Annotated in this window: 53 protein-coding genes and 2 pseudogenes; 31 read left to right on the top strand and 24 right to left on the bottom strand. The window is 64.4% G+C overall.

Annotated elements, in window-relative coordinates:
- The first annotated feature begins 99 nt into the window (after positions 1 to 99).
- The 4 genes from P9228_RS29925 to P9228_RS29910 all read left to right on the top strand — a co-directional run bounded on the left by P9228_RS29925 (position 100) and on the right by P9228_RS29910 (position 4,747).
- The gene (locus tag P9228_RS29925; protein ID WP_164747617.1) at positions 100 to 579 is read left to right on the top strand and encodes a DUF2231 domain-containing protein; all 480 of its coding nucleotides are present in this window, start codon (positions 100 to 102) and stop codon (positions 577 to 579) included.
- A gap of 291 nt (positions 580 to 870) precedes the next feature.
- Positions 871 to 1,119, top strand: a complete 249-nt coding sequence (locus tag P9228_RS29920; RefSeq protein ID WP_179293627.1) for a hypothetical protein — start codon at positions 871 to 873, stop codon at positions 1,117 to 1,119.
- A gap of 507 nt (positions 1,120 to 1,626) precedes the next feature.
- Positions 1,627 to 3,213: a tlde1 domain-containing protein gene (locus tag P9228_RS29915; protein ID WP_278056994.1), complete on the top strand. Its 1,587-nt coding sequence runs from the start codon at positions 1,627 to 1,629 to the stop codon at positions 3,211 to 3,213.
- 292 nt (positions 3,214 to 3,505) lie between these two features.
- Positions 3,506 to 4,747, top strand: a complete 1,242-nt coding sequence (locus P9228_RS29910; protein WP_278056992.1) for a glycosyltransferase — start codon at positions 3,506 to 3,508, stop codon at positions 4,745 to 4,747.
- 3 nt (positions 4,748 to 4,750) lie between these two features.
- Here the strand turns inward: P9228_RS29910 and P9228_RS29905 are convergent, their stop codons facing one another.
- Positions 4,751 to 5,506, bottom strand: a complete 756-nt coding sequence (locus P9228_RS29905; protein WP_095824652.1) for a DUF4239 domain-containing protein — start codon at positions 5,504 to 5,506, stop codon at positions 4,751 to 4,753.
- A gap of 217 nt (positions 5,507 to 5,723) precedes the next feature.
- Between P9228_RS29905 and P9228_RS29900 the strand changes: the two genes are divergently transcribed.
- The 4 genes from P9228_RS29900 (at position 5,724) to P9228_RS29885 (ending at position 9,272) form a co-directional block, all read left to right on the top strand.
- Entirely contained in the window at positions 5,724 to 6,509 is a 786-nt protein-coding gene (locus tag P9228_RS29900; RefSeq protein ID WP_278056989.1) for a ThuA domain-containing protein, read from the top strand.
- Positions 6,510 to 6,598: 89 nt separating this feature from the next.
- Complete coding sequence (locus P9228_RS29895) at positions 6,599 to 7,657, top strand: Gfo/Idh/MocA family oxidoreductase (protein ID WP_278056987.1); 1,059 nt, start codon at positions 6,599 to 6,601, stop codon at positions 7,655 to 7,657.
- A gap of 142 nt (positions 7,658 to 7,799) precedes the next feature.
- The gene (gene add, locus P9228_RS29890) at positions 7,800 to 8,792 is read left to right on the top strand and encodes an adenosine deaminase (RefSeq protein WP_278056985.1); all 993 of its coding nucleotides are present in this window, start codon (positions 7,800 to 7,802) and stop codon (positions 8,790 to 8,792) included.
- A gap of 78 nt (positions 8,793 to 8,870) precedes the next feature.
- Positions 8,871 to 9,272, top strand: coding sequence for a GFA family protein (locus P9228_RS29885; protein WP_095801529.1), 402 nt, complete (start codon positions 8,871 to 8,873; stop codon positions 9,270 to 9,272).
- Positions 9,273 to 9,312: 40 nt separating this feature from the next.
- Here the strand turns inward: P9228_RS29885 and P9228_RS29880 are convergent, their stop codons facing one another.
- Both P9228_RS29880 and P9228_RS29875 read right to left on the bottom strand, forming a co-directional pair.
- Entirely contained in the window at positions 9,313 to 10,035 is a 723-nt protein-coding gene (locus tag P9228_RS29880) for a 3-keto-5-aminohexanoate cleavage protein (protein WP_278056983.1), read from the bottom strand.
- A gap of 136 nt (positions 10,036 to 10,171) precedes the next feature.
- Positions 10,172 to 10,588 carry a helix-turn-helix domain-containing protein gene (locus tag P9228_RS29875; protein WP_067325410.1) on the bottom strand — a complete coding sequence of 139 codons (417 nt, stop codon included), beginning with the start codon at positions 10,586 to 10,588 and terminating at the stop codon, positions 10,172 to 10,174.
- Between the two features lie 105 nt (positions 10,589 to 10,693).
- Between P9228_RS29875 and P9228_RS29870 the strand changes: the two genes are divergently transcribed.
- A complete protein-coding gene (locus tag P9228_RS29870; RefSeq protein ID WP_278056982.1) occupies positions 10,694 to 11,281 on the top strand; it encodes a dihydrofolate reductase family protein in 588 nt (195 codons plus the stop codon).
- An 88-nt stretch (positions 11,282 to 11,369) separates the two neighbouring features.
- Here P9228_RS29870 and P9228_RS29865 read toward each other — a convergent pair whose 3' ends face one another.
- From P9228_RS29865 to P9228_RS29855, 3 genes are all read right to left on the bottom strand, one after another.
- The gene (locus tag P9228_RS29865; protein ID WP_156751089.1) at positions 11,370 to 11,513 is read right to left on the bottom strand and encodes a hypothetical protein; all 144 of its coding nucleotides are present in this window, start codon (positions 11,511 to 11,513) and stop codon (positions 11,370 to 11,372) included.
- Between the two features lie 185 nt (positions 11,514 to 11,698).
- The gene (locus P9228_RS29860) at positions 11,699 to 13,528 is read right to left on the bottom strand and encodes a tetratricopeptide repeat protein (RefSeq protein ID WP_278056980.1); all 1,830 of its coding nucleotides are present in this window, start codon (positions 13,526 to 13,528) and stop codon (positions 11,699 to 11,701) included.
- 186 nt (positions 13,529 to 13,714) lie between these two features.
- Positions 13,715 to 14,959: a cytochrome-c peroxidase gene (locus tag P9228_RS29855; protein WP_278056978.1), complete on the bottom strand. Its 1,245-nt coding sequence runs from the start codon at positions 14,957 to 14,959 to the stop codon at positions 13,715 to 13,717.
- Positions 14,960 to 15,165: 206 nt separating this feature from the next.
- On the opposite strand from P9228_RS29855, the gene P9228_RS29850 reads away from it, so the two are divergent.
- From P9228_RS29850 to P9228_RS29835, 4 genes are all read left to right on the top strand, one after another.
- Positions 15,166 to 15,588, top strand: a complete 423-nt coding sequence (locus P9228_RS29850; protein ID WP_127215420.1) for an OsmC family protein — start codon at positions 15,166 to 15,168, stop codon at positions 15,586 to 15,588.
- A 6-nt stretch (positions 15,589 to 15,594) separates the two neighbouring features.
- Entirely contained in the window at positions 15,595 to 16,122 is a 528-nt protein-coding gene (locus tag P9228_RS29845) for a hypothetical protein (protein WP_278056976.1), read from the top strand.
- 86 nt (positions 16,123 to 16,208) lie between these two features.
- A complete protein-coding gene (locus P9228_RS29840; protein WP_278056974.1) occupies positions 16,209 to 17,639 on the top strand; it encodes a patatin-like phospholipase family protein in 1,431 nt (476 codons plus the stop codon).
- Positions 17,640 to 17,718: 79 nt separating this feature from the next.
- Positions 17,719 to 18,462: a 2OG-Fe(II) oxygenase gene (locus P9228_RS29835; RefSeq protein ID WP_278056972.1), complete on the top strand. Its 744-nt coding sequence runs from the start codon at positions 17,719 to 17,721 to the stop codon at positions 18,460 to 18,462.
- Positions 18,463 to 18,490: 28 nt separating this feature from the next.
- Here P9228_RS29835 and P9228_RS29830 read toward each other — a convergent pair whose 3' ends face one another.
- Positions 18,491 to 18,817: a GYD domain-containing protein gene (locus P9228_RS29830; protein WP_164747035.1), complete on the bottom strand. Its 327-nt coding sequence runs from the start codon at positions 18,815 to 18,817 to the stop codon at positions 18,491 to 18,493.
- 216 nt (positions 18,818 to 19,033) lie between these two features.
- Between P9228_RS29830 and P9228_RS29825 the strand changes: the two genes are divergently transcribed.
- Complete coding sequence (locus P9228_RS29825) at positions 19,034 to 20,656, top strand: ABC-F family ATP-binding cassette domain-containing protein (RefSeq protein ID WP_095824639.1); 1,623 nt, start codon at positions 19,034 to 19,036, stop codon at positions 20,654 to 20,656.
- 160 nt (positions 20,657 to 20,816) lie between these two features.
- On the opposite strand, the gene htpG is transcribed toward P9228_RS29825, so the two are convergent.
- The 3 genes from htpG to groES all read right to left on the bottom strand — a co-directional run bounded on the left by htpG (position 20,817) and on the right by groES (position 24,976).
- On the bottom strand, positions 20,817 to 22,709 hold the full coding sequence (htpG, locus tag P9228_RS29820) for a molecular chaperone HtpG (RefSeq protein WP_278056970.1): 1,893 nt from the start codon (positions 22,707 to 22,709) through the stop codon (positions 20,817 to 20,819).
- Between the two features lie 271 nt (positions 22,710 to 22,980).
- Entirely contained in the window at positions 22,981 to 24,609 is a 1,629-nt protein-coding gene (gene groL / locus P9228_RS29815) for a chaperonin GroEL (protein ID WP_066992865.1), read from the bottom strand.
- A 52-nt stretch (positions 24,610 to 24,661) separates the two neighbouring features.
- Positions 24,662 to 24,976 (bottom strand): co-chaperone GroES, encoded by a 315-nt coding sequence (gene groES, locus P9228_RS29810; protein WP_066992870.1) that lies wholly within the window; start codon positions 24,974 to 24,976, stop codon positions 24,662 to 24,664.
- Positions 24,977 to 25,323: 347 nt separating this feature from the next.
- On the opposite strand from groES, the gene P9228_RS29805 reads away from it, so the two are divergent.
- The 3 genes from P9228_RS29805 to P9228_RS29795 all read left to right on the top strand — a co-directional run bounded on the left by P9228_RS29805 (position 25,324) and on the right by P9228_RS29795 (position 28,198).
- Positions 25,324 to 25,800, top strand: a complete 477-nt coding sequence (locus P9228_RS29805) for an Hsp20 family protein (RefSeq protein WP_278056967.1) — start codon at positions 25,324 to 25,326, stop codon at positions 25,798 to 25,800.
- A gap of 89 nt (positions 25,801 to 25,889) precedes the next feature.
- On the top strand, positions 25,890 to 26,399 hold the full coding sequence (locus P9228_RS29800; RefSeq protein WP_278056965.1) for an Hsp20/alpha crystallin family protein: 510 nt from the start codon (positions 25,890 to 25,892) through the stop codon (positions 26,397 to 26,399).
- Between the two features lie 371 nt (positions 26,400 to 26,770).
- Positions 26,771 to 28,198 (top strand): hypothetical protein, encoded by a 1,428-nt coding sequence (locus P9228_RS29795; RefSeq protein ID WP_278056963.1) that lies wholly within the window; start codon positions 26,771 to 26,773, stop codon positions 28,196 to 28,198.
- 41 nt (positions 28,199 to 28,239) lie between these two features.
- On the opposite strand, the gene P9228_RS29790 is transcribed toward P9228_RS29795, so the two are convergent.
- Positions 28,240 to 29,133 (bottom strand): hypothetical protein, encoded by an 894-nt coding sequence (locus tag P9228_RS29790; RefSeq protein ID WP_278056629.1) that lies wholly within the window; start codon positions 29,131 to 29,133, stop codon positions 28,240 to 28,242.
- Positions 29,134 to 29,522: 389 nt separating this feature from the next.
- On the opposite strand from P9228_RS29790, the gene P9228_RS29785 reads away from it, so the two are divergent.
- Entirely contained in the window at positions 29,523 to 31,079 is a 1,557-nt protein-coding gene (locus P9228_RS29785; protein WP_278056962.1) for a serine hydrolase, read from the top strand.
- A gap of 66 nt (positions 31,080 to 31,145) precedes the next feature.
- Here P9228_RS29785 and P9228_RS29780 read toward each other — a convergent pair whose 3' ends face one another.
- A complete protein-coding gene (locus P9228_RS29780) occupies positions 31,146 to 32,081 on the bottom strand; it encodes a hypothetical protein (RefSeq protein ID WP_278056960.1) in 936 nt (311 codons plus the stop codon).
- Positions 32,082 to 32,265: 184 nt separating this feature from the next.
- Here P9228_RS29780 and P9228_RS29775 point away from each other — a divergent pair, with 184 nt between their 5' ends.
- Together P9228_RS29775 and P9228_RS29770 are read left to right on the top strand one after the other, a co-directional pair.
- Positions 32,266 to 33,372: a KamA family radical SAM protein gene (locus P9228_RS29775; protein ID WP_278056958.1), complete on the top strand. Its 1,107-nt coding sequence runs from the start codon at positions 32,266 to 32,268 to the stop codon at positions 33,370 to 33,372.
- A 78-nt stretch (positions 33,373 to 33,450) separates the two neighbouring features.
- Positions 33,451 to 34,287: a BA14K family protein gene (locus P9228_RS29770; protein ID WP_278056956.1), complete on the top strand. Its 837-nt coding sequence runs from the start codon at positions 33,451 to 33,453 to the stop codon at positions 34,285 to 34,287.
- Between the two features lie 151 nt (positions 34,288 to 34,438).
- Here P9228_RS29770 and P9228_RS29765 read toward each other — a convergent pair whose 3' ends face one another.
- Positions 34,439 to 35,563, bottom strand: a complete 1,125-nt coding sequence (locus P9228_RS29765; protein ID WP_278056996.1) for an alpha-hydroxy acid oxidase — start codon at positions 35,561 to 35,563, stop codon at positions 34,439 to 34,441.
- Between the two features lie 207 nt (positions 35,564 to 35,770).
- On the opposite strand from P9228_RS29765, the gene P9228_RS29760 reads away from it, so the two are divergent.
- The 3 genes and pseudogenes from P9228_RS29760 to P9228_RS29750 all read left to right on the top strand — a co-directional run bounded on the left by P9228_RS29760 (position 35,771) and on the right by P9228_RS29750 (position 38,074).
- Positions 35,771 to 36,379: a TetR/AcrR family transcriptional regulator gene (locus P9228_RS29760; protein WP_164746757.1), complete on the top strand. Its 609-nt coding sequence runs from the start codon at positions 35,771 to 35,773 to the stop codon at positions 36,377 to 36,379.
- Between the two features lie 83 nt (positions 36,380 to 36,462).
- Positions 36,463 to 36,888, top strand: coding sequence for a globin family protein (locus P9228_RS29755; RefSeq protein ID WP_278056953.1), 426 nt, complete (start codon positions 36,463 to 36,465; stop codon positions 36,886 to 36,888).
- A gap of 312 nt (positions 36,889 to 37,200) precedes the next feature.
- Positions 37,201 to 38,074 (top strand): annotated as a pseudogene (locus P9228_RS29750) (ferritin-like domain-containing protein).
- On the opposite strand, the gene P9228_RS29745 reads toward P9228_RS29750, so the two are convergent.
- Positions 38,071 to 38,223: a hypothetical protein gene (locus tag P9228_RS29745; protein WP_164748317.1), complete on the bottom strand. Its 153-nt coding sequence runs from the start codon at positions 38,221 to 38,223 to the stop codon at positions 38,071 to 38,073. The pseudogene P9228_RS29750 and the gene P9228_RS29745 overlap by 4 nt on opposite strands.
- On the opposite strand from P9228_RS29745, the gene P9228_RS29740 reads away from it, so the two are divergent.
- The gene (locus tag P9228_RS29740; protein WP_278056951.1) at positions 38,165 to 39,685 is read left to right on the top strand and encodes an FAD-dependent oxidoreductase; all 1,521 of its coding nucleotides are present in this window, start codon (positions 38,165 to 38,167) and stop codon (positions 39,683 to 39,685) included. The two genes, P9228_RS29745 and P9228_RS29740, sit on opposite strands and share 59 nt — an antisense overlap.
- Positions 39,686 to 39,780: 95 nt before the next feature.
- Here the strand turns inward: P9228_RS29740 and P9228_RS29735 are convergent, their stop codons facing one another.
- A complete protein-coding gene (locus P9228_RS29735; RefSeq protein WP_066992893.1) occupies positions 39,781 to 39,969 on the bottom strand; it encodes a hypothetical protein in 189 nt (62 codons plus the stop codon).
- Positions 39,970 to 40,189: 220 nt separating this feature from the next.
- On the bottom strand, positions 40,190 to 40,399 hold the full coding sequence (locus P9228_RS29730) for a cold-shock protein (RefSeq protein ID WP_066992896.1): 210 nt from the start codon (positions 40,397 to 40,399) through the stop codon (positions 40,190 to 40,192).
- Positions 40,400 to 40,952: 553 nt separating this feature from the next.
- Between P9228_RS29730 and minC the strand changes: the two genes are divergently transcribed.
- The 3 genes from minC to minE all read left to right on the top strand — a co-directional run bounded on the left by minC (position 40,953) and on the right by minE (position 43,007).
- Positions 40,953 to 41,816: a septum site-determining protein MinC gene (gene minC, locus P9228_RS29725; protein ID WP_066992899.1), complete on the top strand. Its 864-nt coding sequence runs from the start codon at positions 40,953 to 40,955 to the stop codon at positions 41,814 to 41,816.
- Between the two features lie 106 nt (positions 41,817 to 41,922).
- Positions 41,923 to 42,738: a septum site-determining protein MinD gene (gene minD / locus P9228_RS29720; protein WP_067321964.1), complete on the top strand. Its 816-nt coding sequence runs from the start codon at positions 41,923 to 41,925 to the stop codon at positions 42,736 to 42,738.
- A complete protein-coding gene (gene minE / locus P9228_RS29715) occupies positions 42,735 to 43,007 on the top strand; it encodes a cell division topological specificity factor MinE (protein WP_042638296.1) in 273 nt (90 codons plus the stop codon). The genes minD and minE overlap by 4 nt, the downstream gene beginning before the upstream one ends.
- Positions 43,008 to 43,238: 231 nt before the next feature.
- Here the strand turns inward: minE and P9228_RS29710 are convergent, their stop codons facing one another.
- The 4 genes from P9228_RS29710 to P9228_RS29695 form a co-directional block, all read right to left on the bottom strand.
- On the bottom strand, positions 43,239 to 45,011 hold the full coding sequence (locus P9228_RS29710; protein ID WP_278056948.1) for an ABC transporter ATP-binding protein: 1,773 nt from the start codon (positions 45,009 to 45,011) through the stop codon (positions 43,239 to 43,241).
- On the bottom strand, positions 45,008 to 46,033 hold the full coding sequence (locus P9228_RS29705; protein WP_278056946.1) for a glycosyltransferase: 1,026 nt from the start codon (positions 46,031 to 46,033) through the stop codon (positions 45,008 to 45,010). The genes P9228_RS29710 and P9228_RS29705 overlap by 4 nt, the downstream gene beginning before the upstream one ends.
- A 112-nt stretch (positions 46,034 to 46,145) precedes the next feature.
- Positions 46,146 to 47,258 carry a glycosyltransferase family A protein gene (locus P9228_RS29700; RefSeq protein WP_278056944.1) on the bottom strand — a complete coding sequence of 371 codons (1,113 nt, stop codon included), beginning with the start codon at positions 47,256 to 47,258 and terminating at the stop codon, positions 46,146 to 46,148.
- Complete coding sequence (locus P9228_RS29695; protein WP_278056942.1) at positions 47,258 to 48,409, bottom strand: acyltransferase; 1,152 nt, start codon at positions 48,407 to 48,409, stop codon at positions 47,258 to 47,260. The genes P9228_RS29700 and P9228_RS29695 overlap by 1 nt, the downstream gene beginning before the upstream one ends.
- Positions 48,410 to 48,990: 581 nt before the next feature.
- On the opposite strand from P9228_RS29695, the gene P9228_RS29690 reads away from it, so the two are divergent.
- From P9228_RS29690 to P9228_RS29680, 3 genes are all read left to right on the top strand, one after another.
- Positions 48,991 to 49,878 (top strand): DMT family transporter, encoded by an 888-nt coding sequence (locus P9228_RS29690; protein WP_278056940.1) that lies wholly within the window; start codon positions 48,991 to 48,993, stop codon positions 49,876 to 49,878.
- Positions 49,879 to 50,189: 311 nt separating this feature from the next.
- Entirely contained in the window at positions 50,190 to 50,696 is a 507-nt protein-coding gene (locus tag P9228_RS29685) for a hypothetical protein (RefSeq protein ID WP_067321952.1), read from the top strand.
- A 591-nt stretch (positions 50,697 to 51,287) separates the two neighbouring features.
- Positions 51,288 to 51,764 (top strand): hypothetical protein, encoded by a 477-nt coding sequence (locus tag P9228_RS29680; protein ID WP_278056937.1) that lies wholly within the window; start codon positions 51,288 to 51,290, stop codon positions 51,762 to 51,764.
- Positions 51,765 to 51,946: 182 nt separating this feature from the next.
- Here P9228_RS29680 and P9228_RS29675 read toward each other — a convergent pair whose 3' ends face one another.
- Both P9228_RS29675 and P9228_RS29670 read right to left on the bottom strand, forming a co-directional pair.
- Positions 51,947 to 52,591 (bottom strand): response regulator transcription factor, encoded by a 645-nt coding sequence (locus P9228_RS29675; protein WP_066992920.1) that lies wholly within the window; start codon positions 52,589 to 52,591, stop codon positions 51,947 to 51,949.
- Entirely contained in the window at positions 52,588 to 53,988 is a 1,401-nt protein-coding gene (locus P9228_RS29670) for a sensor histidine kinase (protein ID WP_095801506.1), read from the bottom strand. The genes P9228_RS29675 and P9228_RS29670 overlap by 4 nt, the downstream gene beginning before the upstream one ends.
- 558 nt (positions 53,989 to 54,546) lie before the next feature.
- Between P9228_RS29670 and P9228_RS29665 the strand changes: the two genes are divergently transcribed.
- Positions 54,547 to 54,729, top strand: a complete 183-nt coding sequence (locus P9228_RS29665; protein WP_095778960.1) for a hypothetical protein — start codon at positions 54,547 to 54,549, stop codon at positions 54,727 to 54,729.
- A 15-nt stretch (positions 54,730 to 54,744) separates the two neighbouring features.
- Here P9228_RS29665 and P9228_RS29660 read toward each other — a convergent pair whose 3' ends face one another.
- A complete protein-coding gene (locus P9228_RS29660) occupies positions 54,745 to 54,903 on the bottom strand; it encodes a hypothetical protein (RefSeq protein ID WP_176477678.1) in 159 nt (52 codons plus the stop codon).
- Between the two features lie 164 nt (positions 54,904 to 55,067).
- Positions 55,068 to 55,221, bottom strand: a pseudogene (locus P9228_RS29655) (ADP-ribosylation/crystallin J1); the annotation flags it as partial.

The following is a 55,221-nucleotide window of genomic DNA, read 5'->3' as shown; positions in this document are numbered from 1 at the left end:
ACCGGAGTTTGCATATATCCGGCTTTCTGCCGCCGAGCCCCTGATGCGTTGTGATGTGGCCTGAGGGCGGCGCTCGCCACGCCTCGAGGAGGCCCTACGATGGTCCAGCACACGATCCCTCGCAATCCGCACAGCACGGCAAGCATTGCCGGCCATCCTGTTCATGCAATGCTGATACCGTTCCCGATCGCCTTCTTCGTCGCGACCTTCGTTTGCGACCTTATCTTCTGGCGAACCGGTAATCCGGGCTGGGTCACCGCTACGCTCTGGCTGCTGGGGGCAGGTCTGATCATGGCCGTGCTGGCGGCTCTTGCCGGCTTGACCGATGTCCTCGGCGACACCCAGATCCGCAATCTCCAGGACGCATGGCTTCACGCCGGCGGCAACGTGGTCGTCGTTCTCATCGAACTCTACAACTGGTACTCGCGATATGCCGACGCGGAGGCAGCGGTTGTGCCGGTCGGCCTTGTCCTGTCGCTGATCGTTGTCCTCATCCTTCTGTTCACCGGCTGGAAGGGTTGGGGAATGGTCTATCGGCATCACGTCGGCGTTGCCGACGATCCGGACCAAATGCGCTGAATGCGCCCGTTTTTCCGGTGATTGAAGCAGCTCCAGGATTTCGCTGGAAGCTGTGTAAGAACAATCAGTTGGATTGGGCAAGCGATTCAAAAGTTGAACAACTCCAAGGCGCCCCGCGACGTTGGCCGACGGAAGCGGGTTCAGCTTGAACAGTCCGATCTACGACTACGACGGAATCGATAGGCCGGCCGGAAAGGTGTAGGATGCCTTGTCGTCCGCACCCAGACGAGGCACACGGACGCTTGAAAGAGTAGATCGCGCTTTCGCCCATGTAAGGGGCAGGGAGGCGTCATGGCTTTCACCAAACACAGCGGAATATTCACGCCAGTCGAGCTGGAGCTCCTCCAGAAAGTATTCGATCAGTTGTGCAACGATCGCCGTCTGGCGTTAAAAGACGGGGACCAAAGAGAACAGCTTGCCTCCGACGTGCTCGAAGCCTTCCAAAACGGCTTCAGCGCCGAAGCGGAGTTGTTGCAATCGCTTGCGGAGCGCCGCACCGCACCGTCGCGACGCAATCCGGCTCGACAGCTCCGTCCTTGATTGTCTGGCGCGGCGAAGGCTGTCTTCCCGCATCGGGGTTAACGTTGCGATCTGCCGCCCTGGAAGAGATGCCGCAGCTGGTCGCGCCAGGCTGTTCCTGCCGTTTTTTAACCTCAATCCGTTCTTAGCTGGCGATCGCCCGAAAGGGTAGAACCTTCGCGCTTGCTTGACTCGGCCCGCAAAAACGGGCAGCAAAGCAGCTGAGGGAGAGCATTTTTACCGTGGCGGAGACCATGGAGGGCTCTTTTTTCGTATGGACCGTCGCCACAATGGCGATTGGTGGAGGGATTGGTTAACCATCTTTGTCCATCTTTTGAATCAATCGGCAACAGACGCGTGAAGGTGCAGGGGGCACCAGGCGAGCTGTGATCGTGACGGGTGCCAGGTCCGCAAACCGGCATGCCGATTGAGAGTGGTCGTATGGCGTTTTTGCGTTTGAAGAACCGGGGTGACGCTCCTGAAGAGGGGGTAACTTCGAAGAAATCTGGTGGTCATCGTTGGGTTGTAGTGCCTGCTGTCGGCGCTGCCCTGGCCCTGTGGTCGGTCGCGACCATGGCCGGCCTCTATTCCGTGAGTACCTCGCTCACCGCCGCCTCCAACGGATTGCCGCAGAGCATGCTTGCGCCGCGCAGCATCGTGCTTGGCGACCAGCGCCGCAAGGTCGCGAACGCCTGGGCGCCGCGCCTTGCCGCGAACGGCGCGCACAAGACGGGCTCGCTCACCCGCGGCTGCGATGCCGGCTGCCTCAGTCTCGCAGCCAGCTTTGCGAGCTCCACGCCAAACCCCTCCAGCTTGGTGCATGACGGCAAGGCCGCGCGGCTGAAACCGGCACCGGATAGCGTATCGCATGAGAAGGTTGTCGCGGCTTCCGCCGCGGACGTCGCCGACCGTTTCGACAGCGTCATCAAGCGCGCCGGGCTTTCGCCGCAAAAACTGGCCGATGCCTTCCGGCGCGCCGAGAACGCTCCTGTCCTGCTGGCGAGCTTGCCGTCGGCAAGCCGCTTCGGCGGCGCGGCCGACAGCGGTTCGGCCCGGAGTGGGCTGACCTTGAGCGGCCCGGCCGAGTCACGCTTTGGCGGAAATCAGGTCGACGTTCAGCGCGCGTCCGAACTGGCGCTGGCGCTTGCCAATGTCATGCCCGAAGAGACGGTCGACGTGCCGACCGCCGTCGCGCTCGCCAGCGGCGACGCGCCTGAGATGACGGCCGGCGCTTCCGGCGACGACGGACAAGCTGAAGTGCAGGTCGCTTCGCTGCCGCCGCAGGATGATTTGCCCGACAGCATCGCCGTGCCTGGTTTGAGGCCGCGCACCGCCCTCGGGCGCGCGACGGAAGCGCCTGAACAGAATGCCGCGAGGAAGCCGGAACCGGCCAACCCGCAGGCAAGCCAGGCGGCAAGGCCCCAAATTGCCAAACCGGAGTCGGCCAAACCGCAGCCGGCCAAGCCGCAGCCGACCGTTGTCGACTCCGCCGAAGGTGCGCAGACGCCGCGCTCGCTGAGGAGCTCCGACCAAGCGCTTCCGGGTGTGCAGGGTGCGAAGCCGATTGAGGCCGCGCCGGCCAAGCGCAGCAAGGCGCAAGCCTCCGAGATGCTCGCCTACGCCAAGCCGGACACGCCCGAGCGCGGCGGTCTCGGCAACGCCTTCAGGGGTCTGTTCAACAGTCCTTCGACGGGCAATGGCGTCGCCGTCTATGACATCTCGACGGCGACGGTCTACATGCCCGATGGCTCCAAGCTGGAGGCGCATTCGGGGAAGGGCGCCATGGCCGACCAGCCGCGCTTCGCCAACCGCAAGAATTCCGGCCCGACGCCGCCCGACACCTACAATCTGTCGCTGCGTGAATCGCGCTTCCACGGCGTCGAGGCCATCCGGCTGACGCCGACCAGCGGCAGGAACAAATATAATCGCAACGGTCTGCTCGCCCATACCTATCTGCTGCGCGGCGCCCCAGCCCAATCCAGCGGCTGCGTGGCCTTCAAGGATTATGGCCGCTTCCTCTCTGCCTTCAAGAAGGGGAAGATCAAGCGCCTGGTCGTTGTGCCGCGCCTGAACGGGTCGCCCACCCAGGTCGCCCAGGAAGGCCGCCAGGGCTGACCCCGCCCGCCACTATGCCGGCAGCAGCTCGTTGCCGGTAGGCTGCCTTTGATTTCTTGACGGTTTGCGGTCCTTACCGCCGTTGACGCGCGGCGCGGTCGACGCACGCGCTTGATGTCTTCGCCACGTCTCTTGCAACAGCGGCAGTGACCGGTTCCATCGAATTGCGGATGAGGAAAGGGAGAACTCCCTCTCCCAGAAAGCATATATGGCGCAGCCCGGGCTTGCGGCAAGCCCCCGGCAATGCCGTATGTACGCTGCCCTTGACCTCAGTTTAGGAAAGGGAGTTTGCATGCGGATTTTACTGTCGACTTACGGTTCGCGCGGCGATGTCGAGCCGGTGGTGGCGCTGGGCGAGCGACTGCAGGCGCTCGGCGCCGAGGTGCGGGTGAGTGTCCCCGGCGATGAAGAATTTGCAGCGCTGTGCGCCCGTGCCGGTGTGGAGCTGGTGCCGGCCTTCGCACCGGTGCGCGAATGGGTAAAGGAGATGACGCGGCGCAGGGCATCGGAATCGCCGAAGGACGTGGCCGCACTCATCTCCGGCCAGGCGGCCGAGATCCTTGCCAGGCAATATGATACGCTCATGGCGGCTGCCGAAGGCTGCGATGCCGTGGTGGCCTGCGGCCTGTTTCCGTCCTGTGCCGCCGCGCGGCTGGTCGCCGGGCAGCGGCACATGCGCTACATCCTTGCCACCTTCTGTCCGATATGGCTGCCGTCGGCGCACAACCGGCCGCATGAATATCCGGGACATCCGCTTCCAGCCGGGGTGACCGACAACCGGCTGCTGTGGGAGACGGATATCGCGACCAAGAACGCGCTGTTCGGCCAAGCGATCAACAGCTGGCGCGCGTCGCTCGGATTGCCTGCGGTGGAAAATGTCCGCGATTATGTCTACGGCGATCCGGTCCTGCTCGCCTGCGACCCAGCGCTCGGGCCGTGGCTGCCTTCGGACCTGACCGATGCCAGGCAGACCGGCGCCTGGATCCTGGACGACGAGCGGCCGCTGCCCGACGGGCTGGAGGCATTCCTCGCAGCCGGCCCGCCTCCGGTCTATGTCGGCTTCGGCTCCATTGCCGTGGCCAAGGAGGCCGGCCGTGCGGCCATCGAGGCGGTCCGCGCCAAGGGCCGGCGCACGGTGATCGCGCGTGGCTGGGCCGAGCTTGGCCTTACCGACGACCGGGACGATTGCTTCGCCGTCGGCGATGTCAACCAGCAGACGCTGTTCCGCCGCGTCGCCGCGGTCATGCATCACGGCGGTGCCGGAACGACCGTCGCCGCCGCGCGGGCAGGAGCGCCGCAACTGGTGGTGCCGCAGATCGGCGATCAGCCGTACTGGGCGCGGCGGGTGGCCGAGCTCGGCATCGGCGCAACTCATGACGGCCCGGTTCCGACAGCGGGGTCATTGTCGGCGGCGATGGAGACGGCGCTGGCGCCCGAAACCCGCATCCGTGCGAGCGAGGTTGCCCGTTCGGTCCGCGCCGACGGTGCGGCGGTAGCGGCGAAGCTGTTGATCGAGATGTTCGGTCGTGCCTGACCTTCACTGCGTCAGTTCCGCCAGCGCCCTCTGCAGGGGCGCCGGCGAGACTTGGATCGGGCCGGAGAAGGGGCTGTCCATGTCGATGATCAGATAGATTGCCGCGGCCACCAGCGCCCCGGACATGAGGCACGTGAAGATGATGGTTCCATTGCACGGTGCTCGGAAGCCGAAGCTGGCGAAGATCAGCGTCAGCCAGGCAACGAGCAGCGCGATCAGCGGCGCGGGGATGGCACCCTCGGACTGCTCGGCCAGGATCCAGCGCTGCGCGATCACCTTCTGCAACTGCTGCGTCGCCGCCTGTTGCGCGGCGGTCTGCCTGGCGTTCGCAGGGGTCAATCCGCCCACGATATCGCCGACCTGATTGAGCAGCAGTTCCGACAGCCTGTTCGGGACGACCGTCGTGTCGCTGTCGGCCGTCGAGGTATCGACGACGCGCTGCACATAGGCGGTGAGCGATTGCCGGGCGCCGTCCGCCTCCGGTCCATAGTGTCGGAGCGTTCTGTCGAGCAGAATGAGATCGGTGGCGAAGGTGTGGACGTTGACGTTGATGGATTCGAACGTGTTCTTGGCCGAGTTGATCATCAGGCCGAGGACCAGCGAGGACATCACCATGAAGAGGTTCGCGGCGAGCCGCACCACCGCGCTGGTATCGTCGCCAAGGTGGTGAGCAGGGAAGCGCTCATGCACCATCAGGCTGACCAGCGACGCCCCGGCCAGACAAGCAAAAATCGCCGCCCCTATAAGCACTTCGCCCATAGCTGATATTGCGCACGGGAAAGGACGGTTGCCAATTGGGTGGAGGTGGTTGAATCAAAGCGGAAGCATACAGGCGTATGTGGTTGTTCGCCAACGATGCTTTCTGGCTCGTCGTCATGTGCAGCGGAGCGAAGGGCAAAAACCGCTTCCAATGCCGGCCGAAGACGCTATCTATTGCGCCGGGCGGCTCCACCCTCTCACCATCACGAGGCAATCCATGACAATTCGCGCTGTCGTCTGGGGCGAGAACATCCATGAGCGGACCAATGAGGTGGTCGCCGGCATCTATCCGCAAGGCATGCACACGGCCATCGCCAACGCGCTCAACGCCGACAAGGCGATCTCCGCCTCGACCGCGACGCTGGAGCAGCCGGAGCATGGGTTGCCTGAATCCCGCCTCGCCGAGACCGACGTGCTCGTCTGGTGGGGTCACAAGGACCATGGCGCGGTGGCCGACGATGTGGTCGAGCGCGTCGCACGCCGCGTCTTCGAAGGCATGGGACTGATCGTGCTCCACTCCGGCCATTTCTCGAAAATCTTCAAACGGCTGATGGGCACGCCCTGCACGCTCAAATGGCGCGAGGCCGGCGAGCGCGAACGGCTCTGGGTGACGAGCCCCAGCCATCCGATCGCCGAAGGCATCGGCGAATATTTCGAGCTCGAGAACGAGGAGATGTATGGCGAGCAGTTCGCCGTGCCGGAGCCGCTGGAGACAATCTTCATCTCCTGGTTCCAGGGCGGCGAGGTGTTCCGCTCAGGCCTTACCTACCGGCGCGGCGCCGGCAATGTCTTCTACTTCCGCCCGGGCCACGAAACCTATCCGACCTACCACGACGCGACCGTGCACAAGGTGCTGCGCAACGCAGTGAAGTGGGCGCACAACCCGCAGGGCAGGAATTCCGCCATCCTCAAAGCACCCAACGTGCCGGTGGAGAAGGCGCTGGAGCCGATCGTCGAACGCGGCGGCAAGCTGCATGCGCCCGGCGAGGCCGGTTTCCGCTAAAGCGTTCTCTGTCTGGGACTGCGTATTAACGACAATTAGATCGTCCGGCTCATATCATTGAATCGAACCAATTCCTCTGGAGGAGCAAAATGCGGCTTTTGATACTCGGTACCGGCTGGATGGCGCAGGAGCATGCCCGCCGCTTCGGCGCCATCGAAGGCGTCGACGTCGTCGGTGCCGTCGATGTCGATCCGGCCCGCGTCGGCGAATATGCCGACGCCTATAAGATCCCGAAGCGCTTCACCTCGCTGGAGGCGGCGCTCGACTGGGACGGTTTCGACGCGGTCGCCAATGTCACGCCCGACCGCATCCATCACCCGACCACCATGGCGCTGATCGCCGCCGGCAAGCCGGTGCTTTGCGAAAAGCCGCTAGCCGAGAATTTCGGCAAGGCAAGCGAGATGGCCGATGCGGCGGAAGCCGCCGGCGTCGTCAACATGGTCAACCTCACCTACCGCAACGTCGCGCCTTTGCAGAAGGCGCGGCAAATGGTGCAGGCCGGCGAGATCGGCACGGTGCGCCACGTCGAGGCCTCCTATCTGCAGAGCTGGCTGGTATCGAAATTCTGGGGCGACTGGCGAAGCGACCCCAAGTGGCTCTGGCGGCTCTCGCGCGGCCACGGCTCAAACGGCGTGCTCGGCGACGTCGGCATCCACATCCTCGACTTCGCCAGCTATGGCGCCGCCCTCGATATCGACCACGTATTCTGCCGGCTGCGCGCCTTCGACAAGGCGCCGGGCAACCGCATCGGCGACTACCAGCTCGACGCCAATGACAGCTTCGCCATGACGCTCGATTTCGCCAACGGCGCCTTTGGCGTGGTGCATGCCAGCCGCTGGGCGAGCGGCCATCTCAACGAGCTCAGGCTGCGCATCTATGGCGACAAGGGCGGCATCGAGGTGGTGCACAATCTCAATGGCTCGATGTTGAATGGCTGCATCGGTGCCAATGTCGAGGACGCCAAATGGGAAGAGCTTGACGCCGGCACCGTGCCGACCAACTACCAGCGCTTCGCCGAGGCGGTGAAAAGCGGCGTGCAGGCCGAGCCCAATTTCCGCCATGCGGCGGGTCTGCAGAAGGTGCTGGATCTGGCGGTGGTGTCGGACGAGAAGCGCGCCGAGCTGAGAGCCCACGCGGACACGCAGTGAGGCCGAACCTGCCGATCTCCCCCGCAACGGCCCGCAACGGGGGAAGACTGGCGGCCATCACACATAAATCTTTCAATCATTTCTTGAAGCCTTGATCTCGCCTTTCGTGATTTGATGCCGCCACAAAGCTCGGGAGGCTTCATTGACCGACTATATCGGGTTGCCGAAGGCCGAAGTGCACATCCACGTCGAGGGCTGCTTCGAGGCCGACGACGTGATCAGGAATTGCGAGGAGGCTGGCATCCCGCTGCGCGCGCCGCGCGACAGGCTCTTCGAGGCGCATGATCTGAAGAGCTTCCTCGAAATGCTCGACTGGCTGTGCGGCACGTTTCGTACGCGCGAGCAGCTGGCCATCACCGCCTATAAATTTGCGCGGCGCATGGCCAAGAGCGGCGTGCGCTACGCCGATGTCATCGTCAATCCGACCCACTGGCCGCACTGGCACCGGAACATCGCCGGCATGATCGACGCCTTCGATGCCGGGTTCGCGGCGGCCGAGCAGGATGGATACCCGCCGGTCGGGCTCTGCATCAGCCTGCTGCGCACCCAGTCGGCCGAGGACGCCATCGAACTGGTGGAGTTGCTGAGCAGGATCAGGCACCCGCGCGTCGTGGCCCTTTCGATCGACGGCAACGAGGCGGCCGCCGGGCGCACCGGTCCGCGCTTTGCCGAGGCGTTCCGCCGCGCCGCCACGGCCGGATTGCGACGCACCGTCCACGCCGGCGAGTCGAGCGGTCCCGAGGGCGTTCGCGACGCCATCGAGCTGCTTGGCGCCGATCGCATCGACCATGGCGTTCGCGCGATCGAGGAGCCGGCTCTGGTCGACCTGCTCGCACAGAGGCGAATTGCGCTCGGCGTCTGCCCGATCTCCAACATCGCACTCGGCGTCTATCCTTCGCTTGCCGAGCATCCGATCGACGCTCTGCGCAAAGCCGGCGTTCCCGTCTCCATCAACACCGACGATCCGGCGCTGCTCGGCACGACGCTCGAAGCCTCTTACGCCGCCTGCGCCGAGACCTTCGCCTGGGACAGTGAAACCATCCGCCAGCTCGCCGCGACATCGGTGCATGCGAGCTACGCCGACCCGGCGGTGAAGGCGCGGATACTGGCGGATCTGACGGCCTGGCAGGGGTAGGCGACGCTCGGCGGATAGGTGCTTTCACCACGCCGCCGAACTGCATAAGGTGCCGAGACTCGGTCGAAAGGAGCCAGCATGGTCACGCGACGCGCCGAATGTTCCTGCGGTCAGCTGTCGGCCACCTGCGCGGGCGAGCCGGTGCGCATCTCGGTGTGTCATTGCCTCGACTGCAAGCGGCGCACAGGCAGCGCCTTCAGCTACAATGTGCGCTTTGCCGAGGCCGATGTGACGATAGACGGGCGCGCGCTGCAGTTCACGCGCACCGGCGAGCAGGGCGGGCAGATAACCTACAGCTTCTGCCCTGATTGCGGGACCACAGTGCACTATCGCATCGACACGCAGCCCGGCCTAACTGCAATTCCGGTAGGGGCGTTCGCGGATCCGTCGTTCCCGCCGCCCTTCCAATCCTTCTACCACCGTAGCCGGCGCTGCGAATGGGTCGAGATAACCGCCAAGCCGCTGACGAAGTTCGGCTGACTTTTGGCCTTGGGTCCTCCCCAGGGGGCGAGGAGCCAAGTCAAGCCCGGCGATAGATCCTCACCGCCGCCTTCACCAGCGCCGCATTCCCGTCCGCCACCGTCCCATCAGGCAACTCCTTACCGTCCTCGAGCCCGACACGGGTCGAAAACTTCCGCGCCGCCGCCCGCTCGACGAAGGGCCACACGGTCGCGTTCTCGCCATGCAGCAGGATCGAGCGGTGAATGCCTTCGCGTTGCAGCAGCGTTTCGATGCCGTCGGCGACGGCAAAGGCCTCCTCCAGCGTCTGCTCGGAAATCTCGATCAGGACGCGCAGCACCCGGCGGCCATGATCGAGATTGGCCAGCCTGAGCGCATCGCCGATCGACGCCAGCCCGGCCTCGATGCCGACGCCGCGGTTGCGCAACGCTTCCATCACTTCGGGCGCCGCCGCCTCGCTGAGATTGACCGAGGCGTAGTCGGGCAGCTCATGCCAGCCGGCGATGGCGGCAATCGTGCGCCTGTCGTCCTTCTCGATCCAGGCGCCGGTCGAAATGCCGATCAGCGTGCCGGGGCAGGCGCGGCGCAGCGCCGTCACCGTCCGGTCCATCGCTTCCGGGGCAAGGCTTTCCTGCCGGTCGGCGCCGCGCGCATGCACATGCAGTTCGGCGGCACCCGCCGCAACCGAGGCCGCGCCGTCGCGTGCCATGGCATCCGGGTCGAGCGGCAGGGCGGGGTGGAAATCCGCGCCGCGGGCGCCGTTGATGCAGGCCTGGACGATCATGGCGGTCGATCCTGTTCAGGCGGAGTCTAGCGCAGGGGAGCATAGACGGGAAACGGAACCTGCGGGCAGGATCTTATCGACGCCGCGATCCTTCGCCGTAGAACTCGACTTTGGGCAATTGGCGGCGTGGAACGCCTTACCCCAAATGCTCCTTCCTCAACCTCTTCTTCATCCGCTCCAGCGCCGGCTGGCCACCTGCCGCTAGTTCCTTGGAAACCCGCGCCAAATCCTCATCCGCCTTTCGATATTTGCTGCCCCAAGCGCCAAGCGTGGCGAGTATCGGCAAAAGGTCGATGCCGGCCTCGGTCAGCCGGTAGATCGCTTTCAGCCTGTGGGTCGGGTCGTCGCTGCGGGTGAGGACGCCTTCGTCGACCAGGGTCTGCAGCCGCTCGGCGAGCGTGCGCGACGAGATGCCTTCGTCCGACTGCAGGAACTCGCGAAAATGCCTTTTCCCGGCGAAGGCCAGGTCGCGGATGATGAGCAGCGTCCAGCGGTCGCCGATGAGCTCGAGCGACAGGCTGATCGGGCAGCCGGACCTTTCCTTGGTCGACATGAAATTAGTTCCATTTGTAAATCACTTTTCAATTGACATCATTCCATTCGCGCGTCAAATGATTTCAAAAGTAAACCGTATTTGGAGATGCGAGAGGACCGCGCAATGAAAAAGCTCATCCTGCAAATGCAGATGTCGGTCGACGGCTTCGTCGGCGCCGACGAGAACCGTCGTTGGCAGCTTTGGGAATGGGGCGACGAGAGCGACTGGGACGACGAGCTCAAGCAGGACTTCAATGCCGTGTTCGCAACCGTCGACACGATTCTGCTCAGCCGCAAGATGGCCGAAGAGGGCTACCTCAATCACTGGGGCAATGCGGCGAGGAAATTTCCGCGAGACCGTTTCTATGCCTTCGCCCAGCGTATCGTGACAGCTGACAAGGTGGTGCTGAGCGACAGGCTGAAGGCGTCGCGGTGGGAGCGTACCAGGGTCGCGAGCGGCGATCTGCCGCGCGAGATCAATGCGCTGAAGGCGGGCGAGGGCGGCGACATTGCCGTGTTCGGCGGCGCCGGCTTCGCCTCGGCGCTGATCGCCGCCGGGCTGGTCGACGAGTTCCAGCTCTCCATCAACCCGGCGGTGCTGGGTGCCGGCCGTCGCATCTTCGACCAGGCGGGCTTCGCCAGGCTGAAGCTCACCGGCTCGAAGGCCTATGCCTGCGGCATGGTGGTGAACCGCTACGCGCCGGCCGGGTGAGGCACTTGAATCAATCTGGCAGCACGCCGTCTCAACCGCTTGTTCGCTTGTCGTTTCCCGGCGAATTGCGAACCGTCAGTGCCATGCCTTATCCGCCTGGATGCGACGCCAGCGCGTTGGTTTCCCGATACCCCGCTTCATCGTTGGCCGCGGCGGCGAACCGCCGGGCTTCGTGCGACGTGAGACCGATGAGCGCGCGCCCGGCATGTTCGGCGGGCTTGTCATTGGCCATGTCGAGCACCGCCCAGCTATGATGAGGCGGTTCTTGCACCGCTACGAATCTCATTTGAGCCCCCGCTCTGACGAGATGCTAATGTAGCAGATGCTTTCTGTCGGTCTGTGACTGGCTCACACAGGGTGCGCTTTCCGATCGGTTCAGCAATAGGGCGCTTTATCGCGTCGATATCCTCGAGGTCGCTACGGCAAAGCGTAGAGCGCCTTCAAGGCCATCGTCGCGCCGCGATACTCGACGAAGCTCTTGGGACAATCGCTTACCGCGAGCCGGTAGAGCCGCACCGCCTCGTCGCTGTGCCCCTGCAACCGACTGAGTTCCGCGGTATAGAAATTGGCCTCACACACCTGCCCCTGCCTGGTTTGCGGATTCGGGTCGTCCGCGGCCGCCAGCACCTCGGCCGGCGCTAGGTCGCCGAGCAGCATGCGCGCGACTGGTGCCGGCCATTTCGTCATATCGAGCTTGCCTGTCGCAGCACGCAATTCGCTTTGCCCGCCGGCGTGGCGCTCGGCCAAGTCGCGCCAGATCGCGGAATAAGGATCGTCGGGTTTCAGGGCGGCCAATCGACGAAAATCGTACTGCGCATCTGAGAGCGCGCCCGCATAGAAATGCACCAGGCCGCGGCCCCGGTAGGCGTTGGCGAAGTTGGGATCGAGGCCGATTGCCTGATCGTAGTCGGCGATGACCTTTTCGTAGTTCCCTTTTGCCGTCCAGCTTTTGGCGCGATTGTAGAAGAATCCCGCATTCTTGCCGTAGATCTCGATGGCCCGGTCGAAATCGGCGATACCGCGGTCGTAGTCGCCCTTGCTGGCCCATACGAAGCCTCGCCAATTGAAAGCACTGGCATCCGTCGGGTCGAGCGCGATGGCCTCGTCATAGTCGGCGGCGGCGCGGTCATTGTCGCCCTTGCGAAGCCAGGCCAAGCCACGGCCGGCATAGGCGCCCTCCAACTTTGGATCGAGAGCGATCGCCTGGTCGAAATCGGCAATGGCGCGGTCGTAGTCGCGTTTCATCGACCAAGCCGAGCCTCGGGCGAAAAAGGTGCCTGCCTGCTTTGAATCAAGGGCGATCGCCTGGTCATAGTCGGCTATGGCTCGGTCGAAATCGCCCTTGTCGATTCGAACTGATCCCCGGGTGCGATAGGCGACGGCGAATTTCGGGTCGAGGCTGATCGAGCTATCGAGGTCGCTCAGCGCCCGGTCGAGATCGCCCGTGTTCCACAAGGCGAGGCCCCTGTTGTAATAGGCGCTCGCATCTTTCGGGTCGGCAGCGATGACCCCGTTGTAGTCGGCGATTGCGCCGTCATAGTCGCGCATATTCGAGCGGGCGTTGCCGCGTCGATAGAGTGCGTGCGCATTGTTCGGATCGAGGCGAATCACCGTCTCGTGATCGGCAAGCGCGCGCGCTTCGTCGCCCATGCCGGCCAGGGCGTCGGCCCGACTGTTCAGGCAATCCACGTCCGTTGGCTTGAGCTTGATGGCCTGATCGAAATCGTCGATGGCACGACCGAGTTCGTTCTTGTTGAACCACGCGTTGCCACGGTTGCAATAGGCACCGGCGTCGGCCGGCGTCAGCCTGAGCACCATGCCGAAGTCTGCAATGGCCCGATCGTTCTCACCTTTGTCGGCCCACGTCACGCCGCGGTTGTAGTAGGGGTCGGCGCCGTTCGGGTCGAGATTGATCGCCTCGTCGTAATCGGTGATGGCTCGATCGGGCTCCCCTTTTCCGCGCCAGGCGTTGCCACGGTTGTAGTACGCGTTGGCGAGTTTCGGATCCATCTTGATCGCCTCGCTGTAGTCGGCGATGGCGCGATCGAGGTCGCCTTGCGCCGCGAAGGCAGTACCGCGTATGACAAAAGCGGCCACGTGATTGCCTTTCGTCTCCGATCGATCCTCGATGACCTGTGTGCAGGCGACGATGCGCCGAGCAGGTTCGACAGTCTTGCCGTCGCAGGCCGGATGATCGTCGTACTCATGGATCGCGGCCGAAGACGGCTCCGCAACGACGAGGGACAACAACATCAACGCCAGCATCGGCCGCACAGGCCGCGGCCATCCCCAAAAATGAGTCGCCAACCCCGCCATTCCAAATGCCCCCGTGCGCCGCTACGAGCGGTGCCCGCCGCATTCTAGCAAAGACGCCTCAGCGAGCAATCGCTGGTTGCGTCGTTCGATCGCTTGTCAGCCGCGTCTGACCGAGCCTCACTGCCCGGCCTGGTCCGCGTCGGTCAGCGTGCCGAGGAAAGCGACGATGTCGTCGATCTCGGCGTCGGTCAGCGCCGGCTTCTCGCCTGGTTTCCTGCCGTTGAAGGGCGGGTCGGTGTTGAGGTTTCCCCAGTAGGCCTTTGGCAGATCGTCGAATTTCTCGACCGTGCCGTCCGCGTTCTTCGGATACCAGCGCCCCGGATCTGTGTCGCGAGTGACGTAGAAGGCGACAGCCTCGCGCAGCGAGTGGACATAGCCGTTGTGGAAGAAGCTTTTGCGCAGCGCGACATTGCGCAGCGTCGGCGTCTTGAACAGGCCGCAATACTCGCTCCGGCCCTTGAAGTCGGCCCGCAGCGGCCCGCACAGCCCGAGGTCGAGATAATTGGGATCGGCGTTGGCCGGGATCGCCTGGTTGCGCGGCACGGCGATGGCGATCAGGCCGTAATCGGTGAATTGCGGCGGCTCGCCGTCATTTGCCGGCTCGCTCAGATGGCAGCTCGCGCAATTGCCTTTGTTTGCGTCCTCGAACAGCGCACGGCCGCGCAACTCCTGCGCGGTCAACTGCGCCTTGCCGGCAAGGAAGGCGTCGTAGCGGCTGGAATAGGGGTAGAAGTCGGCGCTGCTCTGCTCGAAGGTGCCGAGCGCCTCGACCGCCGCGTCGAAGGCATCCTGCTGATGGTCGAAAATATCCGCGCCGAACGCCGCCTTGAACGCGTCGGCATAGGGCGCTTTGCGCAAGGCGGTGACCACGGCGGCTTCATCCTTGTTGCCCATCTCGAACGGCGACAGCAGCGGGATCCTCGCCTGGTCCTTGCCGTGGTCGGCGCGCCCGTCCCAAGTCAATCCGCCGGTCGGGCCATTGTCGACGCTTTCGTCGCCCTCGTCCTCGGAATCGTAGAAATGCTCGGTGAAGGCGGGCGCCGCCTGCAGGTAGCGCAGCGACGGCACCGCGCGCAGGCCAGGCCGGTCGAGGTTCGGCCCGCCCATCTCGACCGGCGCGGCGGAGGCCGGACCGAAGGCGTGGTTGGGATCGTGGCAGGACGAGCAGGCCTGTCTGCCCGAAGCCGACAGCGATGGGTCGAAGAACATTCTTTGCCCGATCGCTGTCAGTGCTTCGGCGCGTGCGAAGGCTTGCGTGCGCGACATCGGGCCAGGATGGACGCCATCTGCCGGCTGGCCGGCGGCGGGCCAAAGAACAGCGACGGCGAGAGCGGCGTGCGTGGCAAATTTCCGTGGTGTCATGACCCTCAATCCCGTTTCCATTGGCCCAGCAGCGCGGTGCCGCGGATTGTTGACTGGCGGAGGCAAATTGCCAAGCCGGAACGCGGCAGATCAGCCCTTCCACGGACCACCTCGCACGAAGAGAACCGCAGCTGTGCCCTGGATGGTTGCCGAGATAGATTCCCGTCCGCTATCAATGGCCTCCAAACCCGGACGAAGGACTTTCGATGAGCGAGCTGAAGATCAGAACCCGTGCTACCGGCGCCTGCGCCGTGCTGCCGCCGGGCGGCTTGCCGGCGGTAACGACGCCGACCGGCGGCACGGTCGACGTGGTGACTGCGGTCAGCGCGCCGGGCTTCAACCCGCTCGACCTGCTCTATGCCTCCTTGGCCGCCTGCATGGTGCTGAGCGCCCGCATCGCCGCCACCCGCCTCGGCGTCGCCGACCGGCTTGGCGAGGTGAGGGCGGATGTCGGAGGCGAGAAGGCGAAGGACGAGCCGTCGCGGGTGGAAAGGTTCAATATCCGGTTGGAGATTGCCGGCGACCTCGACGCCGCGACCAAGCAGTGCATCGTCGAGGATGCCGAGACGATCTGCACCGTCTCCAACACGCTGCGCGGCGCGCCGGCGCTGCACGCGACGCTGGGGTGAGGGGCCGTGGCGCATCTCTCTGCGATCGACTATGCGACCGCCTCCGACGAAATCCGCGTCGAGCATGACCGGGAGCTTGCGCTGCGCGGCCGCTTGACCAACATGAAGCGCATCCTGCTTCACTCCCCGGCCGCGCACCGCATCTACGCCGAATGGTTCACGCTGCGCGATCTCCTGCGTCCGACGCTCGACGACCGGGCGATCTGGCTGTTTTCGAAGGCGATCGCCGAGACGATGCGCGCCGAGATCCCGGTTACCTTCTTCCGCCGCGCGCTGATCGACTTCGGCCTCGATCCGGACGCGATCGAACCCAGCCCGGACGAAGCGCTGCTGATGTCCTTCGGCAGGGCGCTCGCCGCCGACGCCAATGCCGTTGCCGACGAGACCTGGGCCGCGCTGAAGGCGCGCTACGACGAAACGCTGCTCGTCAACCTCGTCGCCTTCGCCGGCATCATGGTGGCGACCTGCGTCTTCACCAATGGAGTGAAGGTGGATCTCGATCCGGAACTGGAGGGGTACCGCCGGAACGCTTGAGGTGAAGGACCCCGGGGCTGGCCGTTGCCTTGCTCTGCCTGCTGCGCATAGACTGAGGCCGGGAACGGGCGATCGGGGGGACCTCGATGCGTTGGCGTGTGGGCTTGCTTGTGTTGGCAGCAGCGCTGCTGGCCGGATGTGTCGCCAATGATGTCGAGCCCATCAACACCCATGTGACGCAAGTCGGGCCTGGCTCGCCGGACTACATTCCCGATGCTCCCGCCGACGGGTCGACCGTGGTCGCGCTGTCCTTCTCTGGCGGCGGCACGCGCGCCACCGCCTTCAGCTATGGCGTGCTTCGGGCGCTCGACGATGTCGTGGTCGGCAGCGGCGGGCGAGCGCATACGCTGATCGACGACGTGCGCGTCGTCGGCGGCGTTTCTGGCGGTGCGGTGACGGCGGCCTATCTCGGCTACAAAGGGCGTGGTTATCGCGAGCTTCGCGAGCGCTTCTTGCTGCGCGATGCCGAGAGCTCGCTGCACACCGCCAAGCTCGCTCCGGCCAATCTGGCGCGGCTGTGGAAAGGCGGCGTCAACGACCGCAGCACCTTTGCCGCGTGGCTGGACAGGAACCTGTTCGACGGTGCCACTTACAGCGCCTTCAGACGTCCCGGCGCCCCGCTGGTCTGGATCCACGCATCCGACATCTACAACGGCACGGCCTTCGGCTTCACCTACGACCGTTTCGCGGCCATCTGCAGCGATCTCGACAAGCTTCGTATCGCCGATGCGGTGGCGGCCTCGGCGGCGTTCCCCGCGGTGTTCGCGCCGGTTGTCGTCTCGACGACCACGCCGACAACTAGATGCAACTACAAGCAGCCGGACTGGATCGAACGCGGTCTCAACGATCCGGAGGCACCGGAACGGGTCAAGGCCGCGGCTCGCGCCATGGAGTCCTACCAGAACAACGACCGCGTCAACTACATCAAGCTGCTCGACGGCGGATTGACCGACAACATCGCGGTGGTCGGCTTCGCGGAATCGCTCGACATCGCCGTCAGTCCGCACAGCCCGTTGTCGCCGCAGGCGGCGGTGAGGATGCGAACGCTGATCATGATCGTTGCCGATGCGGGCCGCAGGAAAGAACCCGACTGGGTCAAGGTCAAGCAGGGACCGGGCCTGGTCGACATGATCGACGCCACCGCCGGCACCTCGATCGCGTCCTCGGTGCGCGACGAATTCGATTCCCTCAAGCTCGAATTCCGGCTGTGGCGCGAAAAGCTGGTCAAATATCGCTGCAGCCTCCCGGCGGCGGTGGTAGCGCGCTACCGCGGCAGCCTGTCCGGCTGGAAGTGCCGCGACGTCCAGATGGTGGTTGAACTGGTCTCCTTCGCCGACCTGCCGCCAGACGAGGCAGCCGCGCTGAACGTCATCCCGACCCGGCTGAGGCTGACGCCGGAGCAGGTCGAGCGGACCATCCAGGCCGGCCGCGACGCGGTGCGCCTCAACCCGCGCCTGCAGCAGGCATTCCGCCGCGCGCAGGGCCGCTCGGGCTTCGTTGCGGCCGGTTCACCGTAAAGGTCGCGCCATTTCCGCAGGAATCGGGTGGCCGCCGCTTCGCCTCCGCCCCACTTTGATGGCATCAAAGGAGGCGCTCATGACCGTCCATTCCCTCAACACCAAACGCGCCGGACGCTCCGCCGAATCCCGTGTCGCCGCGCAGGACTGGCGCGCGCTCGTCTCCGAGCTCAACGCCCAGGGCTGCGCTGTCGTGCCCGGCCTGCTTTCGCCGGAGGAATGCGCCGAAATCGCCGCGCTCTATCCGCACGAAGAACATTTCCGCAGCCATGTGGTGATGGCGCGCCATGGCTTCGGCAGGGGCGAGTACCGCTATTTCCGTTATCCGCTGCCTGATCTGATCGAGGGCCTGCGCACTGCGCTTTATCCACGGCTCGCCGGCGTTGCCAACGACTGGAACGAGAAGATGGGCGCCGCGCTCCGTTACCCTTCCGACCACGCCGCCTTCCTAAAGCGTTGCCACGACGAGGGCCAAACCAAGCCGACGCCGCTTCTGCTGCAATACGGCCCCGGCGACTTCAACTGTCTGCACCAGGATCTCTATGGCGCGCTTGCCTTTCCGCTGCAGGTGGCGATCCTGCTCTCCGAACCCGGCAAGGATTTCACCGGCGGCGAATTCGTGCTGACCGAGCAGCGCCCGCGCATGCAGAGCCGCGCCGAGGTGGTGCCGCTCAAGCGCGGCGACGCGGTGATCTTCGCCGTGCACAACCGGCCCGTGGAGGGCACGCGAGGTTACTATCGCGTCAACCTGCGCCACGGCGTCAGCCGCCTGCGCTCGGGCAGGCGACATACGTTCGGTATCATCTTCCACGACGCGAGGTGACACCCCTCCGAGGCGGCTTTTCTCGGCTCTACGTTCCAGGCCGCCGATAACGGATCGCTTTCGCCCTGCTTAGCGCGTCCATCGTCTCCTCGACGCTGAGGAGGACGGTGGTCTCGCAGGAGCTGAGTGCCCCTCCGGCACCGATGGCGAGCACGACGGACGCCATCGAAACATTGTCCGGCGCCTCCCACAGGTTCCACCCGTCGTGTTCGCCGAACGCGTACCAGAACCCGTGCAGCTTTCCGCCGACCGATTCTATGTATGAGCTGGCTGCCTTGCGGCGATCCTCGGGGTTTTCGATCATTCGCGCCCAGGTCTCGGGCGTGTAGCTGAAGCGCGTCAGGTACATGGCCATGGTTGACCTCCCTTGCCAGAGCCCATCAAGTGGTTGGCTCCAGCACTAAGCGCTCGATCGGTCGGCGACGCCAATCAATTTCACCGCGGCTGGGTTCTGCCTCGAAGGAATAGCCGAGCGCGCGGATGCGGCGCTTCTGCCTCTTCCCTCCGCAGCCTCATTCGCGTATGCCCCGGGCAAATCCCGCCATCTCAGCGCAGTTTCCCGGACCGCCCCATGATCCGTCTCGAAAATATCGGCAAGCAGAACGGCCGTCAGATCGTCTTCATCGAAGCCTCGGCCGCCCTGCAGAAGGGCGAGAAGGTCGGCCTCGTCGGCCCGAACGGCGCCGGCAAGACGACGCTCTTCCGCATGATCATCGGCCAGGAGCAGCCGGACGAAGGCCAAGTCTCAGTCGATCGCGGCGTTACCATCGGCTATTTCAGCCAGGATGTCGGTGACATGGAGGGGATGAGCGCCGTCGCCGAGGTGATGGAAGGCGCCGGCCCGGTGAGCGCCGTCGCAGCCGAGATGCGCGAGCTCGAGCACGCCATGGGCGATCCCGACCGCGCCGACGAGATGGACGCGATCATCGAGCGCTATGGCGAGTTGCAGCACCGCTTCGAGGAACTCGACGGCTATGCGCTCGACGGCCGCGCCCGCGAGGTGCTCGACGGCCTCGGGTTCTCCCAGGAGATGATGGACGGCGACGTTGCAAAACTCTCCGGCGGCTGGAAGATGCGCGTCGCGCTCGCCCGTATCCTGCTGATGCGGCCCGACGTCATGCTGCTCGACGAGCCGAGCAACCATCTCGATCTTGAGAGCCTGATCTGGCTGGAGAAATTCCTCAAGGACTATGACGGCGCGCTGCTGATGACCTCGCATGACCGCGAGTTCATGAACCGCATCGTTTCGAAGGTGATCGAGATCGACGCCGGCGCGCTCACCTCCTATTCCGGCAATTACGAATTCTACCAGGAGCAGCGGGCGCTGGCCGACAAGCAGCTGCAGGCGCAGTTCGACCGCCAGCAGGCGATGCTTGCCAAGGAGATCGCCTTCATCGAGCGCTTCAAGGCGCGCGCCTCGCACGCCGCCCAGGTGCAGAGCCGGGTGAAGAAGCTCGACAAGATCGACCGCGTCGAGCCGCCCAAGCGTCGCCAGACGGTGGCCTTCGAGTTCCAGCCTGCGCCGCGCTGCGGCGAGGACGTGGCGACGCTGAAGGGCATCCACAAATCCTATGGCAGCCGCTCGATCTATGCCGGCCTTGACTTCCAGATCCGCCGCCGCGAGCGCTGGTGCGTGATGGGCGTCAACGGCGCCGGCAAGTCGACGCTTTTGAAGCTCGTGGCCGGCGCCTCCGAGCCGGATGAGGGCTCGGTGGCGCGCGGTCCGAGCGTCAAGATGGGCTATTTCGCCCAGCACGCCATGGAACTGCTCGACGGCGAGCGCACCGTGTTTCAGACGCTGGAAGACAATTTCCCGCAGGCCGGCCAGGCACCGCTCAGGGCTTTAGCCGGCTGCTTCGGCTTTTCCGGCGACGAGATCGAGAAGAAGTGCCGCGTGCTCTCGGGCGGCGAGAAGGCAAGGCTGGTCATGGCGCTGATGCTGTTCGATCCGCCGAACCTTCTGGTGCTCGACGAGCCGACCAACCACCTCGACATGGCGACCAAGCAGATGCTGATCGAGGCGCTGGCGCAATATGAAGGCACGATGCTGTTCGTCTCGCACGACCGCCATTTCCTGTCCGCACTATCGAACCGCGTGCTGGAGCTCACGCCGGATGGCATCCACACCTATGGCGGCGGCTATACGGAATATGTCGCCAGGACGGGGCAAGAGGCACCGGGGCTGAGGGGGTAGGGCGGCGCTCTGACCTCCGAGCGTAGTAGCGTGGAGAAGCCTTGACCCGTCGGCAGGACAGAGGGGGGCGCGAAGGATCGCGACCGATCTCACCCTTGCGCCGCCTCCTCGTGAGAAGTCACGGCAGGATCCGGGCTCCGTGAGGCGCCCAACGCCCCCACTACTCCCTCGCCAAACCGCGCTCGATCAGGCGAGCAAGCCGCGCCGAAAACGCCCTGGCATCGGCTGGCTTGTCGCCGTCCAGCACGCGCGCCTCGTCGTAAAGCAGATGCGCGGCGTCTTCCTTGAAAGCGCGCTCGCCGTCGCCGAGCTTCGCCAGCGCCGTGACGCGCTCGTGCCGCGGGTTGATCTCGAGGATCGGCTTCGCCGCCTTGTCGAGGCGGCCGGCGGCGTTGAGCAGCCGCTCGAACTGGCGGTCGGGACCGTGCTCCGGTGCGACCAGGCAGACCGCGCTTTCGGTCAGGCGGTCGGAGGCCTTCACGTCCGAGACCTCGTCTCCCAGCGCCGTCTTCACGAAGGCCAGGAAGGTCGCGATTTCGGACGAGATTTCGGCATCCGGCTTGGACGCGGTGTCGAGCAGCGGGATCTCCGACAGTTCGGCCGCGCCCTGCGTCACCGATTTGAACGGCTTGCCGTCGAATTCCGGCGCCATCGTCGTCCAGAAACTGTCGACCGGATCGGTCAAAAGCAGCACTTCGATGCCGCGCGCCCGGAACCCTTCGAGCTGCGGCGAGACCTCGAGCCGGGCGCGGTCTTCCCCGGCCATGAAGAAGATCGCCTTCTGCCCTTCCTTCATCGCGGCGACATAATCGGCCAGGCTGCGCAGCGTCTCGCCGGAAGCGGTCGAGCGGAAGCGGGCGAGCTTCAGCAGCTGCTCGCGCCGCTCGTAGTCCTCGTAGATGCCTTCCTTGAGCACGACGCCGAAATTCTCCCAGATCTTGGCGTAGGCCTCGGCATCGTTATCGGCGAGTTTGCCCAGATCGCCGAGGACGCGGTTGGTGACACCCTTGCGGATCGCGGCGAGCAGCGGGCTTTCCTGGATCATCTCGCGCGAGACGTTGAGCGGCAGATCGGCGGAATCGACCAGGCCGCGCACGAAGCGCAGATAGCGCGGCAACACGTCGGCATCGTCGGTGATGAAGACGCGCCGCACGTAGAGCTTCATACGACCCTTGCGGTCCTGGTCGAAGAGATCGAACGGACGCGAGCCCGGCACGAAGGCAAGTGCGCTGTATTCGTGCCGACCCTCGGCGCGGAAGTGGATGGTGGCGGCCGGCTCGTCATACTGGCCGGCGATGCTGCGGTAGAAGTCGGTATATTCCTCGGGCTTTATGTCGCTCTTCGGCCTCACCCAGAGCGCCGTGCCGTCGGCGACATCGCGCGGCTCGGCGCCCGGCTTCTCAACAAGCGTGATCGGCACCGGCACGTGGCCGGACTGCGACTTCGCCAGCCCTTCGAGCCGGTAAGGCGTGGTGTAGGAACTCGCATCGTCCATCAGATGCAGCACGACGCGCGTGCCGCGCCTGGGAGCTGCCGCAAGCGGCACGGGAGCGATCTCGTAGGTGCCCTTGCCGTCGGAAGACCAGCGCCAGGCTTCCTCGCTGCTGGCCTGCCGGCTGATGACATCGACATGATCGGCCACCATGAAAGCGGAGTAGAAGCCGACGCCGAACTGGCCGATGAGTTGCGAGTCCTCAGTCGCCTTGCCAGCCTCGACGCGCTCGATGAACGCACGGGTGCCGGAGCGTGCGATGGTGCCCAGAGCCTCGGCCATCTCCTCGCGGCCCATGCCGATGCCGTTGTCCTCGACGGCAAGCTGCTTGTTGTCGGGGTCGGCCGAAATAGTGATGCGCGGCTTTGCGTCCTCGCCCAGCAGCTCGGGACGGGTGATCGCTTCGAAGCGCAGCTTCTCGCACGCGTCCGCGCCGTTGGAGATCAGCTCGCGCAGGAAGACGTCCCGGTCCGAATAGACCGAATGCACCATCATGTGCAGCAGCCGCGAGACATCCGCCTCGAATGTCCTGGTTTCCGTCGTCTTGGTATCCGTCGTCATTCAGAATCTTCCCACATAGTAACTCTGGCCCGTCGCGCCGCGGCGTGTCGAAGCTGCCGATCTCCGCCGATGAGGGGAGATGTCCGACAGGACAAAGGGGACGCGTCCCGCCAGCCGATCTGTCGCGGAGTGCTTTCTCGCTTTTCCGGTTCTTGTCAATTCAGAAGGGTGCCGTTTCCCTCGCGCTCCCTTTTGCCCTGCCGACCAATCTCCCCCAATTGAACCCTGTCGGGGGAGATTGGCTGTGTCGGCGCCGCGCCTCCCCAGCGTCCTAGAAGTCCATGCCGGCGCCGGCGGGCATGGCGGGTGCCGCTTCCTTCTTCGGCTTCTCGGCGACCATCGCCTCGGTGGTGACGAGCAGGCCGGCGATCGAGGCTGCATCCTGCAGCGCGGTGCGCACGACCTTGGCCGGATCGATAACGCCCTGGCTGAAAAGATCGCCATATTCGCCGGTCTGGGCGTTCCAGCCATAGGCGAAATCGGTCTTCTCGCGCAGCTTGCCGACGATGATCGAGCCTTCCGCCCCGCTGTTCTCGGCGATCTGACGCGCCGGCGCCTCGATGGCGCGCCGCACGATGTCGACGCCGTATCTCTGGTCGGGGTTGTCGGCAGCCACCGCGTCGAGCGCATTGGCGGCCCTGAGCAGCGCCACGCCGCCGCCCGGAAGAATGCCTTCCTCGACCGCCGCGCGCGTCGCATGCATGGCATCGTCGACGCGGTCCTTGCGCTCCCTGACCTCGACCTCCGTCGAACCGCCGACGCGGATCACAGCCACGCCGCCGGCGAGCTTGGCCAGACGCTCCTGCAGCTTCTCGCGATCGTAGTCCGAGGTGGTCTCCTCGATTTGCGCCTTGATCTGCGCGACGCGGCCCTGGATCTCCTCCTTCTTGCCGGCGCCATCGACGATCGTGGTGTTCTCCTTCTCGACCACCACTTTCTTGGTGCGGCCGAGCATCTCCAGCGTGACGTTCTCAAGCTTGATGCCGAGATCCTCGCTGATAGCGGTGCCGCCGGTGAGGATGGCGATGTCCTCCAGCATGGCCTTGCGGCGGTCGCCGAAGCCCGGAGCCTTGACGGCCGCAACCTTCAGGCCGCCGCGCAGCTTGTTGACCACCAGCGTCGCGAGCGCCTCGCCCTCGACATCCTCCGCGATGATGAGCAGGGGCTTCGCCGACTGAACCACCGCCTCCAGAACCGGCAGCAGCGCCTGCAGGTTGGAAAGCTTCTTCTCGTGGATCAGCACATAGGGCTCTTCGAGCTCGACGCGCATCTTATCCTGATTGGTGATGAAGTAAGGCGAGAGATAACCGCGATCGAACTGCATGCCTTCGACCACTTCCAGCTCGGTGTCGGCGGTCTTGGCTTCCTCGACGGTGATGACGCCCTCGTTGCCGACCTTCTGCATCGCCTCAGCAAGGAAACGGCCGATCTCGGCATCACCATTGGCCGAAATCGTGCCGACCTGGGCGATCTCGTCATTTCTGGTCACCTTGCGGGCGTTGGTCTTCAACTCCTGAACAATAGCCTCGACGGCTTTGTCGATGCCGCGCTTCAGATCCATGGGATTCATGCCGGCGGCAACGGCCTTGGCACCTTCCCTGACGATGGCCTGGGCGAGAACGGTCGCGGTGGTCGTGCCGTCGCCGGCGATATCGCTGGTTTTCGAGGCGACCTCGCGCACCATCTGCGCGCCCATGTTCTCGAACTTGTCCTCGAGCTCGATCTCCTTGGCGACAGTGACGCCGTCCTTGGTGATGCGCGGAGCGCCGAACGACTTGTCGATGACGACATTGCGGCCCTTAGGGCCGAGCGTGACCTTCACCGCGTCGGCGAGGATGTTGACGCCGCGCAACATGCGGTCGCGGGCGTCGGAATGGAATTTCACTTCCTTGGCAGCCATTGGAACACTCCTTCAGCAGGCACCTTTCATTCACCGATCGGGTTGGGCCGGTTCAAGCCGCTTTTCCCAACGCCGATGTCTGCTCGACCACACCCATCACGTCGCTTTCCTTCATAATGAGCAGGTCTTCACCGTTGAGCTTGATCTCGGTGCCGGACCACTTGCCGAACAGGATGCGGTCGCCGACTTTGACGTCGAGGGGAATGAGCTTGCCGCTCTCGTCGCGCGCGCCGGAACCGACGGCGATGATCTCGCCTTCCTGCGGCTTCTCCTTCGCCGTGTCCGGGATGATGATGCCGCCGGCCGTCTTCTCCTCGGCCTCGACGCGGCGGACCAGAACGCGGTCATGCAATGGATGGAACTTCATATCGTTCTCCTTCGGGACAAACAGATTTTGAGAGGTTCCTCCACTCCGGACCGGAAGGACCGGAGCGGGGCTCGCGACCCTTTCGGCCTCGCGCATGTGGATTTGGTTTTGCACGCGCCGGTTTCAAGAGGCCGCAAGAAATTTTTTGGCACTCGCAACAGCCGAGTGCTAGCGCCGTGAAAACAAAGGTAATTATGCAGCTTTGACGGGCGCGCCCCGGACCTCTTGACGGCAAAGGAATCAATTCCCAAATCGAACCTGCCGGCGCCTGATGTGGCCGGCAAGGTCAAGGAGCGCCGCTGCCTTGGCGCTCCTCGTATCTATGTTGCTCAATGGAGGATGTAGCTATGAGAACCAGTTTCGACTTTTCTCCCCTGTTCCGGTCGAGCATCGGCTTCGATCGAATGCTGAACGCGCTCGAGACCGCAAGCCGCATCGAAACCGCTGACAACTGGCCGCCCTACGATATCGCCAAGAGCGGCGAGGACGACTACCGCATCACCATGGCCCTGGCAGGCTTCAGCCAGGACGAACTGGCCATTACCCAGGAGCAGAACATGCTGATGGTCTCTGGCCAAAAGGCAGGCGAGGACAACGGCGAGTACCTGCATCGCGGCATTGCCGGCCGCGCATTCCAGCGTCGCTTCGAGCTTGCCGATCACGTCAAGGTCGTCGATGCGAGCCTCGTCAACGGTCTGCTGACAATCGACCTCAAACGCGAGATCCCGGAAGAAATGAAGCCGCGCCGGATCGAGATCACGGCGGACAAATCATCGCCAACGGCCGCGACAAAGAAAATAAAGGCCGACAACAAGGCGGCCTGAGCCTTCTCGCCGCGCTTTGCGCCAAGCGCCGGGTGATGTTCCCGGCGCTTGTGGGCCTTGTCTTCCGGATGAACAGAAAGGAGGAAAACATGAGTGTTCGTGATCTGATTCCCTGGGGCCGAAACAATGGTAACCAGGTTCCAAGTGTCTTCCGCGACGGCGAACGCGATCCTTTCCTGTCGCTGCATCGCGAGGTGAATCGGCTGTTCGACGACGTCTTCCGGGGTTTCGGTTCCGGCTTGCCATCCCCAGGCGGCGTATCAGCCTTTGGTGCCGGCTGGCCGAGCGTTGAGATCTCCGACAACGAGAAGGAGATCAAGGTGGCGGCCGAAGTCCCGGGCCTGGACGAGAAGGACATCGAGGTGCTGCTTGATGATGGCGTGCTGACGCTGAAGGGTGAAAAGCGCTCCGAGACGGAGGACAAGGAGCGGCAGTTCTCCGAGCGCATCTATGGCCGCTTCGAGCGTCGAATCCCGCTGGGCTACGAGATCGAAGAAGACAAGATCGATGCCCGCTTCAAGAACGGCGTGCTGACGGTAATGCTGCCCAAGACCGCGAAGGCGCAGTCGCAGGCCAAGCGTATCGAAATCAAGAGCTGATGCCTGGATGCAGGGGTTGGACCGGCGGGTCCGGCCCCTGCGGCATGACGGAACCTCGGCGCTAGATGGAACGGCCAACGCTGGCGTAGGTGCTGGCTGGAGCGTGGCTCCCCTTCCAACGAGTGATCCGCCCGCAGCGGGCGCCAGGTGCTCGCTTGCGGCTCGATGACGTGCGGCCGACGCAGGCCATTCTAACCGTTTACCGCGCTGAGCGCAGATGCCGCTGACGGAACACCGCGCAAGCCTCTGGAAATCCGCGATAACCTTAATTCCTTCCTTCTTTTGGTCAGGCTTCCCGTACGGAACGTTAAGGGCTAGATTAGCAATTCGTTAAGTAATACGGCGGGTGTGAGCGTAAGAGGTGTGCCGTTATGAATTTCAAATCCCTGATCAAACGGGCCGAGGACGTAGACAAGGAATTTCAAGAGCTCCAGTCGGATCTGGCAGAGGCTTTCGAAGAATGTCTTTCGGCTGACGAAGAGACGTCCCCGGGATACGATTCTGCCGCCGACCTGGCGGCAAGCGAGGAGGATCCGCCGGGCGAGACTCAGTCCGAGGGTTCCGCCTCCCGGCTGACGCCGCACACCCAGACACGGTTGGCCGCCTTGGAAGCCGTTTCCGGACTCTTCCGCGACGGACAGGGTCATCTGGAGGAGATCGGGTCAAGGCTGGCCGAGATCGCCACAGCGCACCACATGACGCGCGATATCCTGAACGCCCTGCATCGCGATGCGCTGCGCGCCAATGAGCTGGAGCTGGAGAACGCCGCTCTGGGCGCCGAACACAAGGCCTTGTCGGAACAATTGCTTGACGCTACGCGCAAGCAGCGCGAACGCGACGGCGCGGCCGAGGCCTGGCAGCAACGCGAGGCAAGTCTCGTCCAGGACAGGGAGTCGCTGCGCGAGGCGCTTGCAGCGGTGCGGCTCGAAATGGTCGAGATGGGCAATGAGAGCGCCAGGCGCGAGGCTGAGTTCGGTGAGATCGTCAAGACCCTGACGGCCAAGACCGTCGAAGCCGACAGGCGCGCTGTCGAGAACAAGCTGCTGCGCGAGAAGCAGGTCGGGCTTTCGATCGAGCTGGAGCAGGCGCAAAAGCGCGAGGCCGAGGCCCGGCACAAATTCGACGAGTTCGCGGCGACCCACGCCAACGAAGCCACGCGGATTGCCGAACTTATGGCCCAGCTCGGCAGCCACGAGAAGGAGGAGGCCCGGCTGCAGAAATCGTTGGAGACGACGCAGGCCAAGCTTGCCGAGGTAACCGAAGCCGCCCGCATTGCCGAAAGCGATGGCGCGGCGGAGCTGGCGCGGAGCAGGGCAGAGCTGCGCGGCTTGCGCTCCGAAATCCAGGAGCTGCAATCGCGGCTCGAGCAGGCCTCCATCGACAAGACCGATGCGGTCGCCGAGGCGACAGGACTGAGGGCGCAGTTGAATGACGCCGTGACCGAGCGGCAGATCGCGGAAGAGAAGCTTGCCGTTCTCAGGAACGAGAGCGAATTGGACAAGAAGAATTTGTCGGTGATCAGTACCAACCTCTCGCAGCTATCGCTGCAGCAGGCGTCGGAGCAGATCCAGCTCGATATCCAGAAACAGGAATGCGAGGACCTGCGCGCCGAGGTCGAGACGCTGAATGCCCGCATCAAGGAGCTGCTGCCTTATGAGCGGCTGCACAGGGTGACGGACGCCCGGGCCCGGCAGGATGTTGTGCCCGTGACGAACGGGCATGTCACCAACGGGCATATCGTGGAGCCGGCGCGACCCACCGCCAGGCGCCGGCGAAACATGAGGGCCGCCGCGAGCTGAGGAAGGGTGTCTAGCCAGCTCAGCGCTTCATCGCTCTGGGCCTACTTGCCGGTCATCCGGTCAGCAAGCTGCTGGGCCTCGGCAAGCAGTGCCGGGAAGCCCGGATCGCCCGGCAGGCGCTCGCCCATGCAGGCGCGATAATCGCCGTCGCCTTTTTCCCAGGCGGCGTTGGCGGAATCATAGGCCTGCTGGTCCTTCAGGTCCGAGTTCTGATAGGTCTGCTGAAATTTCTGGGCAGCCGCGTCCGCCGCGGTCCAAAGCGCCTCGCAGGCCGCGATCTTCGGCACGGGCGGGGACGCGGGCGCCTCGGCGACCAGGACGCGGTCGCCCTTGACGACCGCGACGACGACCTGCTGGTCGTAGATCGGTCCGACATCCTGCGTCCAGCCGCCGAGCCGCGCGACGGCGATATCGGCGCCTTCGGGCTTCTTCAGTGAAAAGTCGAGCGTCTTCACGAATGCGGCGTCGCTGCCGATCGCCTGCGTATAGAAGGCGTCTAGCTTGAGCGCCTCCTCGATGCCGGCGGGCAGCCGCAGGCCTTCATCGTCCTCGTCGGCCTTGGACCGCAGCCAGCGCTCGACCAACCCGCGGGTCGTCGCGACGATGCTCGGGCCGGTATCGCTCTTGGCGTAGCGCAGCCCGTCCAGCATGCCGAAGCCAATATCGGAGGCGCTCAGGCTCTGCAGATTGATCGTGCCGGTTGCCGGAAAATCCTTGACCGCAAGCGGGCCGAGAATGGCGGAAAGACGCTTTTCCAGATCGGCCAGCGCCTTGGTGTTGGCGCCATCGAGCGCCTCCACTTCCGCGTTCGAGCTCTCCTGCGCCGCGATGTCGGAAATCGCCTTGTCGCGCGCGGCGATATAGTCGTCCTCCGGCGATGCCGCGAAAACCACGCCGCTCGCCAGCGCGAACAAAAACGCCCAGACCAGCCGCATGCTATAACCCCAATTCAAACCAAAGCCCTTGTGGCCTTCGCCTGACTTGGCGGCTTTTGCGTGGCGGAATCCCGGGGAGAACCCGAATCTAATATCCGGCCTTTCGCGATGATTGGCGAAAGCCGGCGCCACATCTGATCTCCCCCCAAGTGGGAGAGATGTCCGGCAGGACAGAGGGGGGCGCGAAGGAACGCAAACTTGGCGTGTCCAGAGCACAGCCATGATGTCGGGGACGGCCGGATCTTCTAAGGCGGGCGCAGGCCCAGAGGTGAGGGACGCACCCGGCGCCACACCAGTCGATTGGGAGGATGATCAGGGCGGCGCAGGGCTTGGCCAGGCCGGTGCCGGCCTGTACAATCTTAGGGTGAATGCAGGGAAGGGAGCGCGCGATGCGGCTTGGTCGGGATCTCTGTCATTTGACGGTTTTGGCCTTCATCGCCGGACTGGCGCTTTGGCCGCACGCGGCATCGGCCGATCCCCTCACGCCCGCGCGCATCGCCGCCGCCTTGCCGAAGCTCGAAGCGCTGGCGCAAGCCGCCGTCGCCGATGGTGCCGTCCCCGGCCTTGCCATCGGCGTCGTGCATGACGACAAGGTGATCTTCCTCAAGGGTTTCGGGCATCGCGAAGCCGGCAGACCGGAGCCGGTCGACGCCGACACGGTGTTCCAGATCGCCTCCCTTTCGAAGCCGATCTCGGCTACCGTCGTGGCCGCGCTGGTCAGCGACGGGGTGGTATCCTGGGATTCGAAGATCGCCGATCTCGATCCGGCCTTCCGCCTTGCCGATCCCTATCCCACCGGCGAACTCACCATCCGCGATCTTTTCACGCATCGCAGCGGCCTTCCCGGCACTGCCGGAGACGACCTTGAGGGCATCGGCTACGACCGCGCCGAGATCCTTCGCCGCCTCCGCTTTGTGTCGCCATCGTCGAGCTTTCGCGCCGGCTATTCCTACAGCAATTTCGGGCTGACCGAGGGTGCCGTGGCGGCCGCGAAGCCGACAGGCAAGCCCTGGGAGACGGTCGCGGAGGAAAAGCTCTACCGCCCGCTTGGAATGGCCGCGACCAGCTCCCGTCACGCGGACTTCATCAGCCGCGCCAATCGCGCCGCGCTGCATGTCAAGATCGACGGCGTCTGGGCCGCAAAGGTCAAGCGCAATGTCGATCCTCAGGCGCCAGCGGGCGGCGTGAATTCCAGCGCGCGCGATCTCATGCAATGGATGCGCCTGGTGCTCGGCGACGGGGTTTATGCCGGCCGGACGCTGATTGCTTCCGATGCGCTGCGACAGACGCATCTGCCCCAGATGGCGCTCGGCCGCAATCCCGTAACCGGAGGCGAGTCTTTCTATGGCCTCGGCTGGAATATTGATTTCGGCCGGCACGGCCTGAGCTGGGGCCATGCAGGCGCCTTCAGCGTCGGTGCGCGTACGGTGGCGACGCTGTTTCCGCAGGAGAAGCTTGGCATCGTTATCCTTACGAACGCCTTCCCGACCGGTGTCCCGGAAGGGTTGTCCGACAGCTTTGCCGATCTGGTCTTCGACGGAAAAGTCGAAAAGGACTGGGTCGAGGCCTGGGACGGAATCTATGCCGGGATGCTGGGTCCGGCGATCGCCGCGGCCAAGGCCGAATATGCCGCGCCTCCGTCTCCGCCAAGGCCGGCCCGGCCGGCCAGCGCCTATTCCGGCCGCTACGGCAATGACTTCATCGGCGGCGTGACCGTGTCGAGCGCGGGCGACGGCCTTGTGCTCGAGGTCGGACCGGCCGGAGCGCGGTCCTATTCGCTGACGCATTTCGACGCCGATCTGTTCCTGACCCATCCCGACGCCGAGACGCCGGACCGGCCGGCGGGCGTGAGCTTCGTCGTCGGCCCCGACGGCAAGGCCTCGGCGATGACGATCGAGTTCCTCGACGACAATCATCTGGGCAGGCTGCAGCGGGTGGGAGACTGATCGCTTCACCCAGAGCCGTGCGGCGATTCTGGGTGAACGACAGCATCAAAACAAAGACCAGCGGGCTCAGGATGCCTGCCCGTAGCGGAGCAGCTTGAAGCAGTCGCCGCTGCCCGTCTTTGTCTGCGTCAGCACCGATTTCGCGCGGTCGATCCATTCCTGCTGCGATTTGGTGTCGGTCTCGATCGCATCAACCGGTGCAAGGGCGACGAAACTCTTGCCCTTGCTGAAGAGCCAGCAGGCGCGGGCGAGAAACCGCCTGCTGCGCTGGCGCAGCAGGTCGGCGTCATAGAGGATGTCGAGCACCTCGTGCTTGATCTTCGGTTCCTTGTCGGGCTTGGCGACCGCGGCCTCCACCGCCTCGTCGCCGATCGCCTCATGCAGGTCCTTGTAGTCGAGGGCTAACTGCGTCGTCGCGTATTTGATCTCGTTCTCGTCGCGCACGATGTTGAACCACAGCGTCGGATCGATCTCGTTGACGACAAAGGTGGCTTCGAGGTCGCGCGACAGGTTCAGGATTTCGAAGTCTCGAACATCGACATCACGTTCGACCAGCAGGATCTTTTCGACCTGCTTGGCGAGCTCCGTTCCCCTGGCGGTGATCGCGGCGTTGCTTCCGCCGTGTTCGGGGCCGACATAGGCGCTGCCCTCATCCAGTATCTCGTCGAACTCGCCCAGCGTTTCGATGACGGGGGCGCCGCGGGCAACGCGCGCCGCCAGTTTGGCGAGAACCTGCTGCAGCTCGGTCTCGCGCTTGCGCTGGTCCTGATAGTTCTGCTGGAAGAAGAAGATGAACAGCGAAACGCCGATGCCGATCAGGATCACGCCTAGCTGCGAAAAGATGTTGCGATAATATTCCAGCAGCTTTTCGCGATGGCGCAGTTCGTCGCGCACGCTGTGCGCCACGCGCAGATTGACGATCAGCGAAATGATCAGCAGCCCGGCGCCGACCAGGATGAGCCCACCGATGAGAAGGTAGCCATGGCCTGCGCTGAAATCCATTCGTCTCGCCCCCCGAAGCCTGCGCCAAATTAGCGCCAATTTCGTCGCGCTCAAAGCCACGAGACAAGCCGGGCATCAGGCCCGGCCGGTCTCGCGCGCCACTCCACCGTTCTGCGGCAACCAAAACGATTGACCCGGCCATCCATCCGGCCGATATCCCGCGCAAGTTCGTACCGAGACCCCAATGACCTCAAATACCGATCTCAAGGAAGCCGCGCGCGGACCCGACGCCGCCTGGCAGGACGACGTGCGTGCCGGCGTGCGCCATGTGCGCGACCTCGCAGCCCTGCCGCTCTCACCGGCCGAGCGCGCCGCTGCGCAGCAAGCCGCCGCCGCCCACAAGGTGCGCGTGCCGAAAGCCTATCTCGACCTGATCGACTGGAACGATCCGAACGATCCGATCCGCGCGCAGGTGATCCCATCGCCGGACGAATTGATCACTGCCGAGGGCGAGCTCGGCGATCCGATCGGCGATCACGCCTTCAGCCCGGTGCCCAGGCTGACCCATCGCCATGCCGACCGCGTGCTCTTGTTTCCGACCTATCAATGCGCGGTCTATTGCCGCTTTTGTTTTCGCAAGGAGGCGCTGACTTCGATCGGCCGCGGCTATACGCGCGAGGCGCTGGAGCCAGCCCTCGCTTACATCGCCCAACATAGCGAGATCCGCGAGGTGATCCTGACCGGCGGCGATCCGCTGTCGCTGCCCGACAAGGCGCTCGCCGAAATCCGCGCCCGCATCGAGGCCATCCCGCATGTGCGGCTCCTGCGCATCCACACCCGCGTGCCCGTGGCGCTGCCGTCGCGCATCACGCCCGGCCTGACGGCATCCCTGCAGGGAAGACTAATGGTGACGGTCGTCACCCACTTCAACCACCCGCGCGAGATTACGCCGGCCACCGAAACGGCTTGCCGGACCATGCGTCAGGCGGGTTTTGTTCTGCTTAACCAGAGCGTTCTCTTGAAGGGCGTCAACGACAAGGTCGAGGTGCTGGAAGAGCTCTGCCGCGAGCTGATCTATCGGCTGGGCGTAAAACCTTACTATCTTCACCATGGTGATCTGGCGCCGGGCATGGCGCACCGCCGCACCACGATTGCTGAGGGCCAGGCGCTGGCCGCGGAACTGCGCCGGCGCCTCTCCGGCATCTGCAACCCGACTTATGTCATCGATTTGCCCGATGGCGGCGGCAAGGTGCCGCTCGGCCCCAGCCACATCGAGGGCCGGGACAGCGAGACATGGCGGATTCGCGGGCAGGACGGGAAGGTGAGGGAGTATGGCGAGGTGGTCGCCTAGTTCCTCATCTCGAGAGGCGGCAGAGGAACTCCCATCCCGCCCCCCGCATTGTATAGCGGGGGGTCGAAGGAGAGCAGCGTGAAGGCATTGTTGGGAATCGTCGGCGGCTTCGTGCTGACCCTGGCCGTGTTTGCCTCAGGGCTCGCCTTCGCCACTTGGCTGCTGGCCGCCAAGCCGGTGCGCCAGGCAACGCCGGCGATCGGCGTTTCGGAGCTCTGGACCAAGGACGCCAGGCCCGTCGATCCGGCGAAGCAGGATCTCGAGCGCATCCCGGCCCAGCAGGCCGCCGGCGCGTCCGTTAAGGCGGACGAGGGGGCCAAAGCGGCGGATACGGCCACGCAGACCGCAGCTCTCCCAACGCCGCAAGCCGCCGCGCCGCGGCAGTTGCAGCCCTTGCCCGAGATCTCTCCGCCCAATGGTTCACAGGCGGGCCAGGCCGATGCGGCTGAACAGCCTTCGGAGCAGGCGCCAGCCCAGCAGGTACAATTGCCCGCCGCGCATCTCGAATGGTGCGCCAACCGCTATCGCAGCTACCGCCCGCAAGAAAACAGCTACCGCTCCTACAGCGGGGAGATTCGCCCCTGCATCTCGCCCTATTTCGATCCGGGCGGCGATCGCACAGCCTCGACCGACGGGCGCCAACCCGATCAGCCCTGGATGAACAATCAAGGCGAGGTGACTGACGACGAGGCCGAGGTGGAAGGCTACGCCACGACACGGGACGGCTACGCGACGACTTATGGCGGCCCGCCGGAAGAGATCTTGCCGGAGGAGCAGCCTTCCAGGGACCGGCTGTTGGGCCCGCAAATGTCGGGCGACCATATCGACTCCTGCTTCAGCCGCTATCGCTCCTACGATCCGCAGGACAACACCTACCAGCCCTATGACGGCGGCCCGCGCCGGCAGTGCGAGTAGGGCAGGCCCACGTTCCTGCGAAGTGACGCTTGGCTCCTGAAGGCGCCCCTTGGGGGGAGATGGTCGGTAGACCAGCGGGGGGTGCATATCGAATGGCTAACGTTAGCGCCGCCCTTCGGCATCTTCCCGCCGCGAACGGGAGATGATCGGCTCAATTCAGCACTCGGCCATCAATCTCCGCGACGCTCGTTGTCCCGGTCAGCGCCATGGTGACGGACAACTCCTTGCGCAGAATGTCGATTGCCGTCGCCACGCCCGCCTCGCCGCCGGCGCCGAGGCCGTAGATATAGGCGCGTCCGACCAGGCAGGCTCGGGCACCGAGAGCCAGCGCCCGCATCAGATCCTGGCCTGAGCGCACGCCGCCGTCGAACAGCATCTCGACATCGGAGCCCACCGCGTCCGCTATCCTCGGCAGCATCGAGATGGTTGACGGCGCGCCGTCAAGCTGCCGGCCGCCATGGTTGGACACCACAATGGCGTCGGCGCCGGCCCTGCTGGCGCTGCGCGCGTCGTCGACATTGAGGATGCCCTTGAGGATCAGCTTGCCCGGCCAGATGCTCCTGATCCAGTCGACATCGCTCCAACTCAGCGTCGCGTCGAACTGATGCGCCACCCAATCCGCCACCGCCTTGATGCTGTCCTCGCCCTTCACATGGCCGGCGAGGTTGCCGAAGGTCCAGCGTTTGGCCGAAAGCATGCGGGCCGCCCAGGCCGGGCGGCTGGCGATGTCGAGGATCGTGCGAAGTTTGAGCGCCGGCGGCACCGAAAGCCCGTTCCTGACATCGGCGTGGCGCTGGCCCAGCACTTGCAGGTCGACCGTGAGTACCAGCGCGCTGCAGCGCGCGGCGTCGGCGCGTTCGATGAGCGAGCGCACGAAGCCGCGATCCTTCATCACATAGAGCTGGAACCAGAATGGCTTGCCGACAGCTTGCGCCACATCTTCGATCGAGCAGATCGACATCGTGCTCATCGTATAGGGAATGCCCGCAGCTTTTGCCGCCCGGCAGGCGAGGATCTCGCCATCGGCCCATTGCATGCCGCCGAGGCCGATCGGTGCAAGGGCTATCGGCAGCGACACCTTCTCACCGAGGATCGTGGTTGCCGTGTCGCGCTGCTCGACATCGACCAGGACGCGCTGCTTGAGCGTGATGCGCTCCAGGTCGGCGCGGTTGGCGCGCAGCGTCTGCTCGGCATAGGAGCCGGACTCCGCATAGTCGAAGAAGACGCGCGGCACGCGGCGGCTCGCGGCCCGGCGCAGGTCCTCGATGCAGGTCATGCCCTTGAGCAGTTGCGGCGCCGCCGATGTTGCCCTGATCTCGTCGGGCAAAGTCACGATGCCCGTCGGAACATCGAGTGGCGTGGGGACTGCTCGTTCCATCGTCGTCCTCCCATAAAATATTAGCGAATGCTGATTATTGAAGGTCGCGTGGCCGCTGATGTAAATTCACTAGCGAGTATACTTACGGCAACGGCAGCGCGCCCCATGCCCAGAGCGTCCGACGAGACCAGGCCCGAGATCCTCCAGGCGGCTTACAAGCTGTTTCGCCGCCGGGGCTTTTTCCGCGTTGGCATGGACGAGATCGCCGATGCCGCCGGCGTCACCAAGCGCACGCTCTACTATCATTTCGACAGCAAGGACGCGCTCTTGACCGCCGTGCTCGCTTCGCAGCATGAGCGTACATTCGCCGACTTCCAGAATTACGGCATCGAGTTTTCGGGCGGCGCGGACGTGCTGATCGACAAGCTTTTCGAGGGGCTGGTCAAGTGGTCGTCCAAGCCGCGCTGGGCGGGCTCCGGCTTCACCCGGCTGGCGATCGAGCTTGCCGACCTGTCCGGCCACCCCGCGCGCGTGATCGCGCGCCAGCACAAGGCGCTGATGGAGCGTCATCTGGAAATGCTGCTCGCCGAAGCGAAGGTGCCGTCGCCGAAGGAACGGGCCCGCGAGCTATTCCTGCTGATCGAGGGCGCCATGGTGATGATCCTGATCCACGGCGACCAGAGCTATTGCAGCGCCGCGGCGGATGCGGCGAAGCGGCTGATGGCAGCCGAGGTGGAGTTTCCGCAACACGATACCCGCCCAACACACGCCTGAAACACACCCGCTCCACAACCGGCATGCCAGCGAAACGCTCGCGCCGGATGTTTGCAGCCTAGCAAATGCGGAGGAGCACGCCGATGACACCCGACCAGATCAGGCTTGTGCAGGACAGTTTTCGCGAGGTCGTGCCGATCAAGGAGGCGGCCGCGGCCTTGTTCTACGAGAAGCTGTTTGCCATCGACGCCAGCCTCAAGGGGCTGTTTCGCGCAACGGACATGAGCAGGCAGGGCGCCAAGCTGATGGCGGCGCTGGGCTTCGTCGTGCATGGCCTTTCCCGCGCCGAGACCATCCTGCCCGCCGTGCAGGATCTCGCCAGGCGCCATGTCGGCTATGGCGTCGAGGAGCATCATTATCCGATCGTCGGTCAGGCGCTGATCGAGACGCTGGAGGCGGGCCTGGGCGAGGCCTTCACGCCTCAGGTCCGCGAGGCCTGGCAAGCCTCCTACGGCCTGCTCGCCGGCGTCATGATCGCCGCAGCCCGTGAGGTGGAGCTGGCGGCTTGAGCTCTCGTCAGGCTGGAGCGCGAAGCCGAGCGCGGCAGGCGATCTCCTGGGCCTTGTTCATGGCCCGGAGGTCGCGGCGAGGCGCCCGTCGCCCTGCCTGCAAGCCCGGCGCCCGCCCGGGCGACAGGGCTCGAGCCATTGACTGCGCAAAACCGCACCGGCGCCACGCGAGCCGTATCGCGGCCGCATCAGGCTCCCCCAGGCAAAGCCATATCGGCTTCTTTTCAGGAACATTCTGCCTTCTGCGAAGTTTGGCGGCTGGCCCGCTCATTGAGGCCAAACCGGTTGACAGGCGGGCTTCGGGAGGAAGCTATGACCGCTGTCACGCCTTCACTTCATGTTTGTCGCCGCCGGGCACTGCAAATCGGTCTTGGAGCGCCCCTTGCTTCAGCGGCCGGCGTTGCTTCGACTTCGTCTGCTGCCGCGCAGGACGACATAAAAGACGAAGACATTTTCCGCTTCGCGCTCAACCTGGAATATATGGAGGCCGAATATTACCTCCGCGGCACCACGGGAAAAGGCATCGAGGACTCAGACATCGGTTCCAAACCCGGCGATGTCGTCGGCGGCAAAAAGGTTGCCTTCGATACGCCCGCGGTCGGTGAATTCGATGCGCGAGGTCGCGGAAAACGAACTTGCCCATGTCAGGTTCTATCGCAAGACGCTTGCGTCGAATGCGGTGGACCGGCCGGCGATCGATTTCGATGCCGGCTTTGCCGCGGTCGCCAAGGCGGCCGGCCTCGGCGACGATTTCGATGCGTTTGGCAACCAGATGAATTTCGTGCTCGGCGGCATGCTGTTCGAGGACGTCGGTGTGACGGCCTACGCCGGTGCGGCAACTGTCCTGAAGAACAAGGAATTCCTCGCTGCTGCGGCTGGAATTCTCGCGGTCGAGGCCTATCACATGGGAATGGCGCGGTCGTCGCTCTATCGCATGGGCGAGAAGGCCTGGAAGGCGGCGAATGCGGTTTCCGACGCACGCGACAAGATCGATGGGAACGAGGACAAAGACCAGGGCATTCAGGTTGACGGCAAGGCCAACGTCGTTCCTTCGACGCCGGATGCGATTGCCTTCACAAGGACGCCGCAGGAGGTGCTGCGCATCGTCTATCTGACCGATCAGTCGGGTGTGAGCAAGGGCGGCTTTTACCCGAACGGGATGAACGGAACGCTCAAGAGCACCTAGCCGTTGAAGTGGAGCCGGTCACGATGATCTGCAACCCGGGCCGAGCAGCATTCGGCGCGGGCATCCGATTTCGTTTCGACGAGGCAGGCAATGAACGTCAGCAGCGAAGCGACCAGATCTTTTTGGACACTCGACACCAGCTTGCCCAACGCGCCTCGCCTCGAGCGGGATGAGCATTGTGACGTAGCCGTCATCGGCGCCGGCATCGCCGGCGTTTCCATCGCCTACGAACTGGCCTTGGCGGGACGCAGGGTGGTGCTCGTGGATCGCGGCCCCTTGCTCGGCGGCATGACATCGCGCACGACCGCCCATCTGGCACCCATCTGCGACGACGGCTTGAGCGCGCTGATCGACATGCGCGGCGAGGCTCTGGCGCGCGGATTCCAGGAAAGCCAGCAGGCCGCCGTCGACCGCATCGAACGCCATGTCGCCACGCTGGAGATCGACTGCGATTTCCGCCGGCTGGAAGGCTTCCTGTTTCCGGCCGCATGGATGGACGAGAAAGAGGCCGCCAGAGAATGCAACAAGGAGTATGCGGCTGCGGCAAAGATCGGCGCCGAAGCTGAGCATGGCAAGGGTGTGCCGCTCAAGGGCCATGAATCGGCGCCCATCCTGCGCTATCCAGACCAGGCGACCTTCCACCCGCTGAAATATTTGCGCGCGCTGCTGGCCGATTTCGAGAAACGAGGCGGCAAGGCATTCGCCGACAGCGCCGTCACCGAAATCGAGGAGGGGGACAAGGTTCGCCTGAAATGCGACGGCGGCTCCACCGTAACGGCTTCGAACGCAGTGTTTGCCACCAATTCCCCGATCAACACCTGGGTCAAGATCCACAGCAAGATGGCGCCTTACCGCACCTATGCAATGGCTTTCGACATTGCCAGGGGAACCCTCCCGGATGCGCTCTACTGGGACATGGATGATCCCTATTACTATGTCCGCCTCAATCCCGGTCCCGGCAAGACGGACTGTCTCATCGCCGGCGGCCGCGATCACAAATCGGGCGAAGCGGATGACGGCGCGGCGCGCTTTGTCGCGCTCGAAGCCTGGATCAGGGCATTGGTGCCCGATCTTGGCGGAGAACGAGCGCGATGGTCCGGTCAGGTCCTCGAAACGATCGACTATTGCGGCTTCATCGGCCGCAGCCCCGGCAACGGCAACGTCTTCATCGCCACCGGCGACTCCGGCCAGGGCATGACGCATGGCGCCTTGGCCGGACTGCTCATCCGCGATCTGATCGTGGGCGGATCGAACTCCTGGGAAGCCGTCTACGCCCCCGACCGGACGCCGCCCGCCGCGCTCGCGCATTACGTCAATGAGAACCTTACGACGGTGAAGAACCTTGCCGGCTATTTGCTGCCCGGTGAGGTCAAGTCGGCCGACGCCCTCGAGCCCGGCGAAGGCGGCATCCTTCAGGACGGCTTGAGCAAGTTCGCCGTGTGCCGCGATCGCGACGGCAAGCTGCACCGGCATTCGGCCAGTTGCACGCATCTCGGCTGCATCGTGCACTGGAATTCGACCGAGCAATGCTGGGATTGCCCCTGCCACGGCTCGCAGTTCGCGCCGGACGGGACTGTTCTCAACGGCCCGGCCATCCGGCCTTTGGGATAGTTCGGCTGAAGGGAATTGGATCGGCGATTCCCAGCCGCGGGAAGTCGAGTCGAATCGCGTCGGGAGAAGTGGGACTTCCCCAGAGACCTCTGTCGCTATTTTCGCCTTGCCGGCTTCTTCTTTGGCTCCGCTTCAACCGGCCCGCGGGCGAGCCTGGCCGCGCGGAGCCGTTCCGTCTTTGCCTGCCGCGCTGCCGCTTCGCCCTCGATTATCGTGCGCGCCGTCTTCGTGGTGGCTTCGCTCTTGGCGTCGCCCTTCGGCTTGAACACACTGGTTTCGGCCATGGTCTACCTCGCAATTTGAAACGAAGGAGGCCGGGCAAGCCCGACCTTCCAAAGCATATCTCCCGAAATCGGAAACCGGTTAGGGGGAAGACATGCGTAAAACCCCAAAACATGTTGCCCGAAATCGGGAGCCGGTTTCGGGACGGAGACATCCGCAAGATCAAAGTGCTCCAAGGCCAATGCCGGTACATCCGCGGTCAAAGGCCATGGATGCACGGCATCAGCCCGCCTGGATATTCTCCGCCGAGCTTTTGCCGTTCCGCTGGTTCTTCACGATGTCGAAGCTCACCTTCTGGCCCTCCGCTAGCGAGCGCATTCCGGCGCGCTCGACGGCGGAGATGTGGACGAACACGTCCGGCTGCCCATTGCCCTGCTCGATGAAGCCGAAGCCTTTCGTGGCGTTGAAAAACTTCACGGTTCCAGTAGTCATACGATTTTCCTTTCAAATCGACGCAAATCATCGCCGCCTCGCTGCGTGCCAAACGTCGCAGTCTTCGAAATTGAGAGGGAAGATCGTCAGGGCGCCAAGGCGCAGAAACAACATTCGTTCAACAAGTTCGATTTGAAAAACATAGCGCTTAACCGAAGCGGCGACAAGGCGAGGCGAAATAATATTGTCGGCGCCGTTGTCCTGAAAAGCTTGCCGGCGACTAAATTTCGCTTGACGCGCGACGCCGTCCGACTCCTATGAAGGGCTTCCGCGTGGCGCCGAAGAAAGAGCCGAGATACAGATCTTGGTGCCTCCGCCGACAAGGACCGAAATGCCGAGCATATTGTTGGCCGTTAGGCCCCGCTGAGCGTTCCTTGCCGGCTCACGCCATGTGTCGAATTGTGTGCTGGATAGACGCTGCGGCAGGCACTGTGACCACCCCGCCACAAAACTTAGCTGCGCCAGTTCCTCAGCGGCCGCCATCCGCAAAATTAACCTTTTGTTAACCATTCGCCCGGCACCCTTTAACCATTGAGTAAGGATTCGTCTGGCCGTGACCTTCGCCGCCCCTTTGCACAACAAATCCATCCGCTTCCGCGCCCGCTCCTTCGTCGCTTTCACGCTGACGCCGGAGGCGCCGATCGACGAGTGGCTGGAGGGGCTCGATCACTGGATCGGCAACTCGCCGGGCTATTTCAACGGCCGCCCGGTAGTGTTGGATCTCAATACTTTGAAGCCGGGGCCGGAGGAGATCGCAGCACTTGTCGGCACGCTCGCCCGGCGCGGCATCCGCGTCTATGCGATCGAGCTCGAGGGCGCCGAGCTCGGCCCCGATTTGCCGCCGCTGCTCGCCGGCGCCAAGGAGGCGACCGCCGAGGGCCTGCTGGGCAGGGCCGCGCGCAAGGCGAAGGCGGAAGAGATCACGGTCGAGACGGCTACGGTCGAGGACGTGCAGCCGGGGCAAATGAGGGCGCCGCAGGATGAACTGGCGAAGCTCGATGCGCAGAACGCGCGAGCCGCCGAAGCAGCCAAGTCGGAACCGGCCGGGTCGGGGCAGGGTGCTGTACCGGCACGGCACGAGCCTTCCGCCGGCACGCTGATGATCAAGGCGCCGATCCGCTCGGGGCAGTCGGTCTTTCATCCGCATGGCGACGTCATCGTGCTGGGCTCGGTCGCGTCCGGCTCGGAAATCGTCGCCGGCGGCTCGATCCATGTCTACGGCACGCTGCGCGGCCGGGCGATCGCCGGCTCGGAAGGCAACACGTCGGCGCGCATCTTCTGCCGCAAGAATGAGGCCGAGCTGCTCGCCGTCGACGGCTGGTACACCACGGCCGAGGAGATGGAAGGTGTTTCGCGCGGCAAGGCGGTGCAGGCCTTCCTCGAAAACGATGCGCTGTGCGTGGTGCCGCTCGGCTGAGTCTTTGGCCGCAAGCTTCGGACCGGTTTCGCGTGCCATTGTCCTTCATGAGTCCGCCGTGCCCGGCACGGCCAGAGAATAAAAATCGCCAACGGAGGCTGGATATATGGGCAAGGTAGTCGTGGTCACCTCGGGCAAGGGGGGCGTCGGCAAGACAACCTCGACGGCCGCGCTCGGCGCTGCCGTGGCCAAGACCGGCAAGAAGGTTGCGCTGGTCGATTTCGACGTCGGCCTGCGCAATCTCGACCTCATCATGGGTGCCGAGCGCCGCGTGGTGTTCGACCTCGTCAACGTTATCCAGGGCACCGCAAAACTGTCGCAGGCGCTGATCCGCGACAAGCGGCTGGAGACGCTCTATCTGCTGCCGGCCTCGCAGACGCGCGACAAGGACGCGCTGACCGAGGAGGGCGTTGCCGAAGTCATCGCCCGGCTGCGCTCGGTGTTCGACTATGTCTTCTGCGACAGCCCGGCCGGCATCGAGCGCGGCGCCCAGCTTGCCATGCGCTTCGCCGACGAGGCGGTCATCGTCACCAACCCGGAAGTGAGCTCGGTGCGCGACTCCGACCGGATCATCGGCCTGCTCGACGCCCGCACCATGAAGGCCGAGCAGGGTGAGCTGATCCAGAAGCACGTGCTGGTCACGCGCTATGACGCGACGCGCGCCTCGCGCGGCGAGATGCTGTCGATCGACGACGTGCTGGAGATCCTTTCGACGCCGCTGCTCGGCATCATCCCGGAAAGCCAGGATGTGCTCAGGGCCTCCAACCTCGGCGCGCCGGTGACGCTCAGCGAGCCGATCAACACCGCCGCCAAGGCCTACCTCGAAGCGGCACGGCGCCTGGAGGGCGAGGACCTGCCGGTGGTCGTCCCCTTCGAGCGCAAGGGTTTCCTCGAACGGCTTCTCGGAAGGAGGGCGGCATGAGCATTCTCGACCTCTTCAAGCGGCGCACCAGTGCGCCTGTGGCGCGCGAGCGGCTGCAGTTGCTGCTCGCCTATGAACGCCAGAGCCGTGGCCAGCCAGACCTCGTCTCCATCCTGCGCGAGGAGATCATGGCCGTCATTGCCAAGCATGTGCAGATCGACCAGGACTATCTCCAGGTCTCGATGGATCGCGGCGCCACCATGTCGACGCTGGAGATCGACATCCAGATCCCCAACAAGAGCGCCGCGCCGCTCGCGATGGCCGGGTGAAGCTGGTTTAGCGCCGGCGAGACAGCACCCCCTCTGTCCTGCCGGACATCTCCCCCGCAAGGGCCCGCAAGGGGGAGATCAGATGTCGTCGCCGCTTTCGCCAACTTCCGACGGAGCAGGAAGAGCGCGGCAGCCGGAGCTGCCAATCTCCCCCCTTGCGGGGGAGATGCCCGGCAGGGCAGAGGGGGTGTCTCGCGCCAACCTTCGCCACTTCCCTCGCAAAGAAAGCCCTCACTCCGGCTGGTACAGCTCATCCATGCTGCGCGCCGCCAGTTCCGCGAACGGCGCCTGCTTCTTCACCCGCCCATGCTCCAGGATCACCAGGTCGTCGCAGAACGCGATGGTCGAGTGGTGATGGCTGATGACGATCGTGGTGCGGCGGCCGGCGCGCGATTTCAGCGTTTCCACGATTGCCGCTTCCGAGAGCCCGTCCACCGCATTTGTGGCTTCGTCGAGGATCAAAATGTCGGGGTCGCGCAGCAGCGCTCGCGCCAGCGCGATGCGCTGCCTTTGCCCGGCCGACAAGTTGACGCCGCGATAGCCGACCACCGTCTGGTAGGCCTGCGGCAGCGTCTCGATGAAGCCATGCGCCTCGGCGAGCTTGGCCGCGCGGCGCGCCTCTTCCGCGCTGGCCGTGTCCTTGCCGTAGGTGATGTTGTCGAGGATGGTGCCGTCGACCAGCTCCAGCTCCTGGCTGGCCAGAGCGATATGCGCCCGCCATTGGGCCGGGTCGATCTCGCCGAGCGGCGCGCCGTCGACGAGGATGCGGCCGCCATCGGGCTCGACGAAGCGGCAGAGCAGGTTGACGATGGTCGTCTTGCCGGCGCCGGAGCGGCCGATCAGCGCCGTCGAGCGGCCGCTCACGATGTCGAAGCTCGCCGCATGCAGCACCGCCGCGCGCTGCTCCTCATTGGCATAGCTGAAGCTGACGCCCTCGAAGGCGATCTTCTCGCCGAGTCCCGCGAACGGGCGGCTGCCCGTGGGCGGCACGGGCTTGCCCTCGGGGTCGAGCAGCCAGCTCACCTCCTCCAGCGAGCCGGAAAGCCCCTGCAGCTGGCTCCAGGTCATCTGCAGCGCGCGCACATGCGGCTGCAGGCGGTAAAGCAGGATGAGGAAGGCGGCGACCAACGGGAAGCTCAAGCCGGCAAGCCAGGCGCCGATCACCACCGCCAGGAACAGCACGGCGTGCAGCACTTCGGTGAGCGGCGCCAGCGCGCCCTGGCGGCTGGAAAGCGTGAAGGCCGCCCGCCGCACGCTGTCCGATGCCTTCTCGAAGGCGGCCTTCTCGCGCGCCTCCTGGCCGAAGATCCGGATGAGACGGCCGGCATGCACCAGGTGCAGCATCTGCGAGGCTAAAGCGCTGTTGCGGGCCGCGACGCTGCGGCTCGGCGCCCTGAGATGCGCCGACAGCGCCATATGTGCCGCTTGCACCAGCGCCAGCCCCAGCATCACCAGCAGCGTCATCTGCCAGGATAAGAGCAGCAGGAAGGCAAGCAGGATAACCGCCGCCGAGGCGCTGACGATCGCGCCCAGCATCCCCTGCATGGCGTCCGACGCCCGCCAGGATTCGTTGGAGATGATGTTGAGCAGCCGCCCTGGGCTCTCCTTCAGGAAGAACGGATAGCCGACGCTGAGCAGGCGTTCGGCGAGCGCGCCGCGGATCGACTGGCCGGCCCTGCCGTAGATATGCGCGGTCAGCACCGCATTGGCGAAGGCAAGCAGGTTCTTGACCAGGATCGAGCCGAGGATCGCGGCCGAAATCGCGATCAGCCGCTCGCGCTCGCCCAGCCCGGCGCCGACCTTCTGCAGCAGGGCGGAGAGGCCAGCCATGCCGGTCGCCTCGCCATGTCCCATGATGATGCCGAGCAGCGGGATGATCAGCCCGATGCCGAAGCCTTCGAGCGCAGCACTCGCAAGTCCGAGCGCGACGACGGCGGGCAGCAGGCCGAGCTGACGGCGGCCGAGCGCCCGCCGCAGCATCGCCAGAGTCGGGTGCCCGCTCATGGCGCGCCGGCCTCCGTCCTGGCCTCGGCGGCTTCCTGAGCGTGCCTCGGCTGCCGATCGGGCCGCCCCGCCAGCACGAGCGTCATGAATTTCGCCGCGCCCGCGAGGTTCATCAAAACGATCGGCCAGTGCGAGAGCCTGAGATCCTGGTCGAAGCGCGGGCCGCCGATCAGCTCGCGCGTGGCGGCTCGCGCCGCCCAATAGAAATGGCGAAGCAGCCATGGCGCGCGGCGGAAATGCTTGAGACACAGCGCGCCATTACCGAAATGATAGTCGCGGTGCAGCCGATCGATCGCCTTGCGGCCACGCCGGCCGTGGTGATGGAAGATCGTCATGTCGGGCACATATTCCACCGCCATGCCGGCGAGCATGGCGCGCACCAGGTAGTCGGTGTCTTCCGCCGAGCGCAGCGGCCCGCCGGCGCCGAAGCGTTCGTCGAAGGGGCCGATGCGAGCGGCGACGTCGCGATGCATGGTCATGTTGCAGCCGAGCACGAAGCCGCCCGGATGCACGGCGGGCGTCAGCCGCTGGCGCTCGTCGCAGCGCTTGATGGTGAAGGGCAGGTCGCGCGCATCGCCGAGTTCGACGCGGCCGCCGCGGATCAGCCATTTTTCGCCGCTTGCATCATGCCGCTGGAGGTCGGCGAGATAGTTGCGGTCGAGCCTGCAGTCGTCGTCGATGAAGACCAGCACGCGCCCGCGCGCCCGCGCCAGCCCCGCATTGCGCGCCGCCGCCAGCCCGGGCCGCGGCTCTGAGATCGCCGTAAGTGGAATGTCGGAGCTCGCGGCGATCCGGGAAAGATATTCCGCCGTGCCGTCGCGCGAGCCGTTGTCGACCACCACCAGTTCGGCGGCGAAGGCGGGATGCGCAAGACAGGCGGCACGGATCGAATCGATGCAGGCTTCAAGCACCGCCGCGCGGTCACGCGTGCAGACGATGAAGGAGACCTGCGGCCGCTGCCTGGGCCAGGGAGGCGCGGGCAGGGCCGGGTGCCGCGGCAGGGGATGGCGCGCGTCGTTCATGGAGAGGGCTCAGCGCTGAGGCTGCTGACCTCCCTGCTTGTGAGGGGAGATTGGCTGTGGCGGCGGCTTTCGCCGATTTCCACCGCCGGCGAGTGGACGCGGCCAAAGCTGCTCATGCCGCCTCCATCCTGTAAGGCGCCAGCACCGATGCCGCCGGCGTGGATTTGAAGCGGTAGGCGAGCCTGTCGGCCTGCTTGCCGGCCCACATCGAAGCCTGGCTGAGCCACGGTGCCCAGGCCCCGGGGCGCAACGCATATTGCTCGCGGCGGCGGATCGCGTTCCATTTCGCGGAAAGCGTCAAAAGCTCATGCGTGAGCGCGGGTTGCTCCTCGTCGTTGACGAGCTGGTAGAGGAAATAGAAGAGGTTGAGCGCACCGGCCTCGAAGCTTGGGCGCACCGCCGCGGGCAGCGCGGCAATCCGCTCTTCCAGCGCGCGAATGAAGGCCGCCGCCCCGGCCACCGTCGCGACGGAAACTTGATCGCCGATGGCGCGCAGGTCCTTGGTATCGTCTGTCAGACCCTCGCGCTCGAGGTTTTCGCCGACGATCCGGAGATGCGTGCGCCGCATCTCCTTCACATGCCGGCTGGTCACGCTGCCGGAATGCACGCGGTAGACCAGCAGGCTCTCCTCCATCAGGGCCGCCGGATAACGGTCGGCGAGCCGGCGGAAGAGGTCGAAATCCTCGGCATGCCGGTAGGCGGCGTCGTAACGAAGGTCGGCCTCGCCGATCACCCGGCGGTTGTAGACCACGGTCGGGTGCATGAAGATCGTGAAGAATTTCGCGAGCGCGGCAAGGTCGAGGCGGAACACCGGGTCGAACCTGCCGGACGCGATACGGCCACGCACCAACATGTCGACGATCGAGCCGCTGAAGCCGATCTCGGGACGCGTTGCAAACAGCGCCGCCTGGCGCGACAGCCGCCAGGGATAGGCGAAGTCGTCGGCGTCCATGCGCGCGACGAGCTCGCCTTGCGCGCTCGCCAACCCCTCATTGAGGGTGGCTACGAGACCGCGGTTCTCGCGCGAAACAATGGATACGCGGCTGTCCGCCTTGCGGCAGCGGTCGAGGATCTCCAGCGACCGGTCGGTCGAACCGTCGTCGATGGCGATGATCTCGAGCCGGCTGTAATCCTGCCGCAGGATCGATTGGATTGCAGCGCCGACATAGGGCTCGGCATTGTAGACCGGCAGCAGCACGGAGATGAGAGGAGTGGCGCTCGCCATCATCGCCTCGCCTCGGTTCGCTGCAGGTCGAGCGCGGACACGCTGGCCGGCGGGCCTATCCAGCTTGTCTCGCCCGCCATGCCCGCGCGCGACCGCGCGACATAGGGGAAATAGCGCTTGAGACTGTTGAGCGGCTTTTCGAACAGCGCCCAGGAGAGCGAGGCGACAAGCAGCGTGGCGGCACCTGCGACAAGGAAGCGGCCAGGCCCTTGCTCCGAGACGTTGAGCGGGATCCAGGGCTGCGCCTTGACGGCGTAGGCGAGAAGGATCGGGTGGTAGAGATAGACGCCGTAGCTGATGCGGCCGAGGAAAAGCAGCGGTGGCAGTTCGGCCAGCTTGCCGAGCCTGCCGCCGAGGCCGTTGGAGCAGGCGGCGACGATCGCCACCAGCGGCACCAGCGGCAGCACCTGCACCAGCGCCCAGTGCGCCCACTCCCATCCCGAGTTCGCCGGTCCCGGATCGGACCAGACGACGAGCAGGAAAACGGCCGCGAAAGCCGGCCAGCCGAGCCGCATCCAGCGCGGCACATCGGCGCCCCTGGCGCGGCGCACGGCAAGCAGGGCGCCGCAGCCAAGCGCGTCCATCGAGGCCGGCGGCAACAGGTCCCGGGCGAGCGCCGGGTTGGCGGTGAGCGGCCAGTAGAAGCGGTAGGCGAACGAGAAGAGGATGACGCCGATCGTGATCGCCTCGATACGCCGGCGCGGCGCCAGAAGCACGATCAGCGGCCAAGCGAGATAGAACTGCTCCTCGATGCTGAGACTCCAGAAATGGCAGAGCAGCCAGGGGTTCCAGTCGTTGCGCAGCGCATACCAGAAGTTCGAGAGATAAAGCGCATGCCAGGCAAGCGACGAGCTGGACTGTTCCAGATTGGTGAGCCAGACCAGGGCCAGCACCGCGAAATAAGGCGGAAAAATTCGGATCACGCGCCTGGCATAGAAGGCGCGCAGGGCCGGCCCGGAAGCGAATGCGTTGCTGTCACGCGCGTCAAGCAAAAGCCGGGTGATCAGGAAGCCGGAGAGCACGAAGAACAGCCGCACGCCGAGATGGCCGAGGAAGGAGGTGCCGTTCGGCGCAAGGAAATGCGCGTAAAGCACCAGCGTGACGGCTACAGCTCGCACTGCGTCAAGCTGGATGTCGCGCTGACCTGTCATTGGCGGGGTCCCCAGGTTCCGCCGTAAGATCCTGCGCTGGACCTGCAAAGCACGCCGACTCCGCCTGTCGACGAATCTCCGTCCGGGGCGAGAGTGCCGTCCTTGGCTGTCAGCGGAATGCCCATTCGGCTCAACGTAGCGGCATCCTCCACTGCCCATGTTGGTTAACATCTGTCTCCGCTTATGTTGCGGCGCAACACACAATGCTTACGAGTTTGAAATAAAGCTGTGATTTGGAGGGTTGCAGACGACAGTTGACTTGGGAAGTTTGGCCTATGGTCCTATATGGTGATGGTCGGTTGGTCTGATTTTTGAAGTATTTATCGCTGCGGATGCTGTGACGCATTGCGACAACCGTAGCGGGTGTTTTGGCGATATTGACAGTAACGCTCCATTTAGCCAAAGACTATTCAAATCGCGTTGTGAAAAGTATATTGAATTTCAAAGTCTTGTGCGGCGCAGCAATCCAGTTGCGAGACTTGAAGGGCCTGTCCCAGCATCGGGTCCCCCGTTGCCTCACGACAGGGGCAACGCCAGTCTCTATCGCCGCCTCGGACCGGGGCCCGGGGGGTGGAGGAGAAGTGACGTCGACGCCGAGTGCAAAACCGCAGGCGCAGCTGGGAGCCTTGCCCGTCCTCGGCCTGCTTGGTGCCATCCTTTCGGTGCAGGTTGGCGCGGCCTTCGCCAAGGGCCTGTTTCCGGTGCTCGGGCCGGACGGCACAACAATGCTGAGACTCCTCATCGGCGCGCTGATGCTGGCGGCAGTGCTCAGGCCATGGAAAGTGCTGCCGACACGAAAGGGTCTGCCTTGGCTCGCCGTCTATGGCGTCACCGTTTCGGTGATGAACCTGCTCTTCTATGCCGCGCTCGAGCGCATTCTGCTGGGCATCTGCGTGGCGCTCGAATTCACCGGCCCGCTTTTTGTCGCCACACTCGGCTCGCGGCGCCTTCTCGACCTCGTCTGGGTGGTGCTTGCGGTCGCCGGCATCGTGCTGCTCTCGCCGTTCGCCAATATCAGCCGCGGGCTCGATCCGATCGGCGTGCTGCTTGCGCTTGCCGCCGGCGCCTGCTGGGGGCTCTATATCATCTGTGCGCAGAAGGCCGGCGCCGAGCTTGGCGCCCGCACCTCGGCCTATGGCATGGCGATCGCCGCGCTCGTCGCGCTGCCTTTTGGCTTCATCGCAGCCGAACCTTATCTCACCGACTCGCATGTCATGGCGGCCGCGGTCGTCGTCGGGCTGTTCTCCAGCGCGCTGCCCTTCTGGCTGGAGATGATGGTGCTCGCCAGAATGCCGGCGAAAGTCTATGGCATGATCGTCTGCCTGGAACCCGCAGGCGCCGCGCTGACCGGGTTTCTCTTCCTGCACGAGAGCTTGAGCGTTTTGCAATGCGCCGGTATTGGCGCCGTGATTGCCGCCGCGTTCGGCGCGGCCGTAACGGCGAGAGCGCCGGTTCCGTCACCCTGTTAAGGATCAATGCCATATCGCCTGAGGGCGCGGCGGTTTTGGGAGAGCATAGAACAACCACTCGTAGCGCGTTGCGCGAAGCCGTGCACGCGGGTATCCACGCCAGAAAAAGCCGTGCACGCAGCCGGGCCCAATCACATCTGGTGGTTGAGATAGGACTTAGGTCCGACATCGCTGCGAAAAAGGTCTTAAAAAGCGAGACAAGGGTCGTGGGCCACTTCCCCACGACGGGTTGATTAGGGATGCTGATGTTGCGACATTGCCGGTGGGGTAGTTCGGCCGAAGGGTCGGATGGCTGGCAAGGGGAGATTGGGATGCGCGTATCGCGCATGGGCTGCAGGCATGTCTTGCGGGCGCTCGTTGCGCTGGCGCTTGTTGTCGCGCCTTTTCATCTCTCCTTCGACGGTCCTGTCGTGGCCAAGGCCTATGCCGGCAAAGGCGGCAATGGAAACGGCAATGGCGGTGGGAACAGCGGCGGCGGAAACGGTAACGGCAGCGGCGGCGGCAACAGCGGGAACGGGAACGGCAACTCGGGCGGCAACAGCGGAAACAGCAACTCGGGCGGTAACAACGGAAACGGAAACAGCGGCAACAGCAAGGGCGCAACGAACACTGCAGCAACCGGCGATGTCGATGATCATGTGAATGCGGCGACCGGCGACAAGGTCGAGGTCAGTGCCAATAGCATCCAGGTCACGCACCGGAACGGAATGAAGGAGAGCATCGAGAACGGCCGTTTCAGGATGGAGGACAAGTTTGGTCGCACCATCGTCGAGCGCAAGGCCACAGTGGCCGATCTCGATCGCCTAAAGAGTTTGTGAGAGCGAGGTTCTATCTGGATTAGATCTTAAGGGGCCAAAAGCCAGCGCTGCAAAATCAGGTTGCCACCTTTTGCTTCGTCTCTTCGGTCCTGATCGTCTTACGACAGAACTCCCGCTGCTCACCTTGCCCCCGCCTTTTGGCGGGGGTACTTTTTTGGGGCCCTTGAGACGGCTGCCGGATAAGGCGGGCTCTTGGCGCATGCCCCCGCAGTCCGGGAAACAATTCATGCGCAAACCAAAGGATACGGCGCTTTTCCGCCCAGGAGGGCGCATGCGCCGTAGCATGCCGCGGTTCGTTGAGTGTCCGCGCCGTTCTCGCGTGCGACAGTCATAATGAATTGCTAACCGCTTTCCAAGCGATTTTGGTTAACGCGACGGCAGTGCAGCCTCCAGTTGTGTTCCCGGGTGGTGCGACAATGGTCCCCAAGTGACTGCAAAAAGGTCCGACCGGAGGTGGCATGGGTCGTGGGCCGCTTCCGTAACCTTACCAAAGCGTGAATCTTGTCTGGTCAAGACACCGGTTCCGCCTTGGCGGGCTGAGAGCGGAACTTCGGCAGGCCCGAGGCGGAACCGGCATGAACCAAGGACGGCATGCGCGAACCCGCCTCAAAAAGGTTTGTCCGCCTTACGCTGCGCGCCGCGGCCGCGCTGGCGCTTTTTGCCGCGCCTGGTCATTTCACGTCCAATAGCCTCGCCAAGCTCCTGGTGGCCACCGCTTATGCCGACAACGGCGGCGGCAACGGCAATGGCGGCGGGGGCAACAGCGGCGGCGGAAACGCTGGCGGCAATTCCGGCAACAGCAATGCCGGTGGCGGCAATGCCAATGCCGGTCCTGGCAACAACAGCGGCAAAGGCAACACCAGCCCCGGCGGCAAGGCCGCCAGCCGTGTCAATGCGGCGACGGGCGACATAGTCGAGATCGACGGCAACAGGATCACCATCATCCACCGCAACGGCATGAAGGAAGAGATCGAGAACGGACGCTTCGAGATGAGCGATGCGCAAGGCCGCACCATCGTCGAGCGCCGGGCGACCGAGAAGGATCTGGCCCGTCTGCTAGGCTTGTGAGGGCCGAGAGAAGCTACCCCCTTTTCCCGCGCCTTCGCATGTCACCCCCGCCTTCAGAGGCGGGGGTGATTTGCTTTTGAAATGACGGTGAATGGTGAATAGGGAACAGTAATCAACGAAACGCACTTCACCGAATGGGAACGCGCCGACGCTTCACCATTCACTGTACTTTCCACTATTCACTAATTCCTCTCTCTCGCTTCATGCATCAGCAGCGCCGCCTCCGTCCGATTGCGCACGTTGAGCTTGGCGAGCACTCGGGTCATGTGGTGCTTGACCGTCTTTTCCTGCAGCGACAGCCGCATCGCGACCTCCTTGTTGCTCAGGCCCTCCGCCACCAGCCCCAGGATCTCGGCCTCGCGGCCGGTGAGCTGGCTGAGCGGGTCGGGCTTGCGGCTGGTGGGCTGCAAGAGATCCGACAGCAGCCGGGCCGAAAGCGTCGGCGAAACGTAGCTCTGGCCGTTGGCGACGTCGCGCAGGATCTCGGCCAGCGACTTGGAGCCGACGCCCTTCAGCACATAGCCCCGCGCGCCCGCCTTCAGCGCCTGGGCGACATCGGCATTGGTCTCGGACACGGTGAGCATGACGATCTTTTGCTCAGGCGCCGCCGAAAGGATGCTGGCCAGCGCATTGAGGCCGCCGCCGGGCATGCTGATGTCGAGCAGCAGCACGTCGGGCGCGCTGGCGCGGACCAGCTTTTCGGCGTCCTCGGCGCTGGCGCCTTCGCCGACAAGCTCGAAGCCGCCGATCTCGCCGAGGCTGCGCGCCACGCCCTCACGAAACAGCGGATGGTCGTCGACAATAGCGATGCGGATGGGTGCGGTCACGGCTGCTCCTCGACAGACAATGTGATTACCAGTCTCGTTCCCCCCGGCCCCGAAAGCGTCTCGAATTGCCCGCCAATGCTTTCGATACGCTCCCTGAGACCGGCGAGCCCGAGGCCTTCGCTTCGCGCAGGATTGAAGCCCGGGCCGGTGTCCTGCACCTCGACCAAAAGCTTGCCGCCCTTCATCGTGGCTCTCACCTGCTGGCCCTTGCCCTTGCCGTGCCGGAAGGCGTTGTTCAGTCCTTCCTGCACGAAACGATAGATGCTGATCTTCTCTGAGGTGCCGAGTTCCGGCAAGCGCTCTGGCAGCGTCAGCAGCACTTTGGTGTCGGTGCGGCGCTCATGCTCGGCGACCGCCAGCCGCAATATGTCGGCCACCGCCTGCGTCTCGATCTGCGGCAGCACCAGGCCGTTGCAGATGCCGCGTATCTCGCTCATCGCTTCGCCCAGCGTCTTATGGATGCCGGCGATTTCCGCCTCGCGCTGCGGTTTGGGCGTGGCGGGGTCGACCAGCACCGGACTGTCCATTCTGAGCGCGGCAAGTGCCACCAGCTGCGCCGGGCCGTCATGCAGGTCGGCGCCGATGCGCCTCAGGTAACGTTCGTTGATGGCAGTGGCTCGCCGCGAGGCGCGCTGCACGCGTTGGCGTAGCGACGAGTTCTGCGCCAGCGCCTCCTGCAACTCGCTGACCTTGGCTTCCAGCGCGGCACGCTGCGTCTGGATGGTGCGGCTGCCGCGAAACACGATGCCCGACAGCAGCGCCAGCGAGGCGGCGGTGGCGCCGGCCACCACCAGCCAGGTCCATCTGAGTGCTGAATTCAGCGTCTCCTGGAAATCGTCGGCGACTTCGTAGAATTCCGACACCGCCACCACTTCGCCCGACCAGGGTTCGCGCACGGGGTTGTAGATCTCGAACAACGGCGCGGTCACCGCTTTCTCTTCGCTGGTCTCAGGATCGTCGGCGAGGTTGTTGAATTCCGCCACGACATTGCCGGCAAAGGCCGAGATCAGATTGGGGTTGGGCGGAAACGTCTTGCCGATCAGCTTCGAGTTATCGGCGTAAAGCACCGTGCCGTCGCGCCGCCACAGCTTGAATGACACTAGCCTCTTGCCGAGCGCGCCTTGGCCGAGCGTCTCGTCCAGCGCCCGTTTGACCGTGTCGTCGAGCTCGCGGCTCTTGCGCAGGTCCGGCAGCAGCGGCGCGATCACGCTGTCGACATAGAGCGCCGTCGTGGTGGCGGAGTTGTGCATCACGCCTTCGCGGATTTGCGACGTCACCCAAAGGCCAACCACGAGCATCACCGCCAAAAGCCCGATGCCGCCGGCAATCACAAACTGCCAGGCCAGCGACAGCCCGCTCCAGATTTGCACAAGTCGCTTCAAGGTCTCCCTGAGCATTCGCGCGATTCACCCCACCACGGACAAAGAGTATAGGCCAGCCGCGGCAATTGCGACACCGACCTTGGTCCGGCCTTCAGGCGAGCGGTTAACAGCGCGGCCGTCGAGGCTGCAGAAACCGCTTCCAGGTGCCAAGAACGCCTAGTCCGGCCCCCGGCACAGATGCGGGCGGAACATTAGCAGTTTCTAAGTGTTGAGGTCTTTGCGAGGGCTCCCGAAAGAAACTTCGGCCTATGCCCCCTTGGCAGGCGCGTTTCCTGACCGCTGACATGTGGAGAGGACCATGAACAACATCATCTGGATCGTAGGTGCTATCGTCATCGTGATCGCCATTTTGAGTTTTCTGGGTCTGCGCTGATTCGAGCCGGGCCGCTCGTAGCGATGGCGGCGCGAATGAAACGTGCGGCGGCTTGGGGTGGCCTTGGCCATCCGGCTTTTCGGTCGTGCTCGCGGGTATGATCACCGCACTTGTTTTCAGGCGGATGGGCTGGAACGCAAAATAGGGCGACCGCGTTTTGTCTCGCTATGTCGAGGAGTTCTCACCTTCACAAGGCCGAGATGCCAGGCTTGGCCTCGATTGCCGAGGCGGAGCGCCAGGCGCGCGCCGAAAAGAACGCAAGGCTGAGGGATCTTCGTATGCATACATCGTGGCTGGTGCTCGATCCCAACGCGCTTTTCCTGGACGAGATCGACTGCTCGGCGCTGTTCGGTGAAGTGCCTGGGCTAAAAATCGTCGGCTAGGAAAGGCCTCGGCTGTCAGGCCGTCTGAAGCCGTGCGACAGGTGCCCCGCGCGAGATCGCTATCAGCCGCGCAACGGCCAATGGCGCCAGGAACATGAAAACCGTCGTGATGCCGAGGAAGATCGACCAAGCCAGATCGATCACGCTGTGGTCATAGCAGACTGCGAATTCCATGGCGCCTTACCCTTTTATCCACCCGGCTGCGCATCAGGTTGCCACGCATTGGGCCAAGCATGATCCTCATTTTCAAGAAATACAAGAGATCGCTAATTTGGGTAGTGTCTCAGTTTGAATTTTCGGAGCCATGGGACATCAGACTCCGCCGCAATATGAAAGCCTCAGCGGAACTCTCTCACCACCTCGATAGGCCCGACGATAGCGGCGTTGAACGCATCAAGCTCTCCCGCAGGTATCCAGTATTCTCGTAGCGCCCGCCCACCTGCCTCCTGCACGTCGTATTGCTCCAGGAAGTCACGCCGCACCTCAAAGCGC

Source organism: Mesorhizobium sp. WSM4898, from assembly GCF_029625845.1.
Classification (GTDB): Bacteria; Pseudomonadota; Alphaproteobacteria; order Rhizobiales; family Rhizobiaceae; genus Mesorhizobium.
This window is presented reverse-complemented; position numbering and strand designations above follow the sequence as displayed.

Excerpts from the sequence above, each read along its gene's own strand:
- P9228_RS29925 (WP_164747617.1), top strand. The coding sequence starts at position 100 with ATGGTCCAGCACACGATCCCTCGCAATCCGCACAGCACGGCAAGCATT.
- P9228_RS29920 (WP_179293627.1), top strand. The coding sequence starts at position 871 with ATGGCTTTCACCAAACACAGCGGAATATTCACGCCAGTCGAGCTGGAG.
- P9228_RS29910 (WP_278056992.1), top strand. The coding sequence starts at position 3,506 with ATGCGGATTTTACTGTCGACTTACGGTTCGCGCGGCGATGTCGAGCCG.
- P9228_RS29905 (WP_095824652.1), bottom strand. The coding sequence starts at position 5,506 with ATGGGCGAAGTGCTTATAGGGGCGGCGATTTTTGCTTGTCTGGCCGGG.
- P9228_RS29900 (WP_278056989.1), top strand. The coding sequence starts at position 5,724 with ATGACAATTCGCGCTGTCGTCTGGGGCGAGAACATCCATGAGCGGACC.
- P9228_RS29895 (WP_278056987.1), top strand. The coding sequence starts at position 6,599 with ATGCGGCTTTTGATACTCGGTACCGGCTGGATGGCGCAGGAGCATGCC.
- P9228_RS29885 (WP_095801529.1), top strand. The coding sequence starts at position 8,871 with ATGGTCACGCGACGCGCCGAATGTTCCTGCGGTCAGCTGTCGGCCACC.
- P9228_RS29880 (WP_278056983.1), bottom strand. The coding sequence starts at position 10,035 with ATGATCGTCCAGGCCTGCATCAACGGCGCCCGCGGCGCGGATTTCCAC.
- P9228_RS29875 (WP_067325410.1), bottom strand. The coding sequence starts at position 10,588 with ATGTCGACCAAGGAAAGGTCCGGCTGCCCGATCAGCCTGTCGCTCGAG.
- P9228_RS29870 (WP_278056982.1), top strand. The coding sequence starts at position 10,694 with ATGAAAAAGCTCATCCTGCAAATGCAGATGTCGGTCGACGGCTTCGTC.
- P9228_RS29865 (WP_156751089.1), bottom strand. The coding sequence starts at position 11,513 with ATGGCCAATGACAAGCCCGCCGAACATGCCGGGCGCGCGCTCATCGGT.
- P9228_RS29855 (WP_278056978.1), bottom strand. The coding sequence starts at position 14,959 with ATGACACCACGGAAATTTGCCACGCACGCCGCTCTCGCCGTCGCTGTT.
- P9228_RS29850 (WP_127215420.1), top strand. The coding sequence starts at position 15,166 with ATGAGCGAGCTGAAGATCAGAACCCGTGCTACCGGCGCCTGCGCCGTG.
- P9228_RS29840 (WP_278056974.1), top strand. The coding sequence starts at position 16,209 with ATGCGTTGGCGTGTGGGCTTGCTTGTGTTGGCAGCAGCGCTGCTGGCC.
- P9228_RS29835 (WP_278056972.1), top strand. The coding sequence starts at position 17,719 with ATGACCGTCCATTCCCTCAACACCAAACGCGCCGGACGCTCCGCCGAA.
- P9228_RS29830 (WP_164747035.1), bottom strand. The coding sequence starts at position 18,817 with ATGGCCATGTACCTGACGCGCTTCAGCTACACGCCCGAGACCTGGGCG.
- P9228_RS29825 (WP_095824639.1), top strand. The coding sequence starts at position 19,034 with ATGATCCGTCTCGAAAATATCGGCAAGCAGAACGGCCGTCAGATCGTC.
- htpG (WP_278056970.1), bottom strand. The coding sequence starts at position 22,709 with ATGACGACGGATACCAAGACGACGGAAACCAGGACATTCGAGGCGGAT.
- groL (WP_066992865.1), bottom strand. The coding sequence starts at position 24,609 with ATGGCTGCCAAGGAAGTGAAATTCCATTCCGACGCCCGCGACCGCATG.
- groES (WP_066992870.1), bottom strand. The coding sequence starts at position 24,976 with ATGAAGTTCCATCCATTGCATGACCGCGTTCTGGTCCGCCGCGTCGAG.
- P9228_RS29805 (WP_278056967.1), top strand. The coding sequence starts at position 25,324 with ATGAGAACCAGTTTCGACTTTTCTCCCCTGTTCCGGTCGAGCATCGGC.
- P9228_RS29800 (WP_278056965.1), top strand. The coding sequence starts at position 25,890 with ATGAGTGTTCGTGATCTGATTCCCTGGGGCCGAAACAATGGTAACCAG.
- P9228_RS29795 (WP_278056963.1), top strand. The coding sequence starts at position 26,771 with ATGAATTTCAAATCCCTGATCAAACGGGCCGAGGACGTAGACAAGGAA.
- P9228_RS29790 (WP_278056629.1), bottom strand. The coding sequence starts at position 29,133 with ATGCGGCTGGTCTGGGCGTTTTTGTTCGCGCTGGCGAGCGGCGTGGTT.
- P9228_RS29785 (WP_278056962.1), top strand. The coding sequence starts at position 29,523 with ATGCGGCTTGGTCGGGATCTCTGTCATTTGACGGTTTTGGCCTTCATC.
- P9228_RS29780 (WP_278056960.1), bottom strand. The coding sequence starts at position 32,081 with ATGGATTTCAGCGCAGGCCATGGCTACCTTCTCATCGGTGGGCTCATC.
- P9228_RS29775 (WP_278056958.1), top strand. The coding sequence starts at position 32,266 with ATGACCTCAAATACCGATCTCAAGGAAGCCGCGCGCGGACCCGACGCC.
- P9228_RS29765 (WP_278056996.1), bottom strand. The coding sequence starts at position 35,563 with ATGACCTGCATCGAGGACCTGCGCCGGGCCGCGAGCCGCCGCGTGCCG.
- P9228_RS29760 (WP_164746757.1), top strand. The coding sequence starts at position 35,771 with ATGCCCAGAGCGTCCGACGAGACCAGGCCCGAGATCCTCCAGGCGGCT.
- P9228_RS29755 (WP_278056953.1), top strand. The coding sequence starts at position 36,463 with ATGACACCCGACCAGATCAGGCTTGTGCAGGACAGTTTTCGCGAGGTC.
- P9228_RS29740 (WP_278056951.1), top strand. The coding sequence starts at position 38,165 with ATGAACGTCAGCAGCGAAGCGACCAGATCTTTTTGGACACTCGACACC.
- P9228_RS29735 (WP_066992893.1), bottom strand. The coding sequence starts at position 39,969 with ATGGCCGAAACCAGTGTGTTCAAGCCGAAGGGCGACGCCAAGAGCGAA.
- P9228_RS29730 (WP_066992896.1), bottom strand. The coding sequence starts at position 40,399 with ATGACTACTGGAACCGTGAAGTTTTTCAACGCCACGAAAGGCTTCGGC.
- minD (WP_067321964.1), top strand. The coding sequence starts at position 41,923 with ATGGGCAAGGTAGTCGTGGTCACCTCGGGCAAGGGGGGCGTCGGCAAG.
- minE (WP_042638296.1), top strand. The coding sequence starts at position 42,735 with ATGAGCATTCTCGACCTCTTCAAGCGGCGCACCAGTGCGCCTGTGGCG.
- P9228_RS29710 (WP_278056948.1), bottom strand. The coding sequence starts at position 45,011 with ATGAGCGGGCACCCGACTCTGGCGATGCTGCGGCGGGCGCTCGGCCGC.
- P9228_RS29705 (WP_278056946.1), bottom strand. The coding sequence starts at position 46,033 with ATGAACGACGCGCGCCATCCCCTGCCGCGGCACCCGGCCCTGCCCGCG.
- P9228_RS29700 (WP_278056944.1), bottom strand. The coding sequence starts at position 47,258 with ATGGCGAGCGCCACTCCTCTCATCTCCGTGCTGCTGCCGGTCTACAAT.
- P9228_RS29695 (WP_278056942.1), bottom strand. The coding sequence starts at position 48,409 with ATGACAGGTCAGCGCGACATCCAGCTTGACGCAGTGCGAGCTGTAGCC.
- P9228_RS29685 (WP_067321952.1), top strand. The coding sequence starts at position 50,190 with ATGCGCGTATCGCGCATGGGCTGCAGGCATGTCTTGCGGGCGCTCGTT.
- P9228_RS29680 (WP_278056937.1), top strand. The coding sequence starts at position 51,288 with ATGCGCGAACCCGCCTCAAAAAGGTTTGTCCGCCTTACGCTGCGCGCC.
- P9228_RS29670 (WP_095801506.1), bottom strand. The coding sequence starts at position 53,988 with ATGCTCAGGGAGACCTTGAAGCGACTTGTGCAAATCTGGAGCGGGCTG.
- P9228_RS29665 (WP_095778960.1), top strand. The coding sequence starts at position 54,547 with ATGCCAGGCTTGGCCTCGATTGCCGAGGCGGAGCGCCAGGCGCGCGCC.
- P9228_RS29660 (WP_176477678.1), bottom strand. The coding sequence starts at position 54,903 with ATGGAATTCGCAGTCTGCTATGACCACAGCGTGATCGATCTGGCTTGG.